This is a genomic window from Nonomuraea pusilla (assembly GCF_900109355.1).
GTDB lineage: Bacteria > Actinomycetota > Actinomycetes > Streptosporangiales > Streptosporangiaceae > Nonomuraea > Nonomuraea pusilla.
In genome coordinates this window covers 395,841-453,511 of sequence record NZ_FOBF01000004.1, presented here as the reverse complement: position 1 = coordinate 453,511, position 57,671 = coordinate 395,841, and the positions used below count along the sequence as shown (strand labels likewise).

50 protein-coding genes and 1 tRNA gene (2 of these 51 cut by a window edge) are annotated in these 57,671 nt (G+C 72.6%); 24 read left to right on the top strand and 27 right to left on the bottom strand.

The window, feature by feature from the left end; genetic code table 11:
• A protein-coding gene (locus BMX74_RS11050; RefSeq protein WP_177227306.1) for an alpha/beta fold hydrolase crosses the window boundary here: on the bottom strand, positions 1-1,002 show its 5' portion. The gene continues 666 nt to the left of window position 1, outside the view; only the first 1,002 of its 1,668 coding nucleotides appear in the window; its start codon is at positions 1,000-1,002; its stop codon lies beyond the left edge, outside the window.
• 1,152 nt (positions 1,003-2,154) lie between these two features.
• Here BMX74_RS11050 and BMX74_RS11045 point away from each other — a divergent pair.
• The 3 genes from BMX74_RS11045 to BMX74_RS11040 are packed head-to-tail and all read left to right on the top strand — an operon-like array spanning position 2,155 to position 3,282.
• Positions 2,155-2,604, top strand: a complete 450-nt coding sequence (locus BMX74_RS11045) for an FAD-dependent monooxygenase family protein (protein ID WP_143078616.1) — start codon at positions 2,155-2,157, stop codon at positions 2,602-2,604.
• 17 nt (positions 2,605-2,621) lie between these two features.
• Positions 2,622-2,723 (top strand): hypothetical protein, encoded by a 102-nt coding sequence (locus BMX74_RS46470; RefSeq protein ID WP_337959844.1) that lies wholly within the window; start codon positions 2,622-2,624, stop codon positions 2,721-2,723.
• Complete coding sequence (locus BMX74_RS11040) at positions 2,710-3,282, top strand: TetR/AcrR family transcriptional regulator (protein ID WP_091099988.1); 573 nt, start codon at positions 2,710-2,712, stop codon at positions 3,280-3,282. The genes BMX74_RS46470 and BMX74_RS11040 overlap by 14 nt, the downstream gene beginning before the upstream one ends.
• Before the next feature lie 280 nt (positions 3,283-3,562).
• Here the strand turns inward: BMX74_RS11040 and rpsA are convergent, their stop codons facing one another.
• The 3 genes from rpsA to polA form a co-directional block, all read right to left on the bottom strand.
• Positions 3,563-5,044 (bottom strand): 30S ribosomal protein S1, encoded by a 1,482-nt coding sequence (rpsA, locus tag BMX74_RS11035; protein ID WP_055503010.1) that lies wholly within the window; start codon positions 5,042-5,044, stop codon positions 3,563-3,565.
• Positions 5,045-5,237: 193 nt separating this feature from the next.
• Positions 5,238-6,347, bottom strand: a complete 1,110-nt coding sequence (locus BMX74_RS11030; protein WP_256256872.1) for a polysaccharide deacetylase family protein — start codon at positions 6,345-6,347, stop codon at positions 5,238-5,240.
• Positions 6,348-6,467: 120 nt separating this feature from the next.
• Positions 6,468-9,158 (bottom strand): DNA polymerase I, encoded by a 2,691-nt coding sequence (gene polA / locus BMX74_RS11025; protein ID WP_091099986.1) that lies wholly within the window; start codon positions 9,156-9,158, stop codon positions 6,468-6,470.
• Between the two features lie 131 nt (positions 9,159-9,289).
• On the opposite strand from polA, the gene BMX74_RS11020 reads away from it, so the two are divergent.
• The 6 genes from BMX74_RS11020 to BMX74_RS10995 all read left to right on the top strand — a co-directional run bounded on the left by BMX74_RS11020 (position 9,290) and on the right by BMX74_RS10995 (position 14,592).
• Complete coding sequence (locus tag BMX74_RS11020) at positions 9,290-9,634, top strand: PaaI family thioesterase (protein ID WP_082535044.1); 345 nt, start codon at positions 9,290-9,292, stop codon at positions 9,632-9,634.
• 415 nt (positions 9,635-10,049) lie between these two features.
• Positions 10,050-11,339: a branched-chain amino acid ABC transporter permease gene (locus BMX74_RS11015; protein ID WP_236714683.1), complete on the top strand. Its 1,290-nt coding sequence runs from the start codon at positions 10,050-10,052 to the stop codon at positions 11,337-11,339.
• Between the two features lie 15 nt (positions 11,340-11,354).
• Complete coding sequence (locus BMX74_RS11010) at positions 11,355-12,353, top strand: branched-chain amino acid ABC transporter permease (protein ID WP_055503014.1); 999 nt, start codon at positions 11,355-11,357, stop codon at positions 12,351-12,353.
• Complete coding sequence (locus BMX74_RS11005) at positions 12,343-13,281, top strand: ABC transporter ATP-binding protein (protein WP_055503015.1); 939 nt, start codon at positions 12,343-12,345, stop codon at positions 13,279-13,281. Before BMX74_RS11010 ends, BMX74_RS11005 begins: the two co-directional genes overlap by 11 nt.
• 116 nt (positions 13,282-13,397) lie before the next feature.
• On the top strand, positions 13,398-14,132 hold the full coding sequence (locus BMX74_RS11000) for an ABC transporter ATP-binding protein (RefSeq protein ID WP_236714767.1): 735 nt from the start codon (positions 13,398-13,400) through the stop codon (positions 14,130-14,132).
• Positions 14,133-14,190: 58 nt separating this feature from the next.
• A complete protein-coding gene (locus BMX74_RS10995) occupies positions 14,191-14,592 on the top strand; it encodes a hypothetical protein (RefSeq protein WP_143078615.1) in 402 nt (133 codons plus the stop codon).
• Positions 14,593-14,770: 178 nt separating this feature from the next.
• Here BMX74_RS10995 and BMX74_RS10990 read toward each other — a convergent pair whose 3' ends face one another.
• Positions 14,771-16,066, bottom strand: a complete 1,296-nt coding sequence (locus BMX74_RS10990; RefSeq protein WP_055503017.1) for an ABC transporter substrate-binding protein — start codon at positions 16,064-16,066, stop codon at positions 14,771-14,773.
• A 340-nt stretch (positions 16,067-16,406) separates the two neighbouring features.
• On the opposite strand from BMX74_RS10990, the gene BMX74_RS10985 reads away from it, so the two are divergent.
• The 4 genes from BMX74_RS10985 to BMX74_RS10970 all read left to right on the top strand — a co-directional run bounded on the left by BMX74_RS10985 (position 16,407) and on the right by BMX74_RS10970 (position 21,388).
• On the top strand, positions 16,407-17,102 hold the full coding sequence (locus BMX74_RS10985) for a hypothetical protein (RefSeq protein ID WP_143078614.1): 696 nt from the start codon (positions 16,407-16,409) through the stop codon (positions 17,100-17,102).
• 31 nt (positions 17,103-17,133) lie between these two features.
• Complete coding sequence (locus tag BMX74_RS43975; RefSeq protein ID WP_091099980.1) at positions 17,134-18,603, top strand: PucR family transcriptional regulator; 1,470 nt, start codon at positions 17,134-17,136, stop codon at positions 18,601-18,603.
• Positions 18,604-18,746: 143 nt separating this feature from the next.
• Positions 18,747-20,126: a pyridoxal phosphate-dependent decarboxylase family protein gene (locus BMX74_RS10975; RefSeq protein WP_091100180.1), complete on the top strand. Its 1,380-nt coding sequence runs from the start codon at positions 18,747-18,749 to the stop codon at positions 20,124-20,126.
• Positions 20,123-21,388: a serine hydrolase domain-containing protein gene (locus tag BMX74_RS10970; RefSeq protein ID WP_055503020.1), complete on the top strand. Its 1,266-nt coding sequence runs from the start codon at positions 20,123-20,125 to the stop codon at positions 21,386-21,388. The genes BMX74_RS10975 and BMX74_RS10970 overlap by 4 nt, the downstream gene beginning before the upstream one ends.
• Here BMX74_RS10970 and BMX74_RS10965 read toward each other — a convergent pair.
• Positions 21,305-22,945 carry a PucR family transcriptional regulator gene (locus BMX74_RS10965; protein ID WP_091099977.1) on the bottom strand — a complete coding sequence of 547 codons (1,641 nt, stop codon included), beginning with the start codon at positions 22,943-22,945 and terminating at the stop codon, positions 21,305-21,307. The two genes, BMX74_RS10970 and BMX74_RS10965, sit on opposite strands and share 84 nt — an antisense overlap.
• Positions 22,946-23,034: 89 nt before the next feature.
• On the opposite strand from BMX74_RS10965, the gene BMX74_RS10960 reads away from it, so the two are divergent.
• From BMX74_RS10960 to BMX74_RS10945, 4 genes are read left to right on the top strand one after another with little or no spacing between them, the layout of a single operon-like run.
• A complete protein-coding gene (locus BMX74_RS10960) occupies positions 23,035-24,309 on the top strand; it encodes an MFS transporter (RefSeq protein ID WP_091099975.1) in 1,275 nt (424 codons plus the stop codon).
• Entirely contained in the window at positions 24,306-25,196 is an 891-nt protein-coding gene (locus BMX74_RS10955) for an alpha/beta fold hydrolase (RefSeq protein WP_091099972.1), read from the top strand. The genes BMX74_RS10960 and BMX74_RS10955 overlap by 4 nt, the downstream gene beginning before the upstream one ends.
• Positions 25,186-26,496, top strand: coding sequence for a M16 family metallopeptidase (locus tag BMX74_RS10950; protein ID WP_091099970.1), 1,311 nt, complete (start codon positions 25,186-25,188; stop codon positions 26,494-26,496). Before BMX74_RS10955 ends, BMX74_RS10950 begins: the two co-directional genes overlap by 11 nt.
• Positions 26,493-27,746, top strand: coding sequence for an insulinase family protein (locus tag BMX74_RS10945; protein WP_091099967.1), 1,254 nt, complete (start codon positions 26,493-26,495; stop codon positions 27,744-27,746). Before BMX74_RS10950 ends, BMX74_RS10945 begins: the two co-directional genes overlap by 4 nt.
• A 172-nt stretch (positions 27,747-27,918) precedes the next feature.
• Here BMX74_RS10945 and BMX74_RS10940 read toward each other — a convergent pair whose 3' ends face one another.
• A complete protein-coding gene (locus BMX74_RS10940) occupies positions 27,919-28,503 on the bottom strand; it encodes an ANTAR domain-containing response regulator (protein ID WP_269085592.1) in 585 nt (194 codons plus the stop codon).
• Between the two features lie 89 nt (positions 28,504-28,592).
• Here BMX74_RS10940 and BMX74_RS10935 point away from each other — a divergent pair.
• The 3 genes from BMX74_RS10935 to dapD all read left to right on the top strand — a co-directional run bounded on the left by BMX74_RS10935 (position 28,593) and on the right by dapD (position 30,194).
• A tRNA-Leu gene (locus BMX74_RS10935) sits at positions 28,593-28,666 on the top strand.
• 118 nt (positions 28,667-28,784) lie between these two features.
• Entirely contained in the window at positions 28,785-29,207 is a 423-nt protein-coding gene (locus tag BMX74_RS10930; RefSeq protein ID WP_055503027.1) for a pyridoxamine 5'-phosphate oxidase family protein, read from the top strand.
• A gap of 24 nt (positions 29,208-29,231) precedes the next feature.
• On the top strand, positions 29,232-30,194 hold the full coding sequence (dapD, locus tag BMX74_RS10925; RefSeq protein ID WP_091099964.1) for a 2,3,4,5-tetrahydropyridine-2,6-dicarboxylate N-succinyltransferase: 963 nt from the start codon (positions 29,232-29,234) through the stop codon (positions 30,192-30,194).
• A gap of 44 nt (positions 30,195-30,238) precedes the next feature.
• Here dapD and pyk read toward each other — a convergent pair whose 3' ends face one another.
• The 4 genes from pyk to gltB all read right to left on the bottom strand — a co-directional run bounded on the left by pyk (position 30,239) and on the right by gltB (position 39,671).
• A complete protein-coding gene (gene pyk / locus BMX74_RS10920) occupies positions 30,239-31,669 on the bottom strand; it encodes a pyruvate kinase (RefSeq protein WP_055503029.1) in 1,431 nt (476 codons plus the stop codon).
• Positions 31,670-31,831: 162 nt separating this feature from the next.
• Positions 31,832-33,544 (bottom strand): S8 family peptidase, encoded by a 1,713-nt coding sequence (locus BMX74_RS10915; protein ID WP_256256871.1) that lies wholly within the window; start codon positions 33,542-33,544, stop codon positions 31,832-31,834.
• Between the two features lie 127 nt (positions 33,545-33,671).
• Positions 33,672-35,150 (bottom strand): glutamate synthase subunit beta, encoded by a 1,479-nt coding sequence (locus BMX74_RS10910; protein WP_091099960.1) that lies wholly within the window; start codon positions 35,148-35,150, stop codon positions 33,672-33,674.
• A gap of 15 nt (positions 35,151-35,165) precedes the next feature.
• Positions 35,166-39,671: a glutamate synthase large subunit gene (gltB, locus tag BMX74_RS10905; RefSeq protein ID WP_091099958.1), complete on the bottom strand. Its 4,506-nt coding sequence runs from the start codon at positions 39,669-39,671 to the stop codon at positions 35,166-35,168.
• A 202-nt stretch (positions 39,672-39,873) separates the two neighbouring features.
• Between gltB and BMX74_RS10900 the strand changes: the two genes are divergently transcribed.
• Positions 39,874-41,433, top strand: coding sequence for a bis-aminopropyl spermidine synthase family protein (locus BMX74_RS10900; protein ID WP_256256870.1), 1,560 nt, complete (start codon positions 39,874-39,876; stop codon positions 41,431-41,433).
• Between the two features lie 279 nt (positions 41,434-41,712).
• On the opposite strand, the gene BMX74_RS10895 is transcribed toward BMX74_RS10900, so the two are convergent.
• The 14 genes from BMX74_RS10895 to BMX74_RS10830 all read right to left on the bottom strand — a co-directional run bounded on the left by BMX74_RS10895 (position 41,713) and on the right by BMX74_RS10830 (position 52,442).
• Entirely contained in the window at positions 41,713-42,531 is an 819-nt protein-coding gene (locus BMX74_RS10895; RefSeq protein WP_055503032.1) for a hypothetical protein, read from the bottom strand.
• The gene (locus BMX74_RS10890; RefSeq protein ID WP_055503033.1) at positions 42,528-43,232 is read right to left on the bottom strand and encodes a VIT1/CCC1 transporter family protein; all 705 of its coding nucleotides are present in this window, start codon (positions 43,230-43,232) and stop codon (positions 42,528-42,530) included. The genes BMX74_RS10895 and BMX74_RS10890 overlap by 4 nt, the downstream gene beginning before the upstream one ends.
• The gene (gene lgt, locus BMX74_RS10885) at positions 43,229-44,257 is read right to left on the bottom strand and encodes a prolipoprotein diacylglyceryl transferase (protein ID WP_420538123.1); all 1,029 of its coding nucleotides are present in this window, start codon (positions 44,255-44,257) and stop codon (positions 43,229-43,231) included. The genes BMX74_RS10890 and lgt overlap by 4 nt, the downstream gene beginning before the upstream one ends.
• Positions 44,258-44,367: 110 nt before the next feature.
• Positions 44,368-45,120, bottom strand: a complete 753-nt coding sequence (locus tag BMX74_RS10880; RefSeq protein ID WP_055503034.1) for a DsbA family protein — start codon at positions 45,118-45,120, stop codon at positions 44,368-44,370.
• A complete protein-coding gene (locus BMX74_RS10875) occupies positions 45,120-45,599 on the bottom strand; it encodes a MauE/DoxX family redox-associated membrane protein (protein WP_201784513.1) in 480 nt (159 codons plus the stop codon). Before BMX74_RS10875 ends, BMX74_RS10880 begins: the two co-directional genes overlap by 1 nt.
• A gap of 415 nt (positions 45,600-46,014) precedes the next feature.
• A complete protein-coding gene (gene trpA / locus BMX74_RS10870; RefSeq protein WP_055503036.1) occupies positions 46,015-46,809 on the bottom strand; it encodes a tryptophan synthase subunit alpha in 795 nt (264 codons plus the stop codon).
• Between the two features lie 15 nt (positions 46,810-46,824).
• Complete coding sequence (gene trpB, locus BMX74_RS10865) at positions 46,825-48,048, bottom strand: tryptophan synthase subunit beta (RefSeq protein ID WP_420538125.1); 1,224 nt, start codon at positions 48,046-48,048, stop codon at positions 46,825-46,827.
• Between the two features lie 18 nt (positions 48,049-48,066).
• On the bottom strand, positions 48,067-48,909 hold the full coding sequence (gene trpC / locus BMX74_RS10860) for an indole-3-glycerol phosphate synthase TrpC (protein WP_055503037.1): 843 nt from the start codon (positions 48,907-48,909) through the stop codon (positions 48,067-48,069).
• A 122-nt stretch (positions 48,910-49,031) separates the two neighbouring features.
• Positions 49,032-49,463: a DUF2752 domain-containing protein gene (locus tag BMX74_RS10855; RefSeq protein WP_055503038.1), complete on the bottom strand. Its 432-nt coding sequence runs from the start codon at positions 49,461-49,463 to the stop codon at positions 49,032-49,034.
• A 4-nt stretch (positions 49,464-49,467) separates the two neighbouring features.
• Complete coding sequence (locus tag BMX74_RS10850) at positions 49,468-50,001, bottom strand: CD225/dispanin family protein (RefSeq protein WP_063792001.1); 534 nt, start codon at positions 49,999-50,001, stop codon at positions 49,468-49,470.
• A 143-nt stretch (positions 50,002-50,144) separates the two neighbouring features.
• Positions 50,145-50,777 (bottom strand): DUF4190 domain-containing protein, encoded by a 633-nt coding sequence (locus BMX74_RS10845; protein WP_091099954.1) that lies wholly within the window; start codon positions 50,775-50,777, stop codon positions 50,145-50,147.
• A gap of 112 nt (positions 50,778-50,889) precedes the next feature.
• Positions 50,890-51,603, bottom strand: a complete 714-nt coding sequence (locus BMX74_RS10840; protein ID WP_091099952.1) for a TIGR02234 family membrane protein — start codon at positions 51,601-51,603, stop codon at positions 50,890-50,892.
• 3 nt (positions 51,604-51,606) lie between these two features.
• Positions 51,607-51,954, bottom strand: coding sequence for a phosphoribosyl-AMP cyclohydrolase (gene hisI / locus BMX74_RS10835; RefSeq protein WP_055503041.1), 348 nt, complete (start codon positions 51,952-51,954; stop codon positions 51,607-51,609).
• A 137-nt stretch (positions 51,955-52,091) separates the two neighbouring features.
• On the bottom strand, positions 52,092-52,442 hold the full coding sequence (locus BMX74_RS10830) for an STAS domain-containing protein (RefSeq protein WP_055504027.1): 351 nt from the start codon (positions 52,440-52,442) through the stop codon (positions 52,092-52,094).
• Positions 52,443-52,604: 162 nt separating this feature from the next.
• Between BMX74_RS10830 and BMX74_RS10825 the strand changes: the two genes are divergently transcribed.
• Together BMX74_RS10825 and BMX74_RS10820 are read left to right on the top strand one after the other, a co-directional pair.
• Positions 52,605-53,441, top strand: coding sequence for an MEDS domain-containing protein (locus tag BMX74_RS10825; protein ID WP_177227305.1), 837 nt, complete (start codon positions 52,605-52,607; stop codon positions 53,439-53,441).
• Between the two features lie 4 nt (positions 53,442-53,445).
• Entirely contained in the window at positions 53,446-53,823 is a 378-nt protein-coding gene (locus BMX74_RS10820; protein ID WP_201784514.1) for an ATP-binding protein, read from the top strand.
• Between the two features lie 11 nt (positions 53,824-53,834).
• Here BMX74_RS10820 and BMX74_RS10815 read toward each other — a convergent pair whose 3' ends face one another.
• Positions 53,835-55,727: an ABC transporter ATP-binding protein gene (locus tag BMX74_RS10815; RefSeq protein ID WP_256256869.1), complete on the bottom strand. Its 1,893-nt coding sequence runs from the start codon at positions 55,725-55,727 to the stop codon at positions 53,835-53,837.
• Entirely contained in the window at positions 55,724-57,550 is a 1,827-nt protein-coding gene (locus BMX74_RS10810; RefSeq protein ID WP_091100176.1) for an ABC transporter ATP-binding protein, read from the bottom strand. The genes BMX74_RS10815 and BMX74_RS10810 overlap by 4 nt, the downstream gene beginning before the upstream one ends.
• A 116-nt stretch (positions 57,551-57,666) precedes the next feature.
• Here BMX74_RS10810 and BMX74_RS10805 point away from each other — a divergent pair, with 116 nt between their 5' ends.
• Positions 57,667-57,671, top strand: the 5' portion of a protein-coding gene (locus BMX74_RS10805; RefSeq protein WP_055503045.1) for a TIGR03085 family metal-binding protein. Its footprint extends 625 nt past the window's final position; the window shows 5 of its 630 coding nt (coding positions 1-5); it begins with the start codon at positions 57,667-57,669; its stop codon lies beyond the right edge, outside the window.

Below are 57,671 nucleotides of genomic sequence, written 5' to 3'. Positions count from 1 at the left end.
GTCCCGGCAGTACGCCACCCCGGTCGCGAGTCCCGCCTGCTCGACGGACGGAACCGGCCCCGCCGACGCGAGGGATGCGGACGGAACCGGCCCCGCCGACGCGAGGGATGCGGCGGGCGCGGTCGGCAGCAGGGTCGCCAGGGCGGTGGCGTCGCCGTGCAGGGCGCTCTCCATGGCCTGCGCCAGCTCGGTACGCCGCCCCTGGTCGAGGCCGTTCCGTACGGCCGAGGCCACCTGCGCGGCCGTCAGAACCCGGTCCTCGCCCGCCCGTAGCGGCGCCCGCCGTACCAGGTCGTCGAAGGCGGTCAGCGCGTCCCTTCGGCGCAGCGGGCAGGCCGGCAGGGCGGCGCACCAGCTCCGGAACTCCCGCAGCATGGCCTCGGCGGCCCGCGCCCGCGAGAGCAGCCGCGCCTCCAGGCCGGGCTCGGTGTGGTCGGCGACGCCCTCCAGGTACATCCGCCCCACCCGCCCGGCGAACAGCTCCAGGTACGCCTGCCCGATCACCGCGCCCGCGGAGTCGCCCAGGTAGGTGAGCCTGCTCTCGCCCAGGGCGGTGCGCAGCGCGTCCAGGTCGTGGGCCGCCTGCCAGGAGGTCAGCCCGGCGTACGCGGCCCCCGCGGCCCGGCGACAGCTCCGGTCGTACGCGGCGCCGGCCCTGGCGAACGCCCGCCACCCCCCACGCCCGGCGGCCTCCAGCCGGGCCGGATCAGGCTGCGGCGTGGCGCAACGGACGCCGGCGCCGCGCGGCTCGGCCAGCACGACGTCGAACCACCGCGCCAGCTCGCTCACCGTGTCGGGCCTCGCGCGCACGGCGGCGACCGTGGAGCCGTACCCGAGGGTGACGACGATGTGGCCGAGCCGCCGCGAGGGGTCCTGGGCGGGCAGCAGGGCGACGTCCACGGACGTGGCGGCCCCGCCGGGACGGCCCCAGTCCACCGGCACTCGCAGGGACGCGCACCGCAGCCCGTCACCGCAGTCCCGCCAGTCCAGGGCACGGGGCACGTACGGACCGCCGGCAGCCAGAACGGAACGCCCCGAAACGGCCGGGGCCGCCCCCGGCACCGAACGATCCCAGACGGCCACGGGCACTCCCGGGACCGAACGATCAGAGGCGGACGCGAGAACAGGGGCCGGGCGCCTGACGGCCTGCCAGGAGACGTCGGCGAGCACCGGCGCCGGAAGGGCACCCTCATACGGCGAAACCGCGGCGGGCACCGGGGACAGGGGTGTGAGCCGTTGCTCAGGGGTGGTGGCGAGTGCCGGGGGTGGGACGGCGGCGCAGAGAACCGTGAGGGCCGTCACCGGGACCACCCGCTGCAGCATTCCCAATGCGCCACTCCCCCCATGGTCGGTGCCTGCGCCGCAGTGTGTCAGCGCCCGCACCGTCCCGCCGGGGGTTGCCAGGAGCCGCAGGTAAAATCTCGCGCCCCACCCAGCGAACCATCCCGATAAATCCAGCTATCCCAGACGACCATCCCGCGGGGACCCGGCATGCGCAGCAAACGCTTGGAGGCCGGCCCGTGGAGCTGACGACCCAGCGGATCGACACTCAGCGCCCGGCCATGGACGCTCACGACCGACGCCCCGACAACCCACGGCCGGGCTGCGGACGGACGCTCACCACCGGACACCTTGACACCCACAACCCAGCCCGTGAACGCTCACCACCCGACCCGTGGACGCCACCCGACCCGTGGACGCCACCCGACCCGTGGACGCTCACCACCCGCCCCTTGAACGCTCACCACCCGGCGCGTGGACGCTCACCACCCGGCGCGTCCAGAGCTCCGGCCCGGCCTCCCGCGATACGGGAAGGGCCGGTCCCGGCTCGCCTGGAGGCGCGGAAAATCCTCCCCGCCCAGCCGCCTGGAGAAAGGCGGGTACAGAGAGGGCACGGACATCCAGACCGTGCACGCGCACGACACCACCCCCCGCACAGCCGAGCGCCCTCCTCGTGAGAGCCGTGACCGCACCAGAGGCCGCCACGCGCGCCTGAGACGCTCGCAGTGTCCCGGAAAGCCCGCACATGGCCCAGATTGCCCTTGACACCCGGTACGGCCACCAGGACAGCACTGGGGGCCCGCACAGAGGGCTGGGCGCCTGCGGGACGGGACGGCGGCGAGGCTCTTACAGCGCGGAGCGTACGGAGGGGCTGTGGCGAACAGGGCCGGGGGTCCCAGCCATCCACAAGCTACAGATGTAGCGACCTGGCTGCTCGACGCCTACCACGCCGAGCGGCACCCCGTCGGCTCGGCCGTGCTGGCCATGACCGACCACCTCACCGGGCTGGTGCTCGGCGGTTCACGAGTGCGCCTGGAGATCAACCGGCGCATCATGGCGACCCTGCTCCACACCGCTCCCGGCAGCCGCCGCGTCCTCGGCAAGCTGTCCGGCCTGGAGTTCGCCTACCCGCCGAGCGAGCCGGGCGCCCACCCGCCGGCCGGGCGCCGCGCCCCCGACGGCCCGACGGATGCCGGCCGTCTGTATGAAGTGCTGCGCGCCGGCACCTTCGTCCTGCTCTCCGACAAGGGAGTGCCGGCCCCCTGGCGCAATCGCGTACGGCACGCCAGGCCCTTTCCAGCACCAGGCCCGAGGCGACGCTGATCCGCCCGGACGGCTACGTGGCCTGGGCCGGGGATCACACCGGTGTCGAAGCGGCTCTGGTGAGATGGTGTGGCTCGGCCGGCCACACCGACAGGGAGGGAAACCATGCCGCCGCCTAACCCGCAGCGCCGCGACCACCTGGCGGACGCGGCCATCACGGTGCTGGCCGAGCAGGGGTCACACGGGCTGACCCACAGAGCCGTCGACACCGCCGCCGCCGCACCGGCCGGCACCACCTCGCGCTACTTCCGCACCCGCGACGCGCTGCTCAACGGGGTCATCGAGCGGATCACCCACCGGCTCGGCGAACGCGTGGACGCCTACACCGTCCGGCCGATCTCGCCGGCCGATCTGGAGGAAGCGCTGGTCGCCGTCCTGACGATGATGCTGACCGACGACCGGCACGATCCGCTGGCCCTGTTCGAGCTGCACCTGGAGAGCACCAGAAACCCCCGTCTGCGGCACACGCTGACCGACGCCCTGCACGGCCGAAGCGATCTCATCATCCGCCAATGCCGCGCCGCCGGAATCGACATCAGCCAGGACGACGCCATGCTGCTGGAGGTGAGCGTGCTGGGCGTTCTCTTCACCGCTCTCACCACCGGCGTGCCCGAGTCCCCAAGCGAAGTGATCCGCACTGCCGTACGGGCTCTCCTGGTCCCCACCAGACGCCGATAGGGACATAACCCCTCGCGTGAACCCCGCTCGGGCACTCACGTTCGCGCCGAGACCGCTGCGAAAGTCAGACCTGCGGCGGCCGCAGACCTTTGTCGGGAGTTGAGGAAGCGATCGCGTAGCGGCCCAGGCCGTTGAGGTGGGCGGCCGGCATGCTGAACGGCTGCCGTTGCGGAGCGAGGGGCGGCGGTGCCCGTGAGGCGTCCTTGAATGCGGGAAGGCCCCGCACGTCTCCGTGCGGGGCCTTCCTGTCAAGGCGTTGCCTGGCCTGGGTGGCCTGGGCTCAGCTCTGGCCGCCGGCGAGCTTCTCGCGGAGAGCCGCGAGCGCCTCGTCGGAGGCGAGGGCGCCACCGGCCGGGGCCGACGAGGAGCCGCCCGACTGGGACTGCGTCTCGCCGCTGTAGGACGAGGGAGCGGCCTCGCCCGCCTCGGCCTCGGCCTTGCGGGCCTCCTCGATCTGCCGCCTGTGGGCCTCGAAGCGCTGCTGGGCCTCGGCGTACTGCCGCTCCCACTCCTCGCGCTGCTTGTCGAAGCCCTCGAGCCACTCACCCGTCTCGGGGTCGAAGCCCTCGGGGTAGATGTAGTTGCCCTGGTCGTCGTACGTGGCCGCCATGCCGTACAGGGTCGGGTCGAACTCGACCTCGGTGCCGACGCCCTCGTTGGCCTGCTTCAGCGAGAGGCTGATGCGGCGACGGTCGAGGTCGATGTCGATGATCTTCACGAAGATCTCGTCGCCGACCTGGACGACCTGCTCCGGGATCTCCACGTGGCGCTCGGCCAGCTCGGAGATGTGGACCAGGCCCTCGATGCCCTCCTCGACCCGGACGAACGCGCCGAACGGCACCAGCTTGGTGACGCGGCCCGGCACGACCTGGCCGATCTGGTGGGTGCGGGCGAACTGCTGCCACGGGTCTTCCTGGGTCGCCTTGAGCGACAGGGAGACGCGCTCGCGCTCCATGTCGACGTCGAGGACCTCGACCGTGACCTCCTGGCCGACCTCGACGACCTCGGAGGGGTGGTCGATGTGCTTCCAGGACAGCTCGGACACGTGCACCAGGCCGTCGACCCCACCGAGGTCGACGAAGGCGCCGAAGTTGACGATCGAGGAGACGACGCCCTTGCGGACCTGACCCTTCTGCAGGGTGTTGAGGAAGGTCTGGCGGACCTCGGACTGCGTCTGCTCGAGCCAGGCGCGGCGCGACAGGACCACGTTGTTGCGGTTCTTGTCGAGCTCGATGATCTTGGCCTCGAGCTCGCGCCCGACGTACGGCTGCAGGTCGCGGACCCGGCGCATCTCCACCAGCGACGCGGGGAGGAAGCCCCGCAGGCCGATGTCGAGGATGAGGCCGCCCTTGACGACCTCGATGACGGTGCCGGTGACGATGCCGTCCTCGTCCTTGATCTTCTCGATCGTGCCCCAGGCGCGCTCGTACTGGGCGCGCTTCTTGGACAGGATCAGGCGGCCCTCCTTGTCCTCCTTCTGGAGAACCAGGGCTTCGACGTGCTCGCCGACCTCCACGACGTCAGCAGGATCGACATCGTGCTTGATCGAAAGCTCGCGCGAGGGGATGACACCCTCGGTCTTGTAGCCGATATCGAGAAGGACCTCGTCTCGATCGACCTTGACGACGGTGCCCTCGACGATGTCGCCGTCGTTGAAGTACTTGATGGTCTCGTCGATCGCGGCGAGGAAGGCTTCCTCGGACCCGATGTCGTTGACCGCTACCTGCGGGGTGCTCGAGGTGGCCTCAGTGCTGGACGTCATGTGTGGAATTGCTCCGAACGCGGACAGGATGTCGATGTGGCGGACGCGCGGCAGGCCCTCTTCCGCATCAAGCCGAGGAATTACGACATCGACGTGACCGAGCGCGAGCCCGCTCCGTCTGAGGCGCGCGCGAGCCCACAGCGCAGCGATCAGCATATGAGACGATGGCCACGGGGTCAATCCGTGCCAGGAATCAATAGGCGTTGACCTGTGGTCTCCGCTTTAGATCGATATTACCTCGAAGTCGCCGCGGGATGGAGATCCGCTCCGGGTCGCCGTCGGAGACGTAGCGCTCGCCGGGGTGCTTGTTCAGCCACTCCAGCCAGTACTGGGAGCACCATTTGCGGCACTCGCCCTTCTTGCCGTTGCTCTGGATGCGCTGGATCGCCAGACGGTCGAACTTTTTCGCGTAGGGCGAAAGCGACGGCTCGGCCCCGGCGAGGAAGACGCCCGCGAAATCATACCGGGTGCCGTCCCAGTTCCCCTTGATCGCGATCTTCCTGGCGCGCGGCATCGACCCGTACGGCAGGGCCAGGGTCTTGGAGGGCCCCACGCCGAGCTTGACGAGCAGGCGTTCGAGCCGGGTGATCTGCTCGCGGACCTTCTTCTTCGGCAGCGCGCGCAGGTCGGGGTGCGCCCAGGTGTGGTTGGCCACCTCGAAGCCGTGGCCGGTCAGCCAGCTCACCGCCGCTTTCTGCGACGCGGTGTCCTCCAGCCCGAACGGCGCCCTGTTCACCCAGAACGTGGCGACAGGACGGAAGCCCGGGTAGCGCCGGGAGACGTCCATGATGATCGACACGGCGGTGTCGGGCTTGGGGTTGCCCGCGGAGTCGAGGCCGAAGTGGGAGGGGTGCCCGTCGTCGAAGGTGAGGACGACGGGCGACTTCCCGGCCGGCACCTGGATCTGGCCCGTGGCGAACTCCCTGGCCGTGATCGGCACGTACCCCTGCCTGGCGAGCTTCTCCAGCTCCTTCCTGAGCTGGTCGGGGGTGCGGTCGATGGAGGCGAGCCGCTTTGGAACGATCCGGTGGTACATCAGGATCGGGACCAGCCCGAGCTCGTTGGCGTGGATCTGCCGCGCGAACTCGGGCGTGGCGACGACGCCGGGTGGCTGCCCGGCGTCCTGCGGCGCCTGTGTGGGCTTCGTGACGCCTTCGAGACTGGCCCCGGCGTTGCCGGTGAGGTCGGGCCGCACGTGCGGCGCGCCATCGGACGGCATGAGGCCGAGCCCGATGACGGCCGTCGTGACCACGGCCACGTTCGCCAGACCGATGACCCGCGTGAGAGACGCTGAAATCCGCACGAAACTCCCGTGCTACTCGGGGGAAACTGATCTCAGAGTAGTCCAGAACCACCCCGGTATCGGCGAGCACCGCCGATCACCACAAGACCGACTTCCCCGTCATATCGGGATAAACAGTTCTTAATGTCCGGCGTCCTCCCACGTGCGGCCGACCCCCACCGACACCTCCAGCGGGACCCGCAGGTGGTAGGCGGCGTTCATCTGGTCGCACACCAGCCGCGTGAGTGCCTCCAGCTCGCCCGGCGCCACCTCGAAGACGAGCTCGTCGTGGACCTGGAGGAGCATCCGGGAGGCCAGCCCCTCCTCGCGCAGCGCCCGCCGCACGTTGAGCATGGCCACCTTGATGATGTCGGCGGCCGAGCCCTGGATCGGGGCGTTGAGCGCCATCCGCTCGGCCATCTCGCGACGCTGGCGGTTGTCGCTGGTCAGGTCGGGCAGGTAGCGGCGGCGGCCCATGATGGTCTCGGTGTAGCCGTCGCTGCGCGCCTGCTGGACGATGGCCTGCAGGAAGTCGCGCACTCCGCCGAACTCCTCGAAGTACTCCTCCTTCAGCGCCCGCGCCTCGGCCACCGGGATGTTGAGCTGGGTGGACAGCCCGAAGTCGGACAGCCCGTACGCCAGGCCGTAGTTCATCGCCTTGATCCTGGCCCGCAGCTCGCCGTCGATCTGCTCGGGCGGCAGGTCGAACACGCGGGCGGCGGTGGCCTGGTGGAAGTCGTGACCCGACTCGAACGCGGCGATCAGCGACTCGTCGCCCGACAGGTGCGCCATGATGCGCAGCTCGATCTGGCTGTAGTCGGCCGTGAGCAGCGTCTCGTAGCCCTCGCCGACCACGAAGCCCTGCCGGATGCGGCGGCCCTCGGCGGTGCGGATCGGGATGTTCTGCAGGTTGGGCTTCTCGGACGACAGGCGGCCCGTGGCGGCGATGATCTGGTTGAAGGTGGTGTGGATGCGGCCGTCGTCGGCGATCTCCTTGATCAGCCCCTCGACCGTGGTGCGCAGCTTCTGCTGGTCGCGGTGGCGCAGCATGATCGTGGGCAGCTCGTGGTCGGTCTGGGTGGCGAGCCAGGCGAGCTGGTCGGCGTCGGTGCTGTAGCCGGTCTTGATCTTCTTCGTCTTCGGCAGGTTGAGCCGGGTGAAGAGGATCTCCTGCAGCTGCTTGGGCGAGCCCAGGTTGAACTGCTCGCCGACCGAGCGGTGGGCCTCCTCGACCGCCTGCTTGACCGCCGCGCCGAACTCGGCCTCCAGGCCCGCGAAGTACTCGCTGTCGACGGCGATGCCGGTGCGCTCCATCTCGGCGAGGACGGCCAGCAGCGGCAGCTCCACGTCGCCGAGCAGGTGGGTGCCGCCGCGGCCGGACAGGAAGCTCTCGAGCGCCTCGGCCAGCTCGCGTGCCACGTGCGCGCGCAGCGCGAGGTCCTTGGCCGGGGCGTCCTCGTCGTCGCCGAACAGCGCGGCCTGCCCCGTGGACTCCTCCTCCGCGCGCAGGTCGCGGTTGAGGTAGCGCCTGGCGAGGTCTTCGAGGGCGAACGTGCGCTGCCCCGGCATGGCGAGGTAGGCGGCGAGCGCGGTGTCGCAGCTCAGCCCGTTCAGCTCCATGCCCTGCGCCCACAGCGCGAGGACGGGGCCCTTGGCGTCGTGGACGACCTTGGGCCTGGCCGGGTCGGCCAGCCACGCGCGCAACGCGGCCTCGTCGGCCTCGGTCAGCTTCACCGGGTCGACGTACGCCGCCGTGCCCGCGGGCGAGGCGATCGCGATGCCGTCGACGCGGCCGCTGCCGCTGCCGTACACGCCCTTGAAGGCGACGCCCGCGCGGCCCTCGGGCAGGGCGGCGAGCCAGCCGGCGACGCGGTCGGGCCCGAGGATCACGGTCTCGACCTCGAAGCCCTGGTCGGGCTCGCGCTCGCCGGTGCCGAGCACCTTGAAGACGCGCTCGCGCAGCTCGCCGCGGATCTGCAGGGTGTCGAAGAGCTTGTTGACCTCCTCGCGCTCCCAGTCGCCCTGGCGCAGGTCGCCCAGCTCGACGTCGATCGGCACGTCGCGCAGCAGCTCGGTGAGCCTGCGGTTCATCAGCACCTGGGCGACGTGCTCGCGCAGCTTGTCGCCGACCTTGCCCTTCACCTCGTCGACGCGGTCGACCAGGGTGGCGAGGGAGCCGAACTCGCGCACCCACTTGGCGGCGGTCTTCTCCCCCACGCCCGGGATGCTGAGCAGGTTGTCGCTGGGGTCGCCGCGCAGCGCCGCGAAGTCGGGGTACTGGCGCGGGGTCAGGCCGTACTTCTCCTCGACGGCCTCGGGCGTGAACCTGGTCATGTCGCTGATGCCGCGGCGGGTCATCAGGACGGTGACGTGCTCGTCGACGAGTTGGAGCGCGTCGCGGTCGCCGGTGACGACGAGGACGTTCATGCCCTCGGCGCTGGCCCGGGTGGCGAGCGTGGCGATGAGGTCGTCGGCCTCGAAGCCGGGCTTGGACAGGTGCGGGATGCGCATGGTGTCGAGCAGCTCGAAGATGAGCTGCATCTGCCCGCGGAAGTCTTCGGGGGTCTCGCTCCTGTTGGCCTTGTACTCGGCGTACTCCTCGTGGCGGAACGTGGGCTCCGACCTGTCGAAGGCCACGGCGACGTGCGTGGGCCGCTCGTCGCGCAGGACGTTCGTCAGCATGGAGGTGAACCCGTAGACCGCCTCGGTGTGCTGACCGTCGGTGGTCATCAGGTTGGCGTCCTTGAGCGCGTAGAACGCACGGTAAGCCAGCGAATGCCCGTCGAGCAGCAGCAGGCACGGGCGGCTGGGGGTCACTTCACTCTTCGGCACACACGCAGCCTAGTCTGCGTCTGCGACAGAAAACCCGAGCTCGGAACAGTGGAGGCATCCCCTTGACGCACACGGACCCGGCGCTGCTGGACGAGTACGGCAACGTGCACGCGGGCACGCTGGCCCACCGGATGGGCATCGAGTTCCTGGAGGTGACGCCGGAGCGGGTGGTCGGCAGGATGCCGGTCGAGGGCAACACCCAGCCGTACGGGCTGCTGCACGGCGGGGCGTCGGCGGTGCTGGCCGAGACGCTCGGCTCGGTGGGCGCGGCCGTCCACGCGGGCCGCGAGCGCATCGCGGTGGGCATCGAGATCAACGCCACCCACCACCGGTCGGCCACGTCGGGCCACGTCACGGGGGTGGCCACGCGGCTGCACGGCGGGCGCACGCTGGCGACGTACGAGATCGTGATCAGCGACGAGCAGGGCCGGCGCGTGTGCACCTCCCGCCTCACCTGCATGCTGCGCGACAAATAGACCCTCTGATTCCTCAAGATCCCCCTTTCGCCGGGCCCCGCGGGTCGCTACGGTGTTCGCAACAGAGCCCGCGGGGAGGCCCGGTAGATAACGTGTGCGGCCGGGGAAGCCCTGCACGGCCCCAAAGGCCGCTCCCGCGGGCTCGTCTTCCGTTTCCGCGCCGCCTTCCTTCTTTCCGCGCCCTCGTTATCGCTTCGTTTCCGGCGCGCCAGGTGTCTTCCTTCATTTAGCCCCTGACCTGGCTTTTACTTCCTCACATGAGTGACACACGCATGTCTCTAATTGGTGACGAACGGTACTGAACCGGGCGTTGCCGGAATAGGCTCCCGCCACAGCATCCCAGTTGTGCCTGCGATGCCCGCGTGTCGAGATGGAGGGGCAAAACCCCGCCTTGACCTACCTTGAGGGAGCACCATTGCGCAGAGCCGTGATCGCGTTCACGGCCTTCCTGGGTGGACTCGTCTTCCTGCTCGCCGGTCCCGCGCACGCGGGCCCGGCCGAATGCCAGGGTCTGAAGGGGACGCTCAAACTCCAAGGCCAGCCAGTGAACGGCGTGAAAATCGCGGTGACCACCGAAGGCGGACAACCCGTCAAGGAAGTCGCCACCAATGCCCAAGGCGCCTGGGACGTTCAGGTCGACAAACCCGGGAAATACAAGGTCACGCTGGATGTCAGCTCGCTTCCGCAGAACGCGGAAGTGCGCGGGGGCACCAACGTCAGGACCCTCACCGTGTACGAGGGCAACTGCTCGGCCGTCCTGTTCGCGCTGCAGCCCAAGGGCGCGCCGGGCCAGCAGCAGAACGCGTCCGCCGAGGAGAGCCCCTTCTGGACGCAGTTCGCGCAGCTCACCTTCGAGGGGATCAACCTCGGCCTGATCATCGCCCTGGCCGCGCTCGGCCTCTCGCTCGTCTACGGCACCACCGGCCTGACCAACTTCGCCCACGGTGAGCTGGTCACACTCGGCGCGATCCTCGCGTACGCGTTCAACGTCGGCATGGGGCTCCACCTCATCCCCGCCGCCGTCATCGCGGTGATCGTCGCCGCCGCGCTCGGCTACGCCCAGGACCGCTTCTTCTGGGGCCAGCTGCGCCGCCGCGGCACCGGCACCATCGCCATGATGATCATCTCGATCGGCGTGGCGCTCTTCCTCCGCTACGTCTTCCTGCTCTTCTTCGGCGGCCAGAACGAGGCGTTCGCGCAGTACACCGCCCAGCCCGGCGTGCAGATCGGCCCGATCTCCGCCGCGCCCAAGAACTTCGTCGCCATGGCCGTCGAGCTCGTCGTGCTGATCGTCGTGGGCGTCGCGCTGCTGCGCACCCGCACCGGCAAGGCCGCCCGCGCCGTGGCCGACAACCCGGCGCTCGCCGCCTCGTCCGGCATCAACGTCGACCGCGTCATCCGGATCATCTGGACCCTCGGCGGCGGCGTGGCCGCGCTCGCCGGCGTCATGCTCGGCCTGTCGCAGAACCTGAAGTACACGATGGGCCAGGACATCCTGCTGCTCATCTTCGCCGGCGTGACGCTCGGCGGCCTCGGCACCGCGTTCGGCGCGCTCGTCGGCTCCATCGTCGTCGGCCTGTTCATCCAGGTCTCGACGCTGTGGGTGCCGCCGGAGCTCAAGAGCGTCGGCGCGCTGGCCGTCCTCATCATCGTGCTCCTCGTCAGGCCGCAGGGCATCCTCGGCCGCCGCGAGCGGATCGGCTAGTCGGGGGAGGCAGTCATGGACTGGATCACGATCATCAGCACCACGCTCAAGTCGGCCGTCGGCGTCGAGACGGTGCTCTACGGACTCGCCGCCATCGGCATCAACATCCACTTCGGATACACGGGCCTGCTGAACTTCGGCCAGGCCGCGTTCATGGGCGTCGCAGGGTACGGCCTCGCCGTCACGGTCGCCGTCATGAACCTGCCGTTCTGGCTCGGCATCCTCGTCGGGCTGGGGGCCGCCGTCCTGCTCGCCGTCCTGCTGGGCATCCCCACGCTGCAGTTGCGCGCCGACTACCTGGCCATCGTCACCATCGCGGCGGCCGAGATCGTCCGGCTGATCTTCCGCTCGGTGGCGTTCAAGGACGTCTTCGGCGGCTCCGACGGCCAGCGCGGCTTCTCCGACGGCTTCTACGCGCTCAACCCCTTCCCAGAAGGGGACTACGGCTTCAACCTCGGGCCCGTCCCGATCTTCTTCAACCACCGGCTGCTGTGGGTGCTGCTCGTCGGCTGGCTCCTCATCGCCGTCTGCTGCGGGATCGTCTACCTGCTGATGAAGAGCCCCTGGGGCCGCGTGCTCAAGGCCATCCGCGAGGACGAGGACGCCGTGCGCAGCCTCGGCAAGAACGTCTTCTCGTACAAGATGCAGTCGCTCGTGCTGGGCGGCGTCATCGGCTGCCTCGGCGGCTTCGTCTACGGCCTGGCGTTCGCGTCGGTGCAGCCCGACATCTTCGGCACCGAGACCACCTTCTACTGCTACACCATCGTCATCCTCGGCGGCGCCGCCCGCGTGCTGGGCCCCGTCATCGGCTCGATGATCTTCTGGGTGCTGCTCGTCCTGGTCTACGGCGTGCTCAGCGAGGCGGTCGCGGCGGGTTACATCCCGTTCATGACCTCCATCCAGGTCGGTCCCGTCCGCTACATCCTGGTGGGTCTCGGCCTGATCCTGTTGCTCGTCTTCCGGCCACAGGGCATCTTCGGCGACAAGAGGGAGATTGCGATCGATGCGCGCTGAGACCACGACCAGCGAGCGCAAGGCCGCGGCGCTGGCCGCCTTCAAGGACCTGGCGCACGACCCGGGCGTGCCCAAGCCCGACCCGATCCTCGTCGTCGACGACGTCGTGCGCCGCTTCGGCGGCCTGACCGCCGTGGACGTCAAGCACGTCGAGATCCAGCGCGGCTCCATCACGGCGCTCATCGGCCCCAACGGCGCCGGCAAGACGACCTTCTTCAACCAGCTCACCGGCTTCGACACGGCCGACGCCGGGTCGTGGACGTTCAACGGGCGCAGGATGAACGGCGTCCCCGCGCACAAGGTGGCGCGGGCCGGCATGGTGCGCACGTTCCAGCTCACCAAGGCGCTGTCCAGGCTGACGGTGATGGAGAACATGCGCCTGGGCGCCCAGCAGCAGAAGGGCGAGAACTTCTGGCGCGCGCTGGTGCCGTCGTTCTGGCGCGGGCAGGAGGACGCGATCACCGAGCGGGCCGAGGACCTGCTGACCAGGTTCAAGCTCGCCGCCAAGCGCGACGACTTCGCCGGGTCGCTGTCCGGCGGCCAGCGCAAGCTGCTGGAGATGGCGCGGGCGCTGATGGTCGAGCCCGAGCTGGTGATGCTGGACGAGCCCATGGCGGGCGTCAACCCGGCGCTCACCCAGTCGCTGCTCGGCCACGTCAAGGACCTGCGCGAGCAGGGCATGACGGTGCTGTTCGTCGAGCACGACATGGACATGGTCCGCGACATCAGCGACTGGGTCGTCGTCATGGCCCAGGGCTCGGTGATCGCCGAGGGCCCGCCGGACACCATCATGTCGGACGAGCGCGTGATCGACGCCTACCTGGGCGCCCACCACGACGCGCCCCTGTCGGAGAGCGAGCTGACCGAGCAGCTCCAGGAGGCGGAGGCGGCGCTCGAGGCCGAGATCGAAGAGGAGACGCAGAAGTGAACGCCGTCCCCGAGCGCGAGCAGCACCCGGCCCCCGAGACCGAGACCGAGGCCCAGCAGGACGAGGCGCAGCAGGAGACCGTGTCCAAGCAGGCCGTCAGCGACCGCGGCGACCACCTGGAGGGCGCCAGGGAGGCGGTGCTGCGCTGCGACGAGCTCATCGCGGGCTACCTCCCCGGCGTCAACATCCTCAACGGCGCCGACCTGTACGTCCGCGAGGGCGAGCTGATCGGCATCATCGGCCCCAACGGCGCGGGCAAGTCCACCCTGCTCAAGGCGATGTTCGGCCTGGTGACCATCCGCAGCGGCACCGTGACGCTGAAGGGTGAGGACATCACCAACATGAAGGCCCACTCGCTGGTCTCGCGCGGCGTCGGGTACGTCCCGCAGACCAACAACGTGTTCCCGAGCCTGACCATCGAGGAGAACCTCGAGATGGGCGCCTTCCAGGTGCCCGGCAGGTTCAAGGAGCGCTTCGAGTTCGTGGCCGAGCTGTTCCCCGCGCTCAAGGAGCGGCGCAAGCAGCGCGCCGGCTCCCTGTCGGGCGGCGAGCGGCAGATGGTGGCGATGGCCAGGGCGCTCATGACCGAGCCGTCGGTGCTGCTGCTGGACGAGCCGTCGGCGGGCCTGTCGCCCAAGCTGCAGGACCTGGTGTTCATCCAGGCGCAGCAGATCAACAAGGCCGGCGTGACCGTGATCATGGTGGAGCAGAACGCCAGGCGCTGCCTGCAGATCTGCCACCGCGGGTACGTGCTGGACCAGGGCCGCAACGCCTACACCGGCACCGGCAGGCAGCTCGCGAACGACCCGAAGGTCATCGAGCTGTATCTCGGGACCCTCGCGAAGGCATAACCGAATTGAGGCGTGGAAGGGGCTCCCCGGGGCCCCTTCCACGCTTTTTAATGGCGCTGTGAAACGTTTGGCGACAGTGGCGCTCATCCTGCCCATGTTTCTCGTCGGCTGCCAGGACGATCCGGCGTCCGCCGAGAAATACAGCACCGGCGGCGACCCCACCGACAGCCCGTGCGCCCGGGTGGTCTCCGCCATCGGCTACGCGAATCTCCTCCTCCGGCCGAAAGGCCAGGAGGACGAGCAGAACTTCGAGGACGCCGTGCTCGGCCGCCTGGCCGAACTGCGTGGCATCACGCTGGAATTCGGTGGCCGGCTGCCCGGCTCGCTCTCGGGGGCCGTCGCGACGGTCAAGAGGACGACGGCGGGCCTTTCCAGGGCGGACGTGCCGCGCGAGCGGCAGGTGGCGCTGCTGAAGGAGTACCGCGTCGCCGCCGACCGGATCGTGGCGGGCTGCGCCTGACCCGCCCAGGGCCGAAGCGCCGCCCCGGCCCCGCAAGGCGTCGTGTCCCCGCGCAGCGGAAAGGGCCCGGTCGAGGTGACCGGGCCCTTTCGCGTGGCCGGGGGCGGCGGCCCCGCGCGGGCCGCCGGCGGTGCCGGCCGGTCCTGGTGCGGACCGGCCGGTTCCTCACGTCCTGGCGTCAGCCGGCGATGTTGCCCGTACGGTACTCGACCGCCTTGGTCGGGTACTTGTTGTCGTCGCCGTACTGGTAGATGCCGATGGTGGCGACCGCCGGGTCGCCGGCGTCGTTGAACTCGACCGGGCCGCTCACGCCGTCGTAGTCGATGTCCTTGCCGGCCTTGAGCAGGTCCACGCACTCCTTGAAGTTCGTGCACTTCTCGCCGCCCTTGCTGACCTCGGCCAGCTTGGCGGCGATGTCCGCGCCCGCGTCGCTCTTGGCGGCCTCGGCGGCCAGCGCGATGAGGTTCATGGCGTCGTACGACTCGGGGGCGTAGGTGTAGTCCTCGAGCTTGGGGTCGACCGCGGCGAGCTTCTTGCGGAAGTCGTCGGGCGAGGCGGCGCCGGGGGTGGTGCCCTTGACGCCCTTCATCGTGCCCTTCGGCATGTCGAGGTAGTTGGTGTTCGACATGTTGCCGTCGACCATGTACCACTTCACCTTGCTGGCCGGCATGTCCTGCTTGACCAGCTCCTGGATGACCTTGGAGGTCTCCGCGAAGCCCACCAGGGCGATCGCCTTCGGGTTCTTGGCCTTGATCTTGGCGATCTCGGCGGAGAAGTCGGCCGCCTTCGGGTCGTAGTCGACACGCTCGACGACCTCGCCGCCGCCGTCCGTGACGGTCTTCGTGATCTGGTCGGCCAGGCCGGTGCCGTACGAGTCCTGCATCGCCATGATGGCGACCGTGTCGTTGCCCTCGGACACGATCAGGTCGCCGAGGACGCGGCCCTGCAGCTTGTCCGGGGGCGAGGTGCGGAAGTACAGGCCGCGGTCGTTGATCGTGGTGAACTTGTCGGACGTGTTGGCCGGCGAGAACTGCAGGACGCCCGCACCCGTGATCTTGTCGATCACGGACTCCGACACCGACGAGGAGGCGGCGCCGATGATGGCGTCGGCCTTCTGCGACAGCAGCTTGTCAACGGACTGCGACGCGATGTTCGTCGTCGTGTCGCCCGAGTCGGTGTCGAACTTCTGCACCGGCTTGCCGAGCACACCACCGGCCTCGTTGATCTCCTTGATGGCCGCGTTCACGCCCGCGAACTCGGGCGGGCCGAGGAAGGCGAGGGAACCGGTCTGCGGCAGCAGGGTGCCAATGGTGAGGGTGCCGTCGCCCTTCGAAGCGGGAGCCGCTGAGGATGGCGCGGCAGACTGGGAGTTCTGCGTGGCGGTGTCGCTACCGCCACCACCGCAGGCTGTCAGGGCGAGGCTGGTGGCAGCCACGACAGCCAGCGCCCGTCCCACGGGAGCAATGCGGACCATGAAGTGTCTCCTTCATCTCCAGGCCGGGATCCGTCAGCACCGCCGAGCGTTCCCGATCGAATGACGGAAACGTACAAAATGCCTGGACGGATGAACCAGATGCGCCGGGCAACTGTCGGCACTTGGATGCGGAGTCGTAATCAGTCCTCAACTTACGAGAGCAGCTCAAGCGTGCTTAATGTGCCTCGTGAAGCGCTTTACGGTCGCCCTCGTCATGGTCGCATTGCTCACCGGCTGCGGCTCGCCGGAACAGCCTTCCGCTCCTTCGGACCACCCGCCGCCCGGCGTTTCGGTGTCGCTGGCGCAATGGCGTTCCGACGAGCCCGCGCACGCGCTCGAAGTGGCTGTCCGCAATACCTCCGACACGCCGGTCTACTTCGCCGACCTGCAATTGGTCACGGCGTCGTTCAAGACGCTGCCGCCGCAGAAAGCCGACTCGGTCATCAAACGCACCGAGCGGACGGACCTGCGCATCCCGTTCGGGCCCGCCGTGTGCACGCCGCAGCGGCTGCCCGACCTCCGGCCCGCCACCGTGGTCGCCAGGGTCAGGACCGGCTCGGAGCCGCTGCGCACGGTGGTCTTCCCGGTCGCCCACCCCGACCCGCTGCTGGCCAAGCTGCTGCGGGACGAGTGCTCCGAGTTCCTCGTCAGGCAGGCGGTGGACATCGCGTTCGGCCAGGACTGGACGGAGTCCGGCGGCGCGATGCGCGGCTCCCTGGTGCTGACCAGGCGCGCCCCCGGCACGGTCACGCTGGAGGAGATGGGCGGCACCACGCACTACATGGTCGAGCCGGAGCACGCGGGAAGGCCGCTGGCGGTCATGGACGCCTCCGTCCCCACCATGAGGGTGCCGATCGCGCTCACCCCCGCCCGCTGCGACGCCCACGCGTTCGCCGAGGCCAAGAAGGCGTTCCTGTTCCCGGTGCGGGCCGCCATCGACGGCGGCCAGGTGCGGGTGGTGACGGTGGTGCCGCCCGAGCCGCTGCAGGGCCGCCTCATCCAGTACGCCCTGCGCGCCTGCGGCCTGGGCCGCTAGCGTCACCCCCAGGGCGGAGGAGGGAGGCGCCGTGGCCGTTCCGCTGCACCATCTCGTCGGCCAGGCCGGCGAGGACCTGCTGGAGGTCCTGGAGGGCCCTGACGCCGTCGAGGTGGGCGAGGTGGCCGTCCACGACCCGCTGGAGGGCGTGCCTCCCGCGCCGGGCGCGCTCGTGCTGCTGGTGGGGCTCGATCCTGCCGCCCCGGAGGCGGCGCGGGCCGTGCGCGGGCTGGCCGGGGCCGCCGCCGCGGTGGTGGGGCCCTGCCCCGACGCGGCACGAGAGCCCCTGGCCGAGGCCGCCCGCGCCGCCGGTGTCACGCTGCTCGGCCTTCGCTGGCCGCTCGCCTGGACCCACCTGTACACGCTGCTCGCCGACATCGCCACCGCGGACGAGGCGCGGCGGGAGGCGTCCGGTGACGTGGGCGGCGTGCCGCCCGGCGACCTGCCGGCGCTGGCCGACGCCATCGCGGGAGCCCTGGGCCGCCCGGCCGTCATCGTGGACGCGCAGTGGCGGCTGCTCGCGTACTCGGCGGTGGACGGGCGGCAGGCCGACGAGCTGCAGCGCGAGACGATACTCAACCGGGCCGTCCCCGAGGAGGAGGCGCTGCCCGCGGCGCGCAGGCTGCTGCTGGCCGACGGGCGGGCCCGCCGCTTCGGCAGCCGCGTTGGCGTGGGCATCAGGGTCGGGGCGGAGCCGCGCGGCATGCTGTGGATCTCCGAGGCCGCGGGCCGGCTCCCCGACGACCGGCTGGCGCTGCTGGAGGAGTACGCCCGGCTGGCCGCGGCCCACCTGGGGCAGGCCCGCGCCGTGCGCAGGAGGCACGCCGAGCTGGCCGAGATCGCGCTGGAGGGCGGCGCCGACGCCGGCGACGCCTGCGCGGAGCTGGGGCTCGACCCGCGGGCGGGCCTGACCGTGGTGGCGGTCGGCGCCCTCGGGCCGCCCGGCGAGGTGCCGGGCGGCGTCCTGCTCGACGGTGTGGCGGCCTACCTGGACGCCTACCGCAGGCCCGCCGCGTGCGTGCTGCGCGGCGACACCGTGCACTGCCTGCTCGGCGGCCGGGCGAGGGAGATCGCCGCCGACGCGGTGCGGCGCGCCGGCGGCAGGCGGGCGCTGGCGGCAGGCGTCGGCGACCGGGTGGTGTCCGCCGCCGAGCTGCCCCGCTCCTCGCGGCAGGCGGCGCTGGTCCTGGACGTCCTCACGGCCGACCCGCGCGGCCCCCGGGTCGCGGACGTCGGGGAGGTGCGGGCGCGGGCGGCGCTGGCGGAGGTGCGTCACCTGCTCGCCGACCACCCGGAGCTGCTCGCGCACGAGACGGCCGCCGAGGAGTGGGTGCTGGCCTGGCTGGAGGCGCACGGCGACTACCGGGCGGCGGCGGCCCGCCTGGGCGTGCACCCCAACACGCTCAGGTACCGCGTGCGCAGGCTCGCGGAGGACGGCGTGGACCTGGGCGACCCTGACGTCAGGCTGGCGCTGTGGGTCCGGCTGAGACTCGTCCGGTGAGGCGCGCCGCCCGACACCTGAGGCCCGGCCCGGCTCGCCGCCTGACATCTGAGGCCAGGTCCGGTGATCCGCACAACTCCTGGGCCCAAGGTTGTACGGCTGGACAGTCCCACCGGCCGCCCGCACCGGGCATCGTGGGCGGCATGACGCTGAACGTGCTGATCGACCAGGTGCTCCGTGCCATGAGCGAGGGCGCCGCGGAACGCGGAGGGCCGGTGCCCGCGCTGCCTCCCGCCCGGCTCGCCGCCCACGTCAGGGAGGTGCTGGCCCGCTCCGGCGGCGTCCTGCCCGAGCAGGGCACGGGCCCGGGCGAGGCGGCCGCCGCCGTCACGCGGCTGCTGGCGTACGGCGCCGCCGACCCCGCCCACCCCGCGTGCTCCGCCCACCTGCACTGCCCGCCGCTGCCCGAGACGGTGGCCGCCGAGGTCGCCGTGTCGGCGCTGAACCAGTCCCTGGACTCCTGGGACCAGGGCCCGGCCGCGGTGACGCTCGAACGCGAGACGGTGGCGGCGCTGGCCGGCCTGGCCGGCTTCCGTCCCGACCGCGCCTCGGGCACCGTCACGACCGGCGGCAGCGAGTCCAACCTCATGGGGCTGCTGCTGGCCCGCGACCGGGCCCCGGAGCCGGGGCCGGGACGCCGCAGGCGCGTGTTCGCCTCCGCTGGCGCGCACTTCTCCGTCCGGCGCGCCGCCGCGCTGCTCGGCCTGGGCGACGACGCGGTGCGGCCGGTCGCCGTGGACGCCGGACACCGCATGGACCCCGCGAGCCTGGCCGCGGAGCTGGCCGCGTGCGCCGCCGACGGGGACGTCCCCGTGGCCGTGGTGGCGACGGCGGGAACGACCGACACCGGCGCGATCGACCCGCTCGGCGACGTCGCCGCGGTCGCGGCCGCCCACGGCGCGTGGACCCACGTCGACGCCGCCCACGGCGGAGGGGCGCTGTTCTCGGCCCGGCTGGCGCCGCTGCTGCGCGGCCTGTCCGAGGCCGACTCGGTCTCGATCGACCTGCACAAGTTCGGCTGGGTGCCCGCCCCGGCCGGCGTCTTCCTCGTACGGGACGCCGCCGCGTTCGCCCCGCTGGAGACCAGGGCCGCCTACCTCAACCCCGACGACGACGCGGAGGCGGGCTACGACGGCCTGCTCGGGGTGTCGCTGCGCACAACCAGGCGTCCCGACTGCGTGAAGATCCTCGTCGCGCTGCGCTCGCTGGGCAGGGCCGGGCTGGGCGAGCTGGTGGAGCGCTGCCACGACCTCGCCCTGCGCGCCGCCGACCTGGTCGCCGCCCACCCCGAGCTGGAGCTCGTGGCCTCCCCCGTGCTCTCCACGGTCGTCTTCCGCTACGCGGACACCGACGAGGTCAACGCCGCGCTGCGCCGCCGCCTCCTCCTTGAGGGACGGGCCGTGGTCGGCCGCACCGAGCTGGACGGGCGGGTCTGCCTGAAGCTGACCGTGCTGAACCCGTCCGCCGACGTCGAAGCACTCCTCCAGGCCGTCGTGGACGCGGGCAGGAAGGAGAGCCGATGACCCTCGCGGAACAGTTGGCCCGGCTGGCCGAGACGCACGAGGTGCCGGGCGCGGCGGTGGCCGTCCTGGCCGACGGCGCGGTGCGCACGGCCTCGGCCGGGGTGCTCAGCACCCGCACCGGCCACCCGGTGACCGACGACGCGCTCTTCCAGATCGGCTCGATCACCAAGGTGTGGACGGCGACGCTGGTCATGGACCTGCTGCCGGACCTCGACGCGGAGGTGCGCGGGTACCTGCCCGGTTTCAGGCCCGGCGTCACCGTGCGCCACCTGCTCTGCCACACCTCGGGCCTCGAAGGCGACGTGTACGACGACTTCGGCCCCGGCGACGACGCCCTGGAGCGGTACGTCGCCGCGCTGGACCGGATCGCGCCGCAGGTCTTCCCGCCCGGCGAGCTGTTCTCCTACTGCAACACCGGCTACTGCGTCCTCGGCAGGATCGCGGAGGTCGTCACCGGCCGCTCCTGGGAGGCGCTCGTCGCCGAGCGGCTGGCCGCGCCCCTCGGGCTGCGCGTGGCGGCCTCGGCCGAGCAGGCGATCCTGGGCAGCCCCGCGATCGGCCACGCCGACGGCGAACCGGTGCCGGTGTGGTCGCTGCCGCGCTCGAACGCCCCAGCCGGCGCGTCGCTGGCGATGAGCGCGCGCGACCTCGTCGCGTTCGCCGGGGCCCACCTGGACGGCCGGGTCGGCCCGTGGGCCGCGCGGATGCGGGTGCCGCAGGCCGACGTCCCGCCGGGCGCCGGGCAGCGCGGCCGGTGGTGGGCGCTCGGATGGGAGGTCTTCGACTGGCCGGGCGGGCCCGTGATCGGGCACGACGGCGACACGGTCGGCCAGACCGCGTTCCTTCGGGCCGTGCCGCACCGGGGCGTGGCCGTGGCGCTGCTCACGAACGGCGGGCGCCCCCGGGCGCTGTTCCAGGAGCTGGCCGCGCCGCTGCTCGACCGGCTGGCCGGGGTGACCATGCCTGCGCCGGCCCGTCCGCCCGCGGAGCCGGTGGCCGCCGACCCGGCCCGTTTCGAGGGGCGTTACGCGTCGGCGGCGATCGCCGTCGAGGTCAGGAAGGACGGAGGCGAGTTCGAGGTCACGATGAGCGACGACGAGGACAGCGAGACCTTCCGCGCGGTGCCGCTCGACCCGGGCACGCTCGTCGCCGTCGAGGCGCGCGACGGCGCGCACACCTCAATCGCCTTCGTCGGCGACGCGGGCGGCGGCCGGGCCCGCTACCTGCATCTCGGCCGGGCGCTGCCCCGCCGCGACGGGTAGGCGCAGCCGCAGCCAGGCCAGCAGCCTGGTGTCCGGGTCGCCCAGGTCGAGCCCCAGCTCGGCCAGGCGGCGGACGCGGTAGCGCACCCCGTTCGGGTGCAGGCCGAGCCGCCGGGCGGCCCGGACCGCGTCGCCCAGCTCCTCGATCCAGGCCAGGGCGGTCTCCTCGTGGCCGTCCAGGGCGGGGAGGTCGTGCAGCAGCAGCCCTGGGCGGGCGGCCAGCAGCTCGCCCAGCTCCCTGACGGCGACGCGCGCCCACAGCCCGGGGTCCTCCTCCCCTGCGGCGCGGACGCCCCGGTCGCCGCGTTCCTCCAGGACGGCGAGCACCAGTTCGGCCAGCCTGCGCGAGCGGTGCAGGCCACGGGCGTCGCGCGCCACCGGTCCGACCCCGGCCCGGATCGGCCGTCTCCCGCCGAGATCGGCGGCCACCTCTGCGAGCAGGCGGCGCGGCGCCGGGCCCGGGACGAGGCAGTACACCGTGCCGTCGCGCTGGACGCAGGCGGCGCCGCGACGCCGCGCGGCCAGCGACGCCGCCACCGCGTCGAGCAGTCCGGCGGGGCCGTCGCCGGGCGGCGCGGATCCGCCGGGCGGCGTGGCGGGGACGGCCGGGCCGTCGGGTCTCACGGCCGCCACCGCGCAGCCGGCGGCCAGGTCGATGCCGAGCGAGCGGCAGGCCGCTGCCGCGTCCCGCCCGTCGATCGCCAGCCCGGCCAGCCGCCCCCTGCGTTCCCTGTCACGCGTACGGGCGGCGACGTGCCGCGCCACGTGCGGGCCGCCGAGCCTGGCGACGTCCTCGACGACCGACAGCCGCTCCTCCGGCAGCGCGCTGGGCCCCTCCAGCACCCACAGCATGCCCACGGGGTGCCCGGCCGACTTGATCCCGACGCCGACGCGCCAGACGGGGCTCCCGCCCTCCTCGTTCACGAAGCGGAGCGCCCTGTTGCCGGCGAGCAGCAGCCTGCGCGTGGCCGAGGGCGCCTCGCTCTCCGGGACGGCCCGATTCAGGATGAGCTCCCGCTGCAGCTCGTCGGTCCACCTGCCCTGCACCGCCGAGTGCGCCAGCAGCCGCCACTCCGTGTCGAGCAGGACCACCGGCCGCTCCAGCAGGGCGGCGGCGTCGTCGGCGAGGGCGTGCAGGTCGCCTGGGGGCACCGCGGCGAGCGCCTCGGCCGCCGCTCCGCCCGCCGCCGGCTCGCGCTCGCCGGACGCGCCCTCGGCCAGCTCGTACACCCGCGCCCACGGCAGCGGCGCGGTGAGGACGACCAGCGCGACGCCCGCGCCTTCGGCCGCGTGGACGACGGCGGGACCGGGGTCCGAGCGCACCACGGCGGCCGCCGCCCCCTCCAGGCCCGCCACCACCGCCGCCGACGACGGCGCGGCCGGATCGACCCCCACCAGCAGCACGACCGCCCCCGGCCGGGAGACGCCCGCCTCCAGCGGGTCGTACAGGACGGGCACGGAGACGGCGACGTCCAGCCCGTACGGGGCCGCCGCCACCGAAGGGCCGCCCGGCTCCAGCACCTGGAGCAGGCGGGCGAGCGAAAGCCCTGCGCACACGGGCGGCCTCCCAGGCGGAACAACGGATCAGCGCAAACGTTAGCCGATCCGACAGATCCATCCGGGCAGCCGATCCCGACAGTGGATGCATGAATGAAGCGACAGCCGCTCGCCCGCTCCGCCAGGTGCTGAGCGAGCATCGCCTGAGCCTGTACCCGGTCAGCGCGCTCGGCGTCCTGGTGATCAGCAACTCCTTCGCCGACAGCGGGCTGACCGTGCTGGCGCCCGAGCTCCGCACCGGGCTCGGCCTGAGCGTCGCCGACCTCGCGGGGGCGATGTCGGTGCAGTTCCTGGCCCTGGCGGTGGCCCCGCTGGCGCTCGCCGGGCTGGCCGCGAGCCGCCCGCGGCGCGCCGTGCTGTCGGTCGTGACGGGGCTCGTCTGGAGCGCCGCCACGGCCGCGCTCGCGCTGACCACCGGGCTGTGGAGCCTCGCGCTGGTGCTCCTCGTGATCGGGGTGGCCAACGGCAGCACCGTCTCGCTCCACACGCCGCTGCTGGTCGACACCTACCCGTCCGCCGTCCGCGCCAGGATGCTCACCCTGTACGGGGCGGCGTCGGCGCTGGCGTACGTCCTCGCGCCGCTCGCGGTGTCGGCCCTGACCGGCTGGCTGGGCCTCGGCTGGCGCGCCGTCTTCGCGGTGGTCGGCGGCGCCTCGGCACTGATGTGCCTGTACGCCTCCGGCCTGCGCGACCCCGGCGTCGGCCGTCACGACGAGCCGGGCGCGGACACCCCCGCCGGGCTCCTCCCCGCCGTGCGCGCCATGGCGGGCACGCCGACCGTGCGCCGCGTGGTGCTGGGCTTCGCCGCCTTCGGCGCGCTGCAGGTGCCGGTCTCGACGCTGGTCTCGGTCCACCTGGAGGAACGCTGGCAGCTCGACGCCGGCGCCCGCGGCGTCTTCTTCACCTGCGCCGCCGTGATCATGCTGGCGGCGTTGCTCGCCTCAGGACGCCCCCTCGACCAGGCGTTCCAGGCCAGGCCAGGACGGGTGGCGGCGATCTGCGGCGGCGTCGTCATGGTGACCGCGCTCGGCTACGCGGCCGGCATGCTCGCCCCGGCGCTGCCGCTCGCCCTGGGCGCCTTCCTCCTCGCGGCCGGCGCGCAGGCGCTGATCGTCCCGGCCACGCAGCTGATCTGCCTCACCGTGGTCGCCCCCGCGCACCGCGCCCACGCGGCGGCCGTCAGCGCCATCGCCATCGCAGCCGGGGGCATGCTCGGCGCGGCGCTGCTCGGCGCCGTCCAGGACTCCCTGGGAGCGGCCGGCGCGGTGGTCGCGATCGCCGTGCCCGGCCTGGTCGCCGCCGCGGTCGTCGCGTCCGCGGGCCGCACCCTGGGCCGCGACCTCGCGACGGCGGCGACCCCGTGACCGCGTTCGCGACCACGCGCGACGGCCGCGCGCTCCACCACGCGGTCACCGGCGCCGGCGACCCGCTGGTGGTGCTCGAATCCGGGCTCGGCATGCCGGGAGCGGGATGGGCCCTCGTCGCGCCGTCCGTGGCCCAGGTCACGGCGACGCTCACGTACGACCGCGCCGGACTCGGCCGCAGCGACCCCGACCGGGCGCCGCGCGACCACGCCAGGATGGCGGCCGACCTGCTGGACCTGCTCGACCACGTCGGCGCCGAGCGCTGCGTGCTGGCCGGGCACAGTCTCGGCGGCGCCGTGGTCCAGCTCTTCGCGCTGCGCCACCCCGAGCGGGTGGCGGGGCTCGTCCTGGTCGACCCGTCCGTGCCACCGCAGGAGGTGCCGCTGCCGCGGAGCCCCGCGTACCTGCTGGCGCGGCTCCTCCAACCGGTCGGCGACCTGGCGGAGCGGGCCGGCGACCTGGCCAGGCTGGCACTCGCCCGCCTCGGCGTGCGCAGGCCGTCCGGCTTCCAGCGTGAGGTGGCGGCGTACCTGCCGGACGACGTCCGCGACGCGACGCTCGCCGCGCTGGCGGGCCCCGCCGCGATCGCCGCCACCCGCGAGGAGAGCGCGGCGCAGCAGCGGAGCCTGCGCGCCCTGCACGCCGTCCGCCCCGCCGGCGCGCTCCCGCCGGTGCCCGTCACCGTCATCACCGCGGGGCTGCGCCCGCCCGGCTTCACCCGGGTGTGGGACGGGCTGCGCGACAGCCACCGGCGGCTCGTCGCCGGGCGTCCGCTCGGACGGCACGTCATGGCGGAGCGGTCGGGCCACCTCGTGCCGCAGGAACAGCCGGACCTCGTCGCCGGCGAGATCGTGCGCGTCGTCGAGGCGGTGCGGCGTGCGGGCTGACCACCTGCTGGCGAACGGCCTGCGCGTGCTCGCCGTCGAACGCCGGCACGCCCCCGTCACCGCGGTCAGCCTCCGGTACGCCGCCGGCTCCCGGAACGAGCCGCCCGGCAGGACCGGGCTCGCCCACCTCGCCGAGCACCTGATGTTCCAGGGGTCGGCGAACGTGGCGCCGGGCGAGCACGCGGCCCTGATGGAGGGCCTCGGCGCGCCCTACGACGGCGAGACCTGGTTCGAGCACACCGTCTACCACCAGAGCGTCCCGTCGGGGCAGCTGGAGCTGGCGCTGTGGCTGGAGGCCGACCGGATGGGCACCCTGCCTGGCGCGCTCGCGCCCGCCGCCCTGCGCGCGCAGCGCGAGGTCGTGCGGAACGAGGTCCGCCAGCGCCTGCACGGGACGCCGTACGGCACCCGCCTGCCGCACCTGTTCGCCCTGGCCCACCCCTACACGCACACCCCCCTCGGCACCGAGGAGGACCTGGACGCGATCACCTTCGACGACTGCGCACGCTTCCTCGCCGGTCACTGCACCCCGGCCAACGCCGTGCTCGCCGTGGTGGGCGACGTGGCCGCCGCCGAGGTCGCCGCCCTGGCCGACCGCTTCTTCGGCCGCCTGCGCGGCCCGCGCCCCGCTCCCCCGCCGGACGCGGGCTCGGCCCGCACCGGACGCCGCCTCGACGTGGTGGAGGACCAGCCGGGCGAAGCCCTCTTCATCGCCGTCCCCCTCCCCTCCGAACCCGCCGTCCCCCTCCCCTCCGGGCGCAGCGGCGCCGTTCCCTTCGGACAGGCGGCAGGCGGGACCGCCGCCCGTGACGGGACGGCGGTGGAGGCCGCCGAGCTCGCGCTCGACGTGCTCGCCCGGGGCGCCGGATCGCGCCTGCACCGGCGCCTCGTCCAGCGGGACGGCCTCGCGCTGTCGGTGGAGGCCGTCTGCCACCGGTTCTCCGGAGCCTGCTCGCTCGGGGTGATCGAGGTGACGTCCGCACCGGGCGCCCCTCTGGGAGCGATCGAGGAGGCCGTGGACGAGGAGAGCGCCGACCTCGCCCGCCACGGACCCCGGCCCGGCGAACGGGACCGCGCGACCGCCCTGGCCCGAGCCCGCCACCTCGACGGCGTCGGCACCGCCGCCGGACTGGCCGACGAGCTGACGTTGCAGTGCGTGCTGACGGGCGACCCCTGGCGCGCCCTCACCGCACCCGGGCGCACCGCGTCCGTGGACGACGCCGCCCTGACCGCCGCCGCGCTCCACCTGACCCGGCCCCACTGGTCGGTCCTCGCCTACCACCTGGACACCTCACGATGACGACGCCACACCCTCACGTCACCCCGTACCTGACCGGCGGCATCCCGGGCGGGCCCGCGACGACCGCGCGCCCCGTCCCCCGTCCCACCCCGGACTGGGCGCCTCCCCCGGTGCTGCGCGCCGCCCCGTGCGCGCTGCTGTGCCGCCACACCGGCCCCGGCCTGGCGTCCGTACGGCTCGTGGGCGGCCCGGAACGCCTCCTGGACGGCGCGGGAGGCGCCTGCGCGACCGGGGACACGGACAGAACGGACAGGACGGACAGGACGGACAGGACGGACAGGACGGACAGGACGGGGAGAGCGGGCGCGCCGGGCGGTCTCGGGTGGGAGCTGGAGGCGCTGGGGGCCGCCGTGCGGACGTCGCCGGGGCTGCTCGCGCTCGACCTCCCCGGGGAGAACCTCCGCGCTGCGCTGGACACGCTGGCCCACGCCGCCGCCGCGCCGCCCCTCCCCGGCGGGCGGCCCGCCGCCCCGGGCGAGCGCGGAGACGCCGCGACGGCCCGGCACCGTCTCCTCACGGCCCTGTGCGGCGAGTCCCACGTCGGCGCCCTCGTGGTGGTCACCGGCGAGGGCGACGCCGTGAACGGTCATGACCTCGCGGGGTACGCCACCGCGCTGGGGCTGTGCGAGCCGCCCCTGCCTCCCCCGCCGCCCCGCTTCCCGCCCACGCCCGCCCGGGTGCACGTCCGGCGTGACGGCTCCGCCCCCGTGCGCCTCGCCGTCGGGTACGGGGTGCCGGGACGCTCCCGCACCGTCGAGTGGGCCGCGCTGACCGTGGCGGCGCGCGTGCTCGGCGGCGGCCTCGCGGCCCGGCTCAACCGCCTGCTGCGCGAGGAGAAGGGCGTCACCTACGGGTTCACCTGCACGCTCGAACCGGTGAACGGCGCCGGGGTGCTCCTCGTCGAGGGGACCGTCCAGGCGGAGGCGGCGCAGGCGGCGCTCGGCGACGTCCTGTCCGTCCTGCGCGGGCCGGCCTCGGACGGGATCGGCGCCGCCGAATGCGCCGGCGCCGTCCGCGCCGAGCTCGGCGGCGCCTGGACCCGCTACGAGACGGCCGCCGCGCTCGCCGACGAGCTGGCCTCACTGGCGGCCGAGGGGCTGGGCCCGGAGCAGCTCGTCCGGCACAGGCAGGCGGTGCGCGGGCTGGACGCGGCCACGTTGTCGGCCGTCCTCACCCGCGAACTCGGCCGCTCGGAGCCCACCGTGATCGCCGCAGGAGGCGGCACGCTCGCCGGCCTGACCACCGCCTGACGCGCTCTTGCGAGGATGAACGTCGGCTCGCGCGCCTGAAAGCGGGGTCGCGTGGGCCTGGGCCGGGTGATACGCCGGGCTTCTTACCGAGGGGTGGCGCGTTCGGCAAGCAGCGCCACAATCCGGAAATTTGCCGAAATTTCGGCTTTTCGCGGTGCATTTAGCACCGTCGTTAAGAACGCTCCGCCGCGTCGTCGATGACGATCTGGGCGACCTCGCGCATGCTCAGCCGGCGGTCCATCGACGCCTTCTGGATCCAGCGGAACGCCTGCGGCTCGGTCCAGCCGTGCTGCGCCATCAGCAGGCCCTTGGCCCGCTCGACCAGCTTCCTCGTCTCCAGCCGGTCCGACAGGTTCGACACCTCGGCGGCCAGCGCCACCATCTCCTCGTGCCTGCTGACCGCCATCTCGATCGCCGGCACCAGGTCGGCCTTCGTGAACGGCTTCACCAGGTACGCCATGGCCCCGGCGTCGCGGGCCCGCTCGACGAGCTCGCGCTGGGAGAAGGCGGTGAGGATGAGGCACGGCGCGATCCGGTCGGCCACGATGCGCTCGGCGGCGGAGATGCCGTCGAGCACGGGCATCTTGACGTCCAGGATGACGAGGTCGGGTTTCAGCTCGGCGGCCAGCCGGATCGCCTGCTCGCCGTCTCCGGCCTCGCCCACGACGACGTAGCCGTCCTCCTGGAGCATCTCCTTGAGGTCGAGGCGGATCAGCGCCTCGTCTTCCGCGATCACCACTCGCCGCTGCGTACTCACGAGCAGAAGAGTACAGATGTCCGGTAGATTAGATCCACGCCGGTACTGTCTCGACGGCGCTTGCCGCCATCATGCGCACCGGTATATCCGCCCCGATAGACCAATCGGCAGAGTCGATGGCCTCAAAATCCATTCAGTGTGGGTTCGAATCCCACTCGGGGCACAGCAGCCGCCCGGCCGTCACGGCCGGGCGGCTTCGTCATGCCCCCTGAGCGCGCTTGGGAACGCCCGCCGCAGGGAATGTCCGTTGCAGATGCATAGAACTGTGACGGAGGTGACCTGTGCCGCTGAGCGTCAGGGAACGGGAGGCGTTCCTCGCCGAGCCGCACATCGCGAGCCTGGCGGTGGAGGCGGGAGAGGGACGGGCCCCGCTGGCCGTCCCGGTCTGGTACGACTACGTCCCCGGCGGGGAGATCGAGTTCCTGACGGACGGCGACTCGCGCAAGGCCATGCTGGTCGAGAAGGCGGGCCGCTTCACCGTGCTGGTGCAGCGGGACAGCCCGACCTACCGGTACGTCTCCGTCGAGGGCCCGGTCGCCGGCTCGCACCCGACGACGAGGGAGGAGCTGTCGCGCATCGCGTCCCGCTACCTGCCGTCGGAGGCGGTGCCCGGCTACGTGCAGGGGTCGGACCTGAACGTGCTCGTGACGTTCCGCATGCGGCCCGAGCGGTGGCTGTCGGCCGACCTGGGAGCGGTCGGCTAGCGAGGGAAACGGTATTTTGAGGCCGTGACTGCTATCGATCCCGCCTCGACCGGCGCCCACGGCGTCGGCCTCGCCACCGTCGCCGCCGACGGCACCGTCCTCGACACCTGGTTCCCCGCCCCCGAGCTGGGCGACCCGCCGTTCACGGGCACCCGGCGGCTGTCCGCCGAGGAGGCGGGCGAGCTGGCCGCCCTGGTCGGCCCCGACCCGGCCAGGGGCGTGGAGGTCGTGGCGGTGCGCACCGGCATCGGCAAGCTCTCCGAGGCCCCGGCCGACGCGCACGACGTCTACCTGCGGCTGCACCTGCTGTCGTCCCGGCTGGTCCGGCCGCACGGCGCGAACCTCGACGGGATCTTCGGCCTGCTCGCCAACGTCGTGTGGACCAACCACGGCCCGTGCCCGGTGGAGGGCTTCGAGCAGACCCGGCTCCGGCTGCGCGCCAGGGGCCCGGTGACGGTGTACGGGGTGGACAAGTTCCCGCGCATGGTCGACTACGTCCTGCCGAGCGGCGTGCGCGTGGCCGACGCCGACCGGGTGCGGCTGGGCGCCCACCTGGCGAGCGGCACCACGGTCATGCACGAGGGCTTCGTGAACTACAACGCCGGCACGCTGGGCGCGTCCATGGTGGAGGGCCGCATCTCCGCCGGCGTCGTCGTGGGCAACGGCTCCGACGTCGGCGGCGGCGCGTCGATCATGGGCACCCTGTCGGGCGGCGGCAAGCACGTCATCTCGATCGGCGAGCGCTGCCTGCTGGGCGCGAACGCCGGCGTGGGCATCTCGCTGGGCGACGACTGCGTGGTCGAGGCCGGCCTGTACGTGACGGCGGGCACGAAGGTGGCGCTGCCCGACGGCACGGTGGTGAAGGCGGCCGAGCTGTCGGGCGCGAACGGCGTCCTGCTGCGCAGGAACTCGCAGTCGGGTGCGGTGGAGGCGGTGCCGCGCACCGGCACCGGCATCGAGCTCAACGCCGCGCTCCACGCCAACTGACGCGTCCCGCGCCGCACCCGGGTGGCCCGGGTGCGGCGTGGCCGTCAGTGGGCGTGCGAGACGGCGGAGCCGATCGTGTGCACGCGCAGCGCGTTGGTGGAGCCGGGGGTGCCGGGAGGCGAGCCGGCCACGATGACGACCTTGTCGCCCTTCTCCAGGCGGCCGAGCGACAGCAGCGACGCCTCCACCTGGCGGACCATGTCGTCGGTGTGGTGGACGAACGGCACCTGGAACGTCTCCACGCCCCACGTCAGCGACAGCTGGCCGCGGACGTGCGGCGCCGAGGTGAACGCGAGCAGCGGGATCGGCGAGCGGTAGCGGGCCAGGCGGCGGGCGGTCTCGCCGGACATCGTGAACGCCACCAGCGCCTTGGCCCCGACGATGGCGCCGACCTCGGCGGCGGCGCGGGCGATGGCGCCACCGGTGGTCTCGGGCATGCGCTCCAGGGTGTGGGTGGCGTGCAGGGAGTGCTTCTCGGCCGTGCTGGCGATGCGGTCCATCGTGGAGACGGCCTCGATCGGGTAGGTGCCGACGGACGTCTCGCCCGACAGCATGACCGCGTCGGCGCCGTCCATGACCGCGTACGCCACGTCGGACGCCTCGGCGCGGGTGGGCCGGGGGGCGTTCATCATGGAGTCGAGCATCTGGGTGGCGACGATGACGGGCCTGGCCTTCTCGCGGCACAGCTCGATGATGCGCCTCTGGACGATCGGCACCTGCTCCAGCGGCAGCTCGACGCCGAGGTCGCCGCGGGCCACCATGATGCCGTCGAACGCCTCGACGATCTCCGGCAGGCGCTCGACGGCCTGCGGCTTCTCGATCTTGGCCAGCAGCGGGAGGCGGACGGCCTCCTGCTCCATGATGTTGCGCACGACGTCGGCGTCGGACGGACGGCGCACGAACGACAGGGCGATCATGTCGAAGCCGGTGCGCAGCGCCCAGCGCAGGTCGGCTTCGTCCTTGTCGGTGAGCGCGGGGGCGCTGACGTTGACGCCGGGCAGGTTGAGCCCCTTGTTGTTGGAGATCATGCCGCCGATGACGACCCGCGTGATCACGCGCTCGCCGTCGACGCGGGTGGCCTCCAGCACGAGGCGGCCGTCGTCGACGAGGATCGTGTCGCCGGGGCGCACGTCGTTGGGCAGGCCCTTGTAGGTGGTGGAGACCTGCTCGCGGTCGCCGGGGACGTCCTCGGTGGTGATCGTGAAGACGTCGCCGAAGCCGAGCCGGACCGGGCCCTCCTCGAACGTGCCCACGCGGATCTTGGGGCCCTGCAGGTCGGCGAGCACGCCCACCCCGCGGCCGAGGTCGGCCGCCACCTCCCTGACCCGGTCGTACACCTCTTTGTGCATGTCGTGGTTGCCATGGCTGAGGTTGAACCGGGCGACGTCCATGCCGGCGGCGATCAGCTCGCGCAGGCGGTCCTTGGACGATGTGGCGGGGCCTAGGGTGCAGACGATTTTCGCGCGACGAGTCACGAGTCCTACCTTAATTGGTACAGACCACTTGGCAGTCAATGACGGCCGAGAACGTACCCGACGGAGAAGAACAGCACGACAACGGCGGCTGCCGGACACACCACGTCCGCGTGGTGCTCAGGGTAGACGACACCCGCGGCGGAACGCGAGGCGCGCGCCGCGTCACGGCCGCACGGTCGCCGCGTTCCAGGCGTTGACGACGCCGTGGCCGTAGAAGCCGTTCTTCGACGTGCCGCCCTCGCACAGGTGGGTCTGGCCCTCGCCGTACACGTCGTAGGAGAACCTGCGCGGCTTGGGGCAGGACGTCGGGGTGGCGGTGCGGTAGAGCAGCCGCTCGACGTCGGCCGGGTTCATGGTGACGCCGTCCTTCGAGGGCCGGCCGAAGCGGCTGACGATGAGGGCCGCGACGCCGGTGGCGTGCGGGGCCGCCATCGAGGTGCCGTCGAGGTACTGGTAGTAGGAGCAGGACCCCTTCTCGCAGTCGCGCACGACGTCCGCGCCCTTGGGGGCGCCGTCCTTGCCGATGCGTCCGGTGGCGCGCAGCACCCGCTCTGGGGCGGCGGCCAGGATCGACCGCGTGACGTCGCTGCCCCTGCCGTCGGCGGCGTCACCGCCCGGCGCGGCGAGGTCGGTCTGCTCGACGCCGTAGTCGCTGTAGATCGCCTTGCGCCCGGACGGCCCGACGGCCGACACCGAGATGACGCCCTTGGACTCGGCCGGGACGTTCAGGCAGGAGTTGTTTACCTTGCGGACCTTCTCGTCGCCGCGCGGGTAGCCGGGGCTGCTGCTGTCCACCTTGGGCCTGCCGAGGTCGCTGGAGCCGTTGCCGATCGCGGAGATGAGCGTCACGCCCCTGCCGCGCGCGTAGTCGAGCGCCCGCTGCATGCCGACGACGATGGCGCGCTGCTCCAGCTGCTGCTTCTTGCTGTCGGACGGGTTGTCGCGGCAGTTGAACAGCCACGGGTCGACGTAGTAGCTCATGTTGACGACGTCCACGCCGATGTCCGCCGCGTACGTGAGGGCGTCCAGGCTGGGCTTGAGGAAGAAGAACCCGGAGTCCTGCCCCGCCCGGATGCTGACGATCTGGACGTTCGGGGCGACGCCCGCGATCCCGACGCCGTTGACGGGCGAGGCGATCGTGCTGGCGACGTGGGTGCCGTGGCCGTCGTCGTCCTCGTCCACGGGGTCCTTGCAGCCGCGGGCCTCGCACGGGCCGTCGAGGGTCCCGCCGCGGTCGTCCTTCGGCCTGTCGGTGACGAAGTTGCGGCTGAGCGCGCGGTTGAAGTTGGGCGCGACGTCGGGGTGGGTGCCGTCCACGCCGGTGTCGATGACGCCGACGAGCACCTTCCTGCTGCCGGGGGCCTTGGCGTGGGCGCGGTCGGCGCCGATCATCTTCATGTCCCACTGGCGGCCGGCGAGCGGCTCGCCCTTCGCGCGGGCGGGCGACGTGCCGTCGGGGAAGGCCCTGGCCGGCCCTGCGGGGGCGGCCGCCGCGGCGGTGCGGGAGGAGGCGTAGCCGATGGCCCGGTCCGGGGAGACGCCGACGACGGACGGGTCGCCGCCCACGGAGGTGACGAAGGCGTCGTCGCCCGCCGTGGCGAGGAGGTAGCCGAGCCTGGGGTCGCCGCCGGCGGCGGAGCCGCCCGCCTGCTCCACTGCGGCGCGTGCCTGGTCGAGGCGGCCGTCGGCGTAGAAGACGAGGTACTCGTGCCGCGGCCCGCCGGCCTGGCGTCCCGCGGACTGGTGCGCCTTCGTCCCGGGTCCCGCGGCGGCGGGGCTGCAGGCCGTCAGCGCCGCGGCCGTGGCCAGCGCCGTCAAGCAGGAGGCGACCCGCCGCATTCTTCCCCCATCCGCCGACAGTCGCAGAATCTGCATCTTCCCGACACTAATCCACGGATACCACTGCATTGTGAAATTTCGGGTGACGGGCGGGCGAAGCGCGCCCAGGACGGCGGCGAAGAGCGCCCACCCGCGAGGGGTGGGCGCTCTTGCGTACGCGACGTCAGACCAGCGGCCGCGCGGTCGGCGGGATCGGGTACGGCAGTGCCGTGTCGCCCGACAGGTACCGGTCCACGCCGGAGGCGGCGGCCCGCCCCTCGGCGATCGCCCAGACGATGAGCGACTGGCCGCGGCCCATGTCACCGGCCACGAACACGCCGTCCACCTTGGACATGTACGTCTTGTCCCTGGCGACGTTCCCGCGGGCGTCGTAGAAGCCGTCACCCGCGATCTCGGCGAGGTCCCGCAGCAGCGGGCCCTTCTCCGGGCCGAGGAAGCCCATGGCGAGCGTCACCAGCTCCGCCGGGATCTCCCGCTCGGTGCCCGGGATCGGCTTGAACCCGCCCTGCGGGCCCTCCACCTCGACCAGGCGCAGCGCCTTGACGTTGCCGTCGGCGTCGCCGACGAACTCGGTGGTCGAGACGGCGTAGACGCGCTGCCCGCCCTTGTCGGCCAGCTCCTCATGGGCGCTCTCCATCTTGAACAGGATGGGGAACGTCGGCCACGGCTGGCCGGCCGGCCTGGACGCGGGCGGCTGCGGCATGATCTCCAGCTGCGTCACCGACGCGGCGCCCTGCCTGATCGCCGTGCCGATGCAGTCGGCGCCGGTGTCGCCGCCGCCGATCACCACGACGTGCTTGCCCTCGGCCGTGACGGGCGGGACGGCGTAGTCGCCCTCCTGGACCTTGTTGGCCGGCGGCAGGTACTCCATCGCCTGGTGCACGCCCTTGAGCTCGCGCCCGGCCACCGGCAGGTCGCGCCACTGGGTGGCGCCGCCCGCCAGCACCACCGCGTCGAACTCCTCGCGGAGCTGCGCGGCGGTGACGTCCACGCCGGCGTTCACGCCGGTGCGGAACTCGGTGCCCTCGGCCCGCATCTGCTCCAGGCGCCGGTCGACGACGCGCTTCTCCATCTTGAACTCGGGGATGCCGTAGCGCAGCAGGCCCCCGATCCTGTCGGCACGCTCGAAGACCACCACGTCGTGCCCGGCCCTGGTGAGCTGCTGGGCGGCGGCCAGGCCCGCGGGCCCGGAGCCGACGACCGCCACCTTCCTGCCGGTCCTGACCGCCGGAGGCCGCGGGGTCACCCAGCCCTCGGCGAACGCCCTGTCGATGATCTCGACCTCGACCCGCTTGATCGTGACCGGGTCGGAGTTGACGCCGAGCACGCACGCCGCCTCGCACGGAGCCGGGCAGAGCCTGCCGGTGAACTCCGGGAAGTTGTTCGTGGCGTGCAGCCGCTCGATCGCCTCGCGCCAGTCGTCGCGGTGGACGAGGTCGTTCCACTCGGGGATGAGGTTCCCGAGCGGGCAGCCGTTGTGGCAGAACGGGATGCCGCAGTCCATGCAGCGTGACGCCTGCGCCGCCAGCTTCTCGCGCGGGAAGTCCTGGTAGACCTCGCGCCAGTCGGCGATGCGGACGTCCACGGGACGGCGCGCGGGCAGCTCCCGCCTGTGTGTGAGGAAACCCTTGGGGTCAGCCATCGGTGTGCGCCTCCCTTAGCCCTGAACCGCGGCCGCCATGACGGCCTCGTCGATGTCCCTGCCTTCGATGCGGGCGGCCTCGGCGGCCTCCAGCACCCTCTTGTAGTCGGTCGGCATGATCTTGCCGAACCTGGCGAGCGCGGCGTCCCAGTCGGCCAGCAGCTCCTTGGCGACCGGCGAGCCGGTCTCCGCGAAGTGCTTCTCGACGGTCTCCTTCAGGAACTCCGCGTCCGCGGCGCCCAGCGCCTCGATCGCCACCATCTCGCGGTTGACCCGTTCCGGCCTGGGGTCGAGCAGGTACGCGACGCCGCCGGACATGCCGGCCGCGAAGTTGCGCCCCGTCGGGCCGAGCACCACGACCCGGCCGCCCGTCATGTACTCGCAGCCGTGGTCGCCGACGCCCTCGACCACCGCCGTGGCGCCGGAGTTGCGGACGCAGAACCGCTCGCCCACCACGCCGCGGACGAACACCTCGCCGGAGGTCGCGCCGTACAGGGCGACGTTGCCGGCGATGATGTGGCCGTCGAGCGGCGCCTCCTCGTGCGGCCTGAGCGTGATGCGGCCGCCCGACAGGCCCTTGCCGAGGTAGTCGTTGGCGTCGCCGGTCAGCCGCAGCGTGATGCCGCGCGGCACGAACGCGCCGAACGAGTTGCCCGCCGAGCCGGTGAAGCTCACGTCGACGGTGTTGTCGGGCAGGCCGTCGCCGCCGTACCGCTTGGTGACCTGGTGGCCGAGCATGGTGCCGACGGTGCGGTTCACGTTGCGGATGGGCAGCTCCAGCGTGACCGGGGTGCCGTGGTCGAGCGCGCCCTCCGCGAGCTGGATGAGCGTGTTGTCGAGGGCGTGCTCAAGCCCGTGGTCCTGCGGGACGACCCGGCGCAGCGGGGTGCCCTCGGGCAGCTCCGGCTTGTGCAGGATCGGCGACAGGTCGAGCCCGCTCGCCTTCCAGTGCTGCTCGGCGGCCGAGGTGTCGAGCAGCTCGACGTGCCCGATCGCCTCGTCGAGCGAGCGGAAGCCCAGCTCGGCGAGGTACTCGCGGATCTCCTCGGCGATGAACTCGAAGAAGTTCACCACGAACTCGGGCTTGCCGCTGAACCGCCTGCGCAGCTCGGGGTTCTGCGTGGCCACGCCCACCGGGCAGGTGTCGAGGTGGCAGACCCGCATCATGACGCAGCCGCTGACCACCAGCGGGGCGGTGGCGAAGCCGAACTCCTCGGCGCCGAGCAGCGCCGCGATGACGACGTCGCGGCCGGTCTTGAGCTGGCCGTCCACCTGCACCGTGATCCGGTCGCGCAGGTTGTTGAGCAGCAAAGTCTGCTGGGTCTCGGCCAGGCCGAGCTCCCAGGGCGCGCCCGCGTGCTTGAGACTGGTCAGCGGGGAGGCGCCGGTGCCGCCGTCGTGCCCGGAGATGAGCACCACGTCGGCGTGCGCCTTGGACACGCCCGCCGCGACCGTGCCGACCCCCACCTCGGCGACGAGCTTGACGTGCACGCGCGCCTCGGGGTTGGAGTTCTTCAGGTCGTGGATGAGCTGGGCGAGGTCCTCGATCGAGTAGATGTCGTGGTGCGGCGGCGGCGAGATCAGGCCGACACCCGGCGTGGAGTGCCTGGTCTTGGCGATCCACGGGTAGACCTTGTGGCCGGGCAGCTGGCCGCCCTCGCCGGGCTTGGCGCCCTGGGCCATCTTGATCTGCAGGTCGTCGGCGTTGACGAGGTACTCGCTGGTGACGCCGAACCGGCCGGAGGCGACCTGCTTGATCGCGCTGCGCCGCTCGGGGTCGTACAGGCGCTCGGGGTCCTCGCCGCCCTCGCCGGTGTTGGACTTGCCGCCGAGCCGGTTCATCGCGATGGCGAGCGTCTCGTGCGCCTCCATCGAGATCGAGCCGTACGACATCGCGCCGGTGGAGAACCGCTTGACGATCTCCGAGACCGGCTCGACCTCCTCGATCGGGATCGGGTTCCCCTTGCGCAGCTTGAACAGGCCGCGCAGGGTCATCAGCCGCTCCGCCTGGGAGTCGACGAGGTTCGTGTACTCCTTGAAGATCTCGTAGCGGCGGGTCCTGGTGGCGTGCTGCAGCTTGAAGACGGTCTCGGGGTTGAACAGGTGCGGCTCGCCCTCGCGCCGCCACTGGTACTCGCCGCCGACCTGGAGCCTGCGGTGCGGGTTCTCCACGCGCGGGTAGGCGTGGCGGTGCCGCTGCGCGGTCTCCTCGGCCAGCACGTCGAAGCCGACGCCGCCGAGGCGGGAGGTGGTGCCGGCGAAGCAGGCGTCGATGACCTCGCGGCCGAGCCCGAGCGCCTCGAAGATCTGCGCGCCGGTGTACGACGCCACCGTGGACACGCCCATCTTGGACATGATCTTGATGACGCCCTTGCCGTACGCCTTGATGAGGTTGCGCACGGCCTTGTGCTTGCCGACGGCCAGGACGCCGCTGTCGACCAGGTCCTCGACGGTCTCGATCGCGAGGTAGGGGTTGACCGCGCCGGCGCCGTAGCCGATGAGCAGCGCCATGTGGTGGCACTCGCGGGCCTCGCCGGTCTCGATCACCAGACCGATCTTGGTGCGGGTCTTCTCCTGGATCAGGTGGTGGTGCACCGCGCCGGTCAGCAGCAGCGACGGGATCGGCGCCAGCGTCTCGGACGAGCCGCGGTCCGACAGCACGAGGATGCGCGCGCCGTCCGCGATCGCCTCGGACGCCTCGGCCCTGATCTCCTCCAGGCGGCGCAGCAGCGCCTCGCCGCCGCCCGCGACCTCGTACAGGCCGCTGATGACGTGCGGGTGGAAGCCGGGCAGGTCGCCCTCGTCGTTGATGTGGATGATCTTGGCGAGCTCGTCGTTGTCGATCACCGGGTACGGCAGCACGAGCTGGCGGCACGACGACGGGCCCGGGTCGAGCAGGTTGCCCTCGGGGCCGAGGACGCTGGCCAGCGAGGTGACGAGCTCCTCGCGGATGGCGTCCAGCGGCGGGTTGGTGACCTGCGCGAACAGCTGGCTGAAGTAGTCGAACAGCAGCCTGGGCTTCTCGCTCAGCACCGCGACGGGGGTGTCGGTGCCCATCGAGCCGATCGGCTCGGCGCCGCTCCGCGCCATCGGCGCGAGGATGATCCGCAGCTCTTCCTCGGTGTAGCCGAACGTCTGCTGCCGCCTGACCAGCGCCTGGTGGGTGGGGATCTCGCGCTGGCGCGCGGGCAGCTCCTCGAAGCGGACGAGCCCGGCGTGCAGCCACTCCTCGTACGGCAGGGCTGCGGCCAGCTCGGCCTTGATCTCGTCGTCCTCGATGATGGTGCCGCGGGCGGTGTCGATGAGGAACATCCGGCCGGGCTGCAGGCGGCCCTTGCGGACGACCTCCTCGGGGCGGAAGTCGAGCACGCCGGCCTCGGAGGCCAGCACGACCAGGCCGTCGGCGGTGACCCAGAAGCGTCCCGGACGCAGGCCGTTGCGGTCGAGCACGGCGCCGGCCAGGGTGCCGTCGGTGAAGGTGATCGACGCGGGGCCGTCCCACGCCTCCATCATCGAGGAGTGGAACTCGTAGAAGGCGCGCCGCGCGGGGTCCATTTCGGCGTGGTTCTCCCACGCCTCGGGGATCATCATGAGCACGGCGTGCGGCAGGCTCCTGCCGCCCATGTGCAGCAGCTCCAGGGCCTCGTCGAAGCTCGCGGTGTCGCTGCCGCTCGGGTCACAGATGGGGAAAAGTCGTGAAATTTCGCCCGGAATGTGGGCGGACTCCAGCATCGCCTCGCGCGCCCGCATCCAGTTGCGGTTGCCCTTGACGGTGTTGATCTCGCCGTTGTGCGCGACGTACCGGTACGGGTGCGCCAGCGGCCAGCTCGGGAAGGTGTTGGTGGAGAACCGCGAGTGCACCAGCGCGATCGCCGTGTCGTAACGCTCGTCGCTCAGGTCGGGGAAGAAGGGCTCCACCTGCTCGGGGGTGAGCATGCCCTTGTAGACGACCGTGCGCGACGACAGCGAGGGGAAGTACACGCCGCTCTCGTGCTCGGCCCGCTTGCGCAGGCAGAACGCGAGCCGGTCGAGGTCGAGCCCCGACTCGCCGTCCGGGCCCGCCACGAACAGCTGCGCGAAGTGCGGCATGACCGCGCGGGCGCTCGGACCGGGCAGCTCCCTGTCCACGGGCGGCTCGCGCCAGCCCAGCACGGTCAGGCCCTCCTCGGCGGCGATCTCCTCGATCCTCGCGACCGCCTCGCTGCGGGCGTCCTCGCCGACCGGCAGGAAGGCGAGGCCGGTGGCGTACGAACCGGCGGCCGGAAGCGCGAACGGCACGACCGCCCGGTAGAACCCGTCGGGGACCTGCGTCAGGATCCCGGCGCCGTCACCCGTGTCGGGCTCGCTCCCCTTGGCCCCCCGGTGATCGAGGTTGCACAGCGCCGTCAGCGCCTTGACCACGATCCCGTGATCGCGGCGCCCGTGGACGTCGGCGACCATCGCGACACCGCAGGCGTCGTGCTCGTTGGCGGGGTGGTAGAGGCCCTGGGGCTCGGGAAACCCGAGGTGGGCAGCAGGCATTGAATCCCTCCCGTCGTCATCGTCTGTCGGAACTGCTGTACAGGCGGGGACGACGTTGGCCCTGCTGCGTGTGTGTAGCAGATTACCGCACGCTGTCGGAATGGTGCCCGGCACGTCCACATTGCGAACATTCGAGCTGATTCTGCTGCTCGCACAACCCCGGAACGGACGGGAGAATTCCCAGGCCCGATAGGGTTTGCCCATGGAGCGTGACGGGGTGGAGCGGCTGCTGGGCGAGGCGGGCATCGACAGCCGGAGGCTGAGACACGCGCTGACGCTCCTGTGCGACGGCCAGTGGTGGGACCTCCCCGGCCTCGTCAGGGAGACCGCCACGTCCCGGCGCACGGTCGAGTCGCTGCTGCGGGAGCTGCCGCTCGAACGCTCCGGCGAGCGGTTCCGCGTGCCGCCCGCGCACACCCCCGACTACCAGCACCTCCTCGCCATGGCGCCGCCGCCCGACGACCCCGTCGCGCACCTCCTCCCCCACTACCCGCACGTCCTGGAACGCCTGGAGGCGCTCGTCGCGGGCGCGCCGCGCGCCAGGCACGTCCTCGACCACGTCGCCGCCACGCCCGACACCGTGCTCAGGAGGGCGCTGCTGCTCGGCGCCAGGTTCTGGCTGCCCGGCGCCCGGCTGCTGTGCGTGGGCGACCACGACCTCACGTCGCTCGCCGTCAAGCTCGTCCACCCCGAGACCGACGTCACCGTCGTCGACGTCGACGAGCGCATCCTCGCCTACATCGACGGACAGGGGCTCGGCGTCCGCACCCGCTGGGCCGACCTGCGGCTCGGCCTGCCCGCCTCCGCCAGGGACCACGACCTGGCCGTCACCGACCCGCCGTACACGCCGGAGGGCGTGGGCCTGTTCGTGGCCCGCGCCGTCGAGGGGCTGAAGGACGACGGCCGGGTGCTGCTCGCGTACGGCGCGAGCGAGCGCACGCCCATGCTGGCGTTCAAGGTGCAACAGGCGCTGTCAGAGCTCAACCTGGCCTACGAGGCCATGTACCCCGACTTCAACCGCTACCTGGGGGCCGAGGCCATCGGCTCGGCCGCCGACCTGTACGTCCTGCGCCCCACGTCCAAGACCCGCCCGGCCGTGACGTCCCGGCTCGGCCGCCAGGCCACCGCGATCTACACCCAGGGCCCCCAGGCGGTCGAGTCGGCGAAGCCCGCAGGCCCCGCCCAGGCCGGCGACGTCTCCGGCCTCGTGGCCGACCTGGCGCCCGACCTGCTGGTGGGCGACTGGCCCAAGGAGCTGCCGCAGCCGCGCGCCAGGCTCTCCACCTGGCTGGCCAAGCCGTACGCGGCGGCGGCCGACCGGGTCGCCGTCGCCCTGCCGGCCGGCATGGAGTCCGCCCTCCCCCGGGTGCTGCTGGCCGCCCGCGCCTCGCGGGTGCGCGTCCTGGCCGCCGACGCGCCGCCGCCGCCCGCCGTGCTGTCGCACGTCTACGCCCTGGACGTCCGCGACGGCGTCCTGGACGCCACCCGCCTGCCCCAGCCGGACGGCGGCCCCGAGCAGGTGCTGCGCAGGATCCTCGACGCCGCCCACGGCAAGCTGGCCAACACCTGGCGCGAGGCGCTCATCGCGCTCGCCCGCTCCCAGGACGCCGCGCTGACCAAGAACGAGGCCCGCGCGCTGATCCGCGAGGCCGCCCCCTGGTCCGACGACCTCACCCCGGTGGAGGCGCCGCTACACCTCCTCGCCGCCCTCCCGGCCGCGGTGACCGCCACCGTCTCCGCCCTCACCGCCACCACCGCCTGAGCGGCCCAGGCTCCCCGTACCGGGCACGAACACGTCACCCGGGCGGAGAGAGGGCGTCGCCCGAGGTGCGGGCCCCCACGGGGCGTACAGGCCCGGGACCGGCCCACCAGGGAACTCGGACCGGACCGATGCGGGCGCGCAATCCCCCACCTGACCAGCGGCGACGGCTCGCGACCGGCGCCGGCCGCTCCCGCCGCGGACGGGCCGGGAAGGTCAGGAAGGAAGGCCGGTCAGCCCGCGACGACACCAGGAAGGGTGCCGGTCAGCGCCACGACAAGGTCAGGAAGGGGGGCCGGTCAGCGCCACGACGCGGCGGTAGACGGCCTTCTCCGCGCCGCGCAGCGCCAGCGTGAGCGTCACGAAGTCGTCGCCGGCCGCCGGCTCCGCGCCGTCGGCCCTGCCGACCCAGACCAGGCCGACGTAGTGGCCGAGCGCGTACCCGCCGCCCTCGGAGTAGCCCTCCACGGGGAAGCCGCCCTTGGGGCTGGCCAGCGGGCGGGTCCAGCCGCCGCGGTACAGCGTCTTCAGCGACTCCACCAGCGCCGAGGCCGACGCGGAGTCCTTGAGGTTGAGCAGGGTGTACTGCCCGACGTAGCGGCCGTCGGAGCTGACGTACAGCCCGCGCGTGGCCTGGTTGCACTCGGCGTCGCCCACCTGCTCCAGCAGCAGTTCGCCCCAGAGCGCGGCCGAGCAGTCGCCGTCGAGCTGCTTGGCGGCGAGCTTGAGCTTGAGCCTCTTCGACACCGGCAGCTCGGTCTGCCCGAACACCTCCTTGGCCGTGAGCGGCTTGGCGTCCTTCTCCCTGTCGGCGACCGGCGCGAACAGCTTGGACGAGCCCCACCCGTGGTAGGAGCCGGGCAGCGCCGCCTCCGGCCCGATCACCGACGACCCGACCCGCCGCTCCGGCGCGTACGTGCCCAGCGAGTTGACGACGGCGACGAGGCCCAGCGCCCCGGCCAGGATGCCGACGACGGTGCCGATGATCACGATGAGGCGCTGCCGCTCCGGCTGCAGCCCCATCTCGGTGAGCAGCGGGAGCTGCCAGTCGGAGCGCTGGGTGCGGCGCCGCTTGCGCGGCGCTGGACGTGCCTCGGTCACAGCCCGCTCGATCCGATCAGGGCGCCCAGCCCGTACGTGACGGCGGCCGCGACCGCCCCGACCAGGAGCTGGCGCAGCCCGGAGTACCACCAGCTGCGTGCCGTGACCGTGGAGACGAGCACCCCCGCCCCGAACAGCGCCACGCACGACACGATGGCCGACACCAGCAGCCCGGTGGCCCCGAGCAGGTACGGCAGCAGCGGCAGCACCGCCCCGACGCTGAACGACGCGAACGACGACACCGCGGCGAGCAGCGGCGACGGCAGCGACTGCAGGTCGACGCCCAGCTCGCCCTGCGCGTGGATCTCCAGCGCCCGCTCGGGGTTGGCGGAGATCTGCCTGGCCACCTCGTCGGCCAGCTCGGGAGAGACCCCGCGCTCGACGAAGGTCTGGGCCAGCTCGGCCTGCTCGGCCTCGGGGTTGTGCTCGATCTCCCGCCGTTCGACGGCGATCTCGGCGAGCGCCAGCTCGCGCTGGCTGGCCACGGAGACGTACTCGCCGCCGGCCATGGAGAACGCGCCGGCGGCGAGCCCGGCGATGCCGCCGAGCGCGATGACCTTGGTGTCGGTGGTGCCGCCCGCCACACCGGCGATGAGCGCGAAGTTCGACACCAGGCCGTCCATCGCCCCGAACACCGAGGGCCGCAGCCAGCCCCCGGTGACGTCGCGGTGCTGGTGGTGGACCTCCGCGCGCCCGCTCATCGTGCCTTCTTCTCCTCGGGGACGGCTTCCGTCTCGCTGCCCGCCGCCACCTTCTCCTGCCCGGCGTCGGCTTCCCTGTCGGCTTCCGTGTCGGCCACCGTGTCGGCCACCGTTTCGGCCTCCGCGTCGGGCTTCACCTCGGGATCGCCGCCGGTCTCCGCGTCGGCGGCCGGGGCGCCGGGAACGGCGTCGCGCTCGTCGGGGCCGGTGGCGGGCGTCGCGCCCGGCGACTCGCCGTCGTCCTGGCCCGCGGCGTGCGCCGGGTCGGGCGACTCCCCAGCCGGGACGACGACCTCCACGGCGTCCTTGTTCCTCGTCGCCCACAGGTAGACGAGCGCGCCCAGGAACACCACGATGGACGTCCACTGGTTGAGCCGCATGCCCAGGAACGTCACCGCGTGGTCGACGCCGCCGACCGGGTCGATGCGCAGCCCCTCGATCCAGAACCGGCCCAGCGTGTACCCGGCGACGTAGACGGCGAACAGCCGCCCGTGCCTGAGCGTGAACCTCCTGCCCACGAAGAGCAGCAGGAAGCCGAGCGCGAGGTCCCACAGCGACTCGTACAGGAACGTCGGGTGGTAGAGGACGCCGGGCTCGCCGCCGTGGTCGATGTCGATCTCCAGGCCCCACGGCAGGGTGGTGGGCCCGCCGTACAGCTCCTGGTTGAACCAGTTGCCCCAGCGGCCGATGGCCTGCGCGAACGCGATGCCGGGCGCGACCGTGTCGGCGACCGCCGTCATGGACAGGCCGCGTTTGCGGCACGCCCACCAGACGCCGACGCCGCCGAGCGCGATCGCGCCCCAGATGCCGAGGCCGCCCTCCCAGATGAACAGCGCCTGGTAGGGCTGCTTGACCGCGCGGCTGCCGAAGTACATCTGCCAGTCGGTGATGACGTGGTAGAGGCGGCCGCCGATCAGTCCGAAGATGACGGCGGGGACGGCGATGTCAACAATCGTCCCCTTCTGGCCGCCGCGAGCGCGCCAGCGGCGCTCGCTCAGCCAGACGGCGACGACGACGCCGAGCACGATGCACAGTGCATACGCCCGGATCGGGATGATTCCGAGATACCAGACCCCCTGGGAAGGGCTGGGAATCGAGGCAAGGGGCATGTCAGGTGAGGGTAGCGGACGCTGGACTACTTGGCCGCCTTCGTGACCGCATCGCGCAGTTGCTGCGGCAGGAAGATGGTGTTGTTCTCGATCTCCTTGCCGTTGAGCTTCACCGTCGGCGTGTGCTCCAGCTTCTGCTCGTTGCCGATCTTCTGGCTGTACGAGAGCTGCGCCTGGGCGTGCTTCTCGGACTTCACGCACTGCTCGAAGTCGGGCGCGGTGACCCCGGCGTCCTTGCCCCAGGAGACCAGCTCGTCGGGCTTGAACCCCTCGGCCGTCTCGGACGGCTGGTTCTTGTACAGCAGGTCGTGGAAGGCGATCCACTGCTTGCCGTCGGCGACGCACCGGGCGGCGTTGCCCGCCCGGACGGAGTTGCCCTTGGTGGGCTCCATCGAGAAGATCGTGATCGGGTGGAAGACGACCTTGGCCTTGCCCTCGGCCGCGAGGTTCTTCAGCGTCTGCCCGCTGACCCGCTCGAACTCCTTGCAGGCCGGGCACTGGAAGTCCTCGTAGATGTCGACCACGGGCTTGGTGACGCCCTCCTTGGCCATGACCACGCTGCCGTCGGACTGCACGGTGACCGGGGCGAGCTCCGCCCCCGCCTGCTCCGACTTCGAGGAGCTCGCGGCGTACCAGGCGCCGAGCCCGACGGCCGCCACCGCGACCACGCCGGCCGTGCTGTAGGTGACCAGGCGCTTGCGCTTGGCGCGGGCCCGCTCCGCGGCCTGCTGTTCCTTGATCTTCTCGCGAGCCGACTTCGCGCGGTCGCCCTTGCTCATCACGCTGCCTCCTCTGGCGTGTCAGTGTGCGCGCTCACCGTCAGGCCGAGCGCGGAGTCGAGCGCGAAGCGACCGGGCGGGAATCGGGCCGCCCAGGCGCCGAGCAGCACGAGGCCGAAGTCGCGCAGGATGTCGAGCAGGTACGACGGATCCTGCCCCGCCTTCAGCTCACCGCCGCCGCCGAAGCAGCCGCAGTCGATCCGCAGACCGTGCGCCCACGCCCAGGCGATGCCGAAGACGAAGGCGAACATGAGCAGCGCGGCGATCACCGCGGCCACCCTGGTCATCAGGCCGACGACCAGCAGCACCCCGACGACGATCTCCACGATGGGCAGGGCGTAACCCACCATCAGGGCGAGCGTCTCGGGCAGCAACTGGTACGCGCTGACCGCCATGACGGACTCGGACGGGTTGCCGATCTTCAGCGCGCCCGCCGCGATCAGCGTTCCCCCCAGGACCAGTCGAGCGACGGTCGTCACCCAGGGTATCGCCGTTCTCGCCATCGGTGACGGTTGTGACGCGGTCACAGCTCTTCTCCTCCGTCTCTGCACCGGGATGCGCACAGTACCGGGATGACATCTGATCACGCTCTGGATAAGCGTCGGTTAAACCGCGTTTCCGCGTGTCACCGGCGTGGGGCCGCCCCTCTTCACCCGCGCGGCCACGGTGTACTGTACCCGGCCGCCGCCCCGCCGCCGGTCACGCGCGCAGCGCCCGGCACGCCGAGGACCGGCGCGGCCAGCCGGACGGCGAAGGCCACGCCGCGGACCTTCGGCCAGGACGTCTCAGGCGCTCCAGAGCCGGCCCGGCAGCCCGCCGAACAGGACTCAGGCGCTCCGGTACCGGCCCGGCAGCCCGCTCAGCGGGCTGCGGAGCGGCGCGTCGGTCGCGGGGTCAGCGGCGGACGCCGCGCGCCATGTCGCGGGCCAGCTCGGAGATGGACGTGCGGCCGGCCGCCTCGTCGGGCGCGTCGAGGATGCGGCGGATGAACGCCGACCCCACGATCACGCCGTCGGCGTACCTGGCGACCTCGGCGGCCTGCGCGCCGGTGCCGACGCCGAGGCCCACGCACACGGGCAGGTCGGTGTGCGCGCGGGTGCGCGCGACCAGGCCCTCGGCGGCCGAGTTGACGGACTCCCTGGCGCCCGTGACGCCCATGAGCGACGCGGCGTACACGAAGCCGGTGCAGCAGTCGACGACGGCCTTGATGCGCGCGTCGGTGGAGCTCGGCGCGACCAGGAACACCGTGTCGATGCCCGCCGCCGCCGACGCGGCGCGCCACGGCTCGGACTCCTCGGGCGTGAGGTCGGGCGTGATCGTGCCGACGCCGCCGGCGCTCGCCAGGTCACGCGCGAACCGCTCGGCGCCGTAGCGGTCGATCGGGTTCCAGTACGTCATCACGAGCGTGGCGGCGCCGGTGGCGGCGACGCCCTCGACCGTGCGCAGGACGTCGGCGATGCGGGTGCCGTTGGTCAGCGACCGGTGCACGGCGTCCTGGATGGTCGGGCCGTCCATGAGCGGGTCGGAGTAGGGCAGGCCGATCTCGATGACGTCGCAGCCGGCCTCGACCAGCGCCGCGGCCGCGGCGACGGCGCCGTCCTTGGACGGGAACCCCGCGGGCAGGTAGCCGACGAGCGCGGCCCGGTTGTCCGCCTTGGCCTTGGCGAACACCGTCTGAAGAGTCGTCATTGATGGTCCAGGTCGTCAGAGGTTGAAGTACTTCATGGCCGTGCCCATGTCCTTGTCGCCGCGGCCCGAGAGGTTGACCAGGATGGTCGCCTCGGGGCCCAGCTCGCGGCCGAGCTCGAGCGCGCCCGCCAGGGCGTGGGACGACTCGATGGCCGGGATGATGCCCTCGGTCCTCGCGAGCAGCGAGAACGCGGACATCGCCTGGTCGTCGGTGATGCCGTGGTAGGTGGCGCGGCCGGAGTCCTTCAGCCAGGCGTGCTCGGGGCCGACGCCCGGGTAGTCGAGGCCGGCGGAGATGGAGTGGGACTCGATGGTCTGGCCCTCGTCGTCCTGCAGGACGTAGGTGCGCGAGCCGTGCAGCACGCCGATCGAGCCGGAGGTGAGGGTGAGGGCGTGCTCGCCGCTCTCCAGGCCGCGCCCGGCCGCCTCGTAGCCGTGGAGCTGGACGCCTTCGTCCTCGATGAAGGCGTGGAAGGCGCCGATGGCGTTGCTGCCGCCGCCGACCGCCGCGCAGATCGCGTCGGGCAGCCTGCCGGTCAGCTCCAGCATCTGGCGGCGCGCCTCGACGCCGATGATGCGGGCGAAGTCGCGGACGATCTCGGGGAACGGGTGCGGGCCCGCCACGGTGCCGAACAGGTAGTGGGTGGTGTCGACGTTGGTGACCCAGTCGCGGAACGCCTCGTTGATGGCGTCCTTCAGCGTCTGCGAGCCGTTGGTGACCGGCACGACCCTGGCGCCGAGCAGCTTCATCCTGGCGACGTTGAGCGCCTGGCGCTCGCAGTCGACGGCGCCCATGTAGATGACGCACTCCAGGCCGAGCAGGGCGGCGGCGGTGGCGGTGGCGACGCCGTGCTGGCCCGCGCCCGTCTCGGCGATGACGCGCTTCTTGCCCAGGCGCCTGGTCAGCAGCGCCTGGCCCAGCACGTTGTTGATCTTGTGGGCCCCGGTGTGCGTGAGGTCCTCGCGCTTGAGGATGATCCGCGCGCCGCCGGCGTGCTCGCTGAAGCGCGGCACGTCGGTCAGGGTGGTGGGCCGCCCGGCGTACGTGCGCAGCAGGTGGTCGAACTCGCGCAGGAACGCCTCGTCGGTCTTGGCCTTCTCGTAGACCGAGGCCACCTCGTCGAGCGCCGGGATGAGCGCCTCGGGCACGAACCGGCCGCCGAAGACGCCGAACTTGCCGCGCGCGTCGGGATCGTCGCCGTGCGGGCCGTGGCCGGCCAGGTCGGCGGCGGTGATGATGGGGCCTTCGTTTGCCACTTACTGTCCCTCTGCTCCGTGGTCGGGGCGCGTCGCGGGGTGGGCGCCGGCGGTCACCAGCGCCTCCACGGCCTTGCGCGGGTCCTTGCCGGTGACCAGGCTCTCCCCCACCAGGACGGCGTCGGCGCCCGACCTCGCGTAGGCGAGCAGGTCGTGCGGGCCACGCACGCCCGACTCGGCAACCTTGATCACATTGTCAGGGATCTTCGGCGCCAGCTTCGTGAACACGTCGCGGTCGACCTCGAGCGTCCTGAGATTGCGGGCGTTGACCCCGATGACCTTCGCGCCGGCGGCGACCGCCCGTTCGAGCTCGTCCTCGGTGTGCACCTCGACCAGCGGTGTGAGCCCGATGGACTCCGCCCGCTCGATCAGGGACACCAGCGCCTCCTGCTCCAGGCAGACCACCATCAGCAGCGCCAGGTCGGCGCCGTGGGCCCTGGCCTCCCAGAGCTGGTAGGAGGTGAGGATGAAGTCCTTGCGCAGGATCGGGATGTCGACGCGGGTGCGCACGGCGGCCAGGTCGTCGAGGCTGCCGCCGAACTTGCGCCGCTCGGTGAGCACGCTGATGACGTGCGCGCCGCCCTCCTCGTAGTCGGCGGCGAGCGCGGCCGGGTCGGCGATGGCGGCGAGCGCGCCCTTGGACGGGCTGGAGCGCTTCACCTCGGCGATCACCGAGACGCGGTCGCCGCCGAGCGCGGCGAGGGCGTCGCGGGGCCCCGGGGCCCGCTCGGCCCGCCGCTTGAGCTCGTCGATCGACACCGCCTGCTGGCGTGCTGCGAGATCGGCACGCACACCGTCGAGGATGTCGTCGAGGACACTCGGTCCTTCGGTCCGCTCACTCACGCGCTTCGGATCCCTCCGGTCGACAGTTGGGGGGCGGCCGAGAGTTCGCCTGGCGTCCGCTCCCTGCCTTGTCCTGCGATGGTATCGGCCCCGCCGGGCTCCCCTCACCACAGGCCCCCGCTCTACGGCGCGAGGAAAGCCCCGAAGGGGAGATTACGCACGACCCAGTACACCATCACGATCGCGAGGAACGCCCACAGCCAGGCCGGGTGCGCCAGCGTCGTCCGCCGGGGCCTGCCCTGCCAGGCGCGCACCGCCCACCGGCCCCACCAGAACAGCAGCAGCGGCAGCATGGCGACCATGAGCGGGTTCATGTCCACCGCCTTGACCACGTCGAGGTGGGCCAGCGCGTGCACGGCGCGCAGCGAGCCGCAGCCCGGGCAGTACAGACCGGTGATCCACAGGAAGGGACAGGTCGGGTAGTGGCCGGGCTGGTTCGGGTCGACGACCGCCACGACCGCGACCGCGGCTCCCGCCGCGGCCGCGACGCCGAGCGGCCCGCGCAGCTCCCTCAGGCGGTCGCCCACGCGCCGCTCGGTCGTTGCGAAGCTCATCGTCCTAGTATGAGCCGTACGAGGTGGAGGCCGCCGCGAGCAGGATGAACACCACCACGTAGAAGATGATCACAACGACCCACCAGGCCACGCCGATCCACAGGGTGCGCTTCCACCAGGTCTTGGCCTCCTCCGCGGCCTGGATGGCGCCCTGCACGTCGCCCACCTGCCACTTCGAGTTGACCTGGGTCGACTTCACGATCGCCACGATGCCGAAAGGCAGGCAGCAGAACAGGGTCGTCAGGATGGCCGGCACCAACTGGTTGTCCGGCGGGGTCTGCCCGCCGCCCGGGTAGCCGCCGGGCTGGCCGTAGCCGCCGCCCGGGGGCTGCTGCCCGTAACCGCCGTAGCCGCCGCCCGGCGGCTGCTCACCATAGCCACCGCCACTGGGGGGCTGCTGGCCGTAGGGGTAGCCGCCCCCGCTGGGCGGCTGCTGGCCGTAGCCGTAACCGCCGCCGCTCGGCGGCTGCTGCCCGTATCCGCCGCCGGGCGGCTGCGAACCGTAACCGCCGTCGCCGCCCTGGCTTCCGTAACTCATCTACGACTCCCGTCGTCTCCGTGTCGAGTGTGCGCGCGGCAGCCTAGCGACAATCATCCCGCTACATGGCCATACGTCCCGCTTTCACGGCAAGTTGTAATCGGACAGCAAGCGGTAAGTCACGGTGCGACTATCTTGACTGCTCAGTAGTCATACGTCGCCGCGGCCGAGCTCAGGCCGATGAGCGACAGCAGCATGCCGCCGAAGATCAGCCAGGTCAGCAGCCAGATCACCACCGTGATGTACGACGTGACCAGGCCGCCCACCGCCATGCCCTGGCCGTCCTCGCCGGTGCGCTTGATCTTGCTCAGCGCCATGTGACCGAGGATCACGCCGGGGATGCTGGTGATGCCGCAGAAGATCAGGCCGATGATGCCGAGCACCAGCGACGCCACCGCCATGCCGTTGGTCGAGCGGGCCTGCGGGGCGCCGTACTGGGGGCCGTAGTTGGGCTGGCTGTTGTAGCCGTAGCCCTGGGCGCCGTACGCGCCGCTCGGCGGCTGCTGACCGTAACCCAGCGGCTGCTCGTAGCTCGGCGGCTGCTGACCGTAGCCGCCGCCCGACGGCGGCTGCTGACCGTATCCCCCGCCCGACGGCGGCTGCTGACCGTATCCCCCACTCGACGGCGGCTGCTGGCCGTACCCGCCGCCCGCAGGGGGCTGCTGGCCGTAGCCGCCCCCGCTCGGCGGCTGCTGCCCGTAGCCGGGCTGCCCGTAGCCGCCGCCCGGCGGCTGCGCGCCGTACCCGCCGTTGCCGCCCTGCTCCCCGTAGCTCATGCGCTTGGCTCCTCATTGACTCGTCGCGAGTTGCAACGGGCAGCTTATTGAGAAAAGTTTTGCCGGACGGGCCGAGGAACAGAACCGTGGAGAATTCGTAATTAGCGAAAACTCACCGCGAGTCGGTGGGGTCGTCGCCCCGGTCGAGCGCGTCCCACAGGTCGCGGTCGTCGCGCCCGGCGGCCTTGCGCCCCTCGGCGGCCGAGGTCGAGGCGGCCCGCTCGTACCGCGCCGACATGCCGGCCCACCTGGTCCCGCGCAGCGCGGTCAGCACCCCGCCCGCGAGCACCAGCGCCGCGCCCGCGCCCGCCACGACCGGCCACAGCGGCACGGCCTCCCACGGGATCTCCGACGCGCCGCGCAGCACGTTGCGCTCCCGCAGCCAGGCCGCCACCCCGTCCGCGCCGAGCGCCGACCACACGCCGAGGCCCGCCCCCGCGCCGCACAGCGCCACCAGCGCGCCCACGATCCGCCGCCCCGCGCCCTTCGTCGCGAGGACCGCCACCACGCCCGCCAGCGCCGCCAGGGCCAGAGGGGTCAGCACCGGGCTGAGCTCGCCGCCCGTGGGGACGGTCACGCCTCCCGACGCCACCCGCACCCAGTCGCGCCCGGCGGCGAGCAGCACGAGCAGGCAGCCCAGCGCGGTCAGGCCCAGGCAGGCCACCATCTCGCGCCGCCCGGCCGCGCGCCCGGCCCCGGCCGCGCCCGCCTCCACGGGCTCACCCGCGGCCGCGCCCGCCTCCGCCGGACCGCCCGCGGCCCCGCCCGGGACCCGCCCCGCCCGGCCCGCGGCGTCGCCGGGAGCCGCGCCCTGCTCGCCCGACATCGCCTAGCCCGCCGCGCTCTCGATCAGGCCGGCGTCGAAGCAGGTGCGGTCGCCGGTGTGGCAGGCGGCGCCCACCTGGTCCACCTTCAGCAGGACGGTGTCGCCGTCGCAGTCGAGCGCGACGCTCTTGACGTGCTGGACGTGCCCCGAGGTGTCGCCCTTCCGCCAGTACTCGCCGCGGCTGCGCGACCAGTAGGTGGCCCTCCCGGAGGTGAGCGTGCGGTGCAGCGCCTCGTCGTCCATCCAGGCGAGCATGAGGACCTCGCCCGTGTCGTACTGCTGGACGACGGCCGGGAACAGCCCGTCGGGGTCGCGCTTCAGCCGCGCGGAGATGCCGGGGTCAAGGGACATGCGTTCATTCAACCAGCAGCCCGGCACGCCCCCGCCACCGCGCCCCGGCCCGCCTGCCCGCCGAGCGGCCGGGCGGACGGGCGGCCGGGCGGACGGGCGGCCGGGCGGACGGGCGGCCGGGCGGCCGGCGCCACGGCTCAGGCGAGCGCCTGGGCGAGGGTGTCGTAGATGGGGAACAGCGGGGCCAGGTTCGTCCTGCGCAACCGGCGCAGCACCTGGCCGTCGGGGGCGACCAGGGCCATCGTGCCGTTCCTCGCCCGCAGCGCGGCGAGCTGGCGCACCAGGACGCCGAGGCCCGTGGTGTCGATGAACGTCAGCGCCGACAGGTCCACCACCAGGCGAGGGACGCGGGCCTCCGGCTCGCCGGTCTCCACGGCCTCGTCCAGGCACCGCTGCACCTTCGACACGTTGTCGACGTCGAGCTCTCCCGCGAGGCTGACCACCACCGTCTCGCCGTGTCGGCGACGCGTCATCTCCAGCACATCCACGCCCATGCTCCTCAAACCCGTCCACAGGGCGGCCCGTCCGAAAAGGTACACCTTCCAGCATCACGTCACCGTGTGTTTTGCCGAGAACGCGGTACGTGATGGGATCTGGCGGAGTAGGTTCTGGGGCGACGCGTACCGGGGAGCGCCGGGGAGGAGGCCATCGTGGTGCACGTCGCCGGCCGGGTCCTCGACCCCGACCTCGGAGACCACGTCTGCCTGCCCGTCACGGGCGAGCGCGGGCGCGTGGCGGCCGCCGGGGAGTTCACGCTGAACGGCCTGCGCCGCCGCGCCAAGGTCGTCGTCCTCGTGCACGCCGACACCCCGGCGCTCACGCGCGAGCGGCTCGCGCCGCTCGTCCCCGGTTTCGCCGACATCGAGTCGTCCGGGCAGGTGGAGATCCTGTCCTGCGCCGACACCCACTTCACGGGGGGCCGCCCCGACCCCGCCCGGCTGACGGCCGCGCTGTCCGCCGCGGGCGAGCGGGCCCGCAGGCACGGCCACCACGGCGTGTACGCGCTCGTCGACGCCTCCTGGGGCCTGGCCGACCCGGCCGGGCAGGCGGCGCTGGAGGCGGGCACGAACGACCTGTTCGGCGAGCGCTGGCTCGCCGCGGTCTGCCTGTACGACCGGCAGCTGTTCTCGCGCGAGGCCCTCGATCGGGCGTCCGCGGTGCACCCGATCACCCCCGAGCAGGCGCTGCTGCGCTTCGCCACCACCTGCGCCCCGCCGGGGCTGCGGCTGTGGGGCGACGCCGACCTCACCAACCGGCAGGCCCTCGCCTCCGTGCTCGCGCGGCTGGAGCGCGAGCCGGGCCGCGTCGTCATCGACGCCCGCGACCTCGACTTCATCGACGCGGGCTCGGCCCGCCTGTTCACGGCCGCCGGTCTGGCCAGGCCGCCCGGTTCCACCGTGGTCGTCTGCCGCGAGACCGTCGCGCGCGTGCTCAGGCTGGTCGGGGCCGACGACCACCTCACGCTGTGCCGGGCAGGCGATGTGTAGACAGGTGCTCAGCGCGAGTTTCGCCCGCGGGCGCATCACCTGCCTGCGCAGGGCGGTCAGCGAGCAGGCCGCGTACGAGGGGCTGTCGGGCCGCCAGCTCGAGGACTTCGTGCTGGCGGTCAACGAGATCACCACGAACGCCGTCGTGCACGGCGGCGGGCGCGGCCGGCTGCGGCTGTGGTCGCAGGGCGGGCGGCTGTGGTGCGAGGTCACCGACGAGGGCCCCGGGCTGCCGCCCGGCTGGATGGGCGACGCGCGGCCGCCCGCCGGCCTGGCCACCGGCGGGCGCGGGCTGTGGCTGGCCAGGATGTTGTGCGACCACGTCACGATCGTCTCGGGCCCCAAGGGCACGAGCGTGACGTTCGCCGCCGTCCGCGACTGAGCCCCCGCGACTCAGGAGCGGGCGGCCGACACCCAGGAGGCGTGCAGGTCGGCGTACACGCCCGGCTCCTTCACCAGCTCGGCGTGCGGGCCGCGCTGCACCAGCCGCCCGGCGTCGAAGACCAGCACCTCGTCGGCGTTCTCCGCCGTGGACAGCCGGTGCGCGATCGAGACGGCCGTCCGCCCCCTGGTGACGCCCTCCAGGGCGCGGGCGAGCCGCACCTCGGTGGCGGGGTCGACGGCCGAGGTGGCCTCGTCCAGGAGCAGCAGGTCGGGGTCGGCGAGGTAGGCGCGGGCCAGGGCGACGAGCTGCCGCTCCCCCGCCGACAGCGACTCGCCGCGCTGCCCCACCGGCGTCTCCAGCCCGGCGGGCAGGCCCTCCAGCCAGTCGGCCAGGCCCAGCTCGGTCAGCGCGAGCCGGATCTCGTCACGGGTGGCCGACGGCTTGCCGTAGCGGATGTTCTCCTCCAGCGTGCCGTCGAACAGGAAGCCGTCCTGCGGCACCATGACGATCCGCTCCCGCAGCGACGAGAAGCGGACGTCGCGCAGGTCGTACCCGTCCACGGTGACGCGGCCCGCGACCGGGTCCATGAGGCGGGTCAGCAGCTTGGCGAACGTCGTCTTGCCCGAGCCGGTCTCCCCCACGACGGCCACGCGGGAGCGCGGCGGGATCTCGACGTTCACGCCGCGCAGGACGGGCGCCCCGCCCGGGTAGGCGAACTCGACGTCCTCGAACGCCACGGAGATGGGCCCTCTCGGCAGCTCGGCGCCGCGCTCGCCGGGGTCGGCGACGTCGGGGGGCGTGTCGAGCACGCCGAGGATGCGCCTCCAGCCGGCGACGGCGTTCTGCGCCTCGTTCAGCACCTCGGTGGCGGTCTGCAGCGGCGAGACGAACAGGGTCACGAGGAACAGGAACGCCACCAGGCGGCCGGCGGTGATGTCGTGGGACAGGCCGAGGCGCACACCCAGCAGGACGATCCCGGCGATCGCGACGGCGGCCACGATCTCGGTCAGCGGGAAGACGAAGCCGACGATGGTCTGCGCCCGCACCTGGGCGGCCTTGTTGGCGTCGACGGCCGTGTCGACGCGCTCGGCGGTGCGGCGCTCGGAGGCGTACGCGCGGATCACGGTGGCGCCGACGACCGACTCGCTGACGGCGGCCAGCATGTCGCCGGTGCGCTCCCGCACGGCGGTGTACGCCCGCGACAGCAGCCGCTGGAACCGCGGCAGCGCGATCATCAACGGGATGAAGCAGACCCAGACCAGCAGCGTGAGCTGCCAGGAGTAGACGAACATCAGCACGCTGGCCACGAAGAGCTGGCCCAGCGACACGATGATCATCAGCCCGCCCCACTGCATGAACGTGCTGATCTGGTCGACGTCGTTCGTCACGCGGGAGACGAGGGCGCCGCGCCGCTCGCTGTTCTGGGTGAGCACCGACAGGTCGTGGACGTGGCGGAACCCGCGCACCCGCAGGGTGGCGAGCGACGACTCGGTGGCCTTGTAGAGGCGGACGTTCATCACGTACGCGGCGAGCGCCGTCAGCACCACCGCCGCGGCGCAGATCAGCACCGCCCGCACGATGTAGGGGATGTCCGGCGTGCCGGTCTTGAGGCCGGTGTCGATGGTCTGCTGCACCGCGATCGGCACGATGATCTTGCCGACGGTCGCGACGACCGCCAGCGCCAGGGTGCCCAGCAGCCCCTTCCTGAACTCGGGCGTCAGCGACAGGCCGTGCCGGATCGTCGCCAGCGCCGACCTGTCTCCGTCGACCCGCAGCCCCTGCCCGGCCGCCGCCCCGGCCTGGGCCGTGGGCCGCGCCTCAAGCCTCCCGGTGGACTCCTCCGTGGACCCCGCCGTGGACCCCGCTGTGGACCCCGCCGTGGACCCCGCCTGCGCGCTCATGCGCTGACCTCTTCCTCTTCCGCCTCGCCTGCCGCCACCTCGCCGCCGGAGGCCGGGACGTCGATCGCCGCCCGCTCGGCCTCCTCCCGCTCGTACGCCGTCACCAGGTTGCGATAGCCCTCGCAGCGCCCCAGCAGCTCCTCGTGCGTCCCGCGGTCCACGACCCGGCCCCTGTCCAGGTAGACCACCTCGTCGGCGAGGGCGATCGTGGCCATCCGGTACGCCACCACCACGACGGTCGCCTGCTCGGCGGCGTCACGCAGCCCGTACAGGATCTTGGCCTCGACCTGCGGGTCGACGCTGGAGGTGGCGTCGTCCAGGATGAGCAGGCGCGGGCGGCGCACCACGGCGCGGGCCAGCGCGAGGCGCTGGCGCTGGCCGCCCGACAGCGACGCGCCGCGCTCGCCGATCCGCGTGTCCAGCCCGGACCCGAGGCTTGCGACGAAGCCGTCGGCCTGGGCCAGCCGCAGCGCCGCCCACACGTCCTCGTCGGACACCTCCAGGCCGAGCGCCACGTTGCCCCGCACGGTGTCGTCGAACAGGAACGTCTGCTGCGGCACCAGCGCCGCCGCCGCGGCGGTCTCGCCGTACGCCAGCTCGCGCAGGTCGGTGCCGTCGAGCAGCACCCGGCCCGAGCCGGGGTCCACGAGCCTGACGAGCAGTTGCACGAGCGTGGACTTGCCCGAGCCGGTGGGGCCGACGAGCGCGACGGTGCGGCCGGCGGGCACGTCGAACGTCACGTCGTGCAGCACGGGCGCCGCCGTGTCACCCTCGCCGTACGCGTACGACACGCCGCGCACCTCCAGCGCGGCGGGCGCCGCCGACTCCGCCCTGGCCTCGCCGTAGTCCATGGAGCCCGTGGCCTCCAGCACGGCGCGCACCCGCTCCCAGCCGACGACGCTGCGCGGCAGCTCGGCCAGCACCCAGCCGAGCGCCCTGATGGGGAAGGCGAGCAGCGTGAACAGGTACGCCACCTGCACCAGGTCGCCGGAGTCGATGGAGCCGCCCGACAGCCGCACCGCGCCCATGGCGAGCACCGCGAGCACGCCGAGCGTGGGCAGCGCCTCCAGCATCGGGTCGAACAGGCCGCGTACCCGGCCGACGGCGATGTTGGCGTCGCGCAGCTCGTGCGCCCGCCGCCGGAACCGCTCGGTCTCCAGCGCCTCCCTGCCGAGCGTCTTGACGACGAGCGCGCCGTCGAAGCTCTCGTGCGCGATCTCGCTGACCTCGGCGCGCAGCTGCTGGGCGCGGGTGGCGAGCGGGCTGAGCCGGCGCTGGTAGACCAGGTTGAGCACGGCGATGGCCGGGAAGATCAGGAAGCCGACCAGGGCGAGCATGACGTCGGTGAACAGGATCGCCACCGCCGCCGTCACCAGCATGACGACCACGCCCACGGCCATCGGCAGCGGCGCGAGCGGCGCCCAGGCGGCCTCGGCGTCGGAGCTGGCGTTCGACAGCAGCTGCCCGGTGGGGTGGCGGTGGTGCCAGGACAGCGGCAGCCGCAGGTACTGCTTGGTGACCTCCCGCCGGGACCTGGCCTGCATCCGGTACTGCATGACGCCGGCCAGGATGCGCCGCCCGGCCACGCCGAGGGCCTTGAGCAGCGCGGTGCCGACGATGAACAGCACGCCGGTCCACACCGTGCCCGCGACCACGCGGCCCGTGGCGAAGGCGGGGAGCACGACGTTCTGCGTGGCCCAGCCGAGCGCCCACGCCGAGGCGACGGTCATGCCGCCGTACAGCGCGCTGGCCACGACGGCCGACGCGAACACCGCCTTCTCCGTGCGAATGGCCACCCCAAGGACGCGTAGTCCTTGACGCATGACGGCCGAGGTGACCTTGCTCGCCACTCGGTACGTGTCCCTTCAACGCTAAAGGTTTGTACCTATGTCCCTATCACGCCGGATCGCCGGGTTATTCCCGCCGGTAGGGTGACGACGTGAC

Bases quoted from the DNA above. Each gene is read 5' to 3' on its own strand.
- BMX74_RS11040 (WP_091099988.1), top strand. From the start codon at position 2,710: ATGCCGCCGCCTAACCCGCAGCGCCGCGACCACCTGGCGGACGCGGCC.
- rpsA (WP_055503010.1), bottom strand. From the start codon at position 5,044: ATGACGTCCAGCACTGAGGCCACCTCGAGCACCCCGCAGGTAGCGGTC.
- BMX74_RS11020 (WP_082535044.1), top strand. From the start codon at position 9,290: ATGGGCATCGAGTTCCTGGAGGTGACGCCGGAGCGGGTGGTCGGCAGG.
- BMX74_RS11010 (WP_055503014.1), top strand. From the start codon at position 11,355: ATGGACTGGATCACGATCATCAGCACCACGCTCAAGTCGGCCGTCGGC.
- BMX74_RS11005 (WP_055503015.1), top strand. From the start codon at position 12,343: ATGCGCGCTGAGACCACGACCAGCGAGCGCAAGGCCGCGGCGCTGGCC.
- BMX74_RS10990 (WP_055503017.1), bottom strand. From the start codon at position 16,066: ATGGTCCGCATTGCTCCCGTGGGACGGGCGCTGGCTGTCGTGGCTGCC.
- BMX74_RS10975 (WP_091100180.1), top strand. From the start codon at position 18,747: ATGACGCTGAACGTGCTGATCGACCAGGTGCTCCGTGCCATGAGCGAG.
- BMX74_RS10970 (WP_055503020.1), top strand. From the start codon at position 20,123: ATGACCCTCGCGGAACAGTTGGCCCGGCTGGCCGAGACGCACGAGGTG.
- BMX74_RS10960 (WP_091099975.1), top strand. From the start codon at position 23,035: ATGAATGAAGCGACAGCCGCTCGCCCGCTCCGCCAGGTGCTGAGCGAG.
- BMX74_RS10945 (WP_091099967.1), top strand. From the start codon at position 26,493: ATGACGACGCCACACCCTCACGTCACCCCGTACCTGACCGGCGGCATC.
- BMX74_RS10915 (WP_256256871.1), bottom strand. From the start codon at position 33,544: ATGCAGATTCTGCGACTGTCGGCGGATGGGGGAAGAATGCGGCGGGTC.
- BMX74_RS10910 (WP_091099960.1), bottom strand. From the start codon at position 35,150: ATGGCTGACCCCAAGGGTTTCCTCACACACAGGCGGGAGCTGCCCGCG.
- gltB (WP_091099958.1), bottom strand. From the start codon at position 39,671: ATGCCTGCTGCCCACCTCGGGTTTCCCGAGCCCCAGGGCCTCTACCAC.
- BMX74_RS10900 (WP_256256870.1), top strand. From the start codon at position 39,874: ATGGAGCGTGACGGGGTGGAGCGGCTGCTGGGCGAGGCGGGCATCGAC.
- BMX74_RS10890 (WP_055503033.1), bottom strand. From the start codon at position 43,232: ATGAGCGGGCGCGCGGAGGTCCACCACCAGCACCGCGACGTCACCGGG.
- BMX74_RS10880 (WP_055503034.1), bottom strand. From the start codon at position 45,120: ATGAGCAAGGGCGACCGCGCGAAGTCGGCTCGCGAGAAGATCAAGGAA.
- trpA (WP_055503036.1), bottom strand. From the start codon at position 46,809: ATGACGACTCTTCAGACGGTGTTCGCCAAGGCCAAGGCGGACAACCGG.
- BMX74_RS10855 (WP_055503038.1), bottom strand. From the start codon at position 49,463: ATGAGCTTCGCAACGACCGAGCGGCGCGTGGGCGACCGCCTGAGGGAG.
- BMX74_RS10850 (WP_063792001.1), bottom strand. From the start codon at position 50,001: ATGAGTTACGGAAGCCAGGGCGGCGACGGCGGTTACGGTTCGCAGCCG.
- BMX74_RS10845 (WP_091099954.1), bottom strand. From the start codon at position 50,777: ATGAGCTACGGGGAGCAGGGCGGCAACGGCGGGTACGGCGCGCAGCCG.
- BMX74_RS10840 (WP_091099952.1), bottom strand. From the start codon at position 51,603: ATGTCGGGCGAGCAGGGCGCGGCTCCCGGCGACGCCGCGGGCCGGGCG.
- hisI (WP_055503041.1), bottom strand. From the start codon at position 51,954: ATGTCCCTTGACCCCGGCATCTCCGCGCGGCTGAAGCGCGACCCCGAC.
- BMX74_RS10815 (WP_256256869.1), bottom strand. From the start codon at position 55,727: ATGAGCGCGCAGGCGGGGTCCACGGCGGGGTCCACAGCGGGGTCCACG.
- BMX74_RS10810 (WP_091100176.1), bottom strand. From the start codon at position 57,550: ATGCGTCAAGGACTACGCGTCCTTGGGGTGGCCATTCGCACGGAGAAG.